General features: G+C 56.4%; 53 protein-coding genes and 3 pseudogenes (2 of these 56 running past the window's edge). 22 read left to right on the top strand and 34 right to left on the bottom strand.

Translation table 11 applies throughout. From position 1 onward, the window contains the following. On the bottom strand, window positions 1-1,831 hold the 5' portion of the coding sequence (locus QPJ95_RS07920) for an NADP-dependent malic enzyme (protein WP_270917271.1). It extends 425 nt beyond the left edge of the window; the window shows 1,831 of its 2,256 coding nt (coding positions 1-1,831); it begins with the start codon at window positions 1,829-1,831; its stop codon lies off the left edge, out of view. A gap of 425 nt (window positions 1,832-2,256) precedes the next feature. On the opposite strand from QPJ95_RS07920, the gene mutS reads away from it, so the two are divergent. Beyond that, window positions 2,257-4,875, top strand: coding sequence for a DNA mismatch repair protein MutS (gene mutS, locus QPJ95_RS07915; RefSeq protein WP_270917515.1), 2,619 nt, complete (start codon window positions 2,257-2,259; stop codon window positions 4,873-4,875). Between the two features lie 94 nt (window positions 4,876-4,969). Here the strand turns inward: mutS and QPJ95_RS07910 are convergent, their stop codons facing one another. Then, the gene (locus QPJ95_RS07910) at window positions 4,970-5,533 is read right to left on the bottom strand and encodes a nucleotide exchange factor GrpE (RefSeq protein ID WP_270917270.1); all 564 of its coding nucleotides are present in this window, start codon (window positions 5,531-5,533) and stop codon (window positions 4,970-4,972) included. A 9-nt stretch (window positions 5,534-5,542) separates the two neighbouring features. Beyond that, window positions 5,543-6,607, bottom strand: a complete 1,065-nt coding sequence (hrcA, locus tag QPJ95_RS07905; protein ID WP_270917269.1) for a heat-inducible transcriptional repressor HrcA — start codon at window positions 6,605-6,607, stop codon at window positions 5,543-5,545. 143 nt (window positions 6,608-6,750) lie between these two features. On the opposite strand from hrcA, the gene rph reads away from it, so the two are divergent. From rph to QPJ95_RS07885, 4 genes are read left to right on the top strand one after another with little or no spacing between them, the layout of a single operon-like run. Next, window positions 6,751-7,464: a ribonuclease PH gene (gene rph, locus QPJ95_RS07900; RefSeq protein WP_270917268.1), complete on the top strand. Its 714-nt coding sequence runs from the start codon at window positions 6,751-6,753 to the stop codon at window positions 7,462-7,464. Continuing rightward, a complete protein-coding gene (rdgB, locus tag QPJ95_RS07895; protein ID WP_270917267.1) occupies window positions 7,461-8,075 on the top strand; it encodes an RdgB/HAM1 family non-canonical purine NTP pyrophosphatase in 615 nt (204 codons plus the stop codon). The genes rph and rdgB overlap by 4 nt, the downstream gene beginning before the upstream one ends. After that, complete coding sequence (gene hemW, locus QPJ95_RS07890) at window positions 8,068-9,222, top strand: radical SAM family heme chaperone HemW (protein WP_270917514.1); 1,155 nt, start codon at window positions 8,068-8,070, stop codon at window positions 9,220-9,222. The genes rdgB and hemW overlap by 8 nt, the downstream gene beginning before the upstream one ends. Window positions 9,223-9,228: 6 nt before the next feature. Then, entirely contained in the window at window positions 9,229-9,582 is a 354-nt protein-coding gene (locus QPJ95_RS07885; protein WP_270917266.1) for a YbaN family protein, read from the top strand. Here QPJ95_RS07885 and QPJ95_RS07880 read toward each other — a convergent pair. The 7 genes from QPJ95_RS07880 to QPJ95_RS07850 all read right to left on the bottom strand — a co-directional run bounded on the left by QPJ95_RS07880 (window position 9,572) and on the right by QPJ95_RS07850 (window position 16,955). After that, the gene (locus QPJ95_RS07880) at window positions 9,572-10,465 is read right to left on the bottom strand and encodes a ParB/RepB/Spo0J family partition protein (RefSeq protein WP_270917265.1); all 894 of its coding nucleotides are present in this window, start codon (window positions 10,463-10,465) and stop codon (window positions 9,572-9,574) included. The two genes, QPJ95_RS07885 and QPJ95_RS07880, sit on opposite strands and share 11 nt — an antisense overlap. Before the next feature lie 17 nt (window positions 10,466-10,482). Continuing rightward, window positions 10,483-11,292, bottom strand: coding sequence for a ParA family protein (locus QPJ95_RS07875; RefSeq protein ID WP_270917264.1), 810 nt, complete (start codon window positions 11,290-11,292; stop codon window positions 10,483-10,485). Beyond that, complete coding sequence (gene rsmG / locus QPJ95_RS07870) at window positions 11,285-11,902, bottom strand: 16S rRNA (guanine(527)-N(7))-methyltransferase RsmG (RefSeq protein WP_270917263.1); 618 nt, start codon at window positions 11,900-11,902, stop codon at window positions 11,285-11,287. Before rsmG ends, QPJ95_RS07875 begins: the two co-directional genes overlap by 8 nt. Beyond that, window positions 11,899-13,773: a tRNA uridine-5-carboxymethylaminomethyl(34) synthesis enzyme MnmG gene (mnmG, locus tag QPJ95_RS07865; protein ID WP_270917262.1), complete on the bottom strand. Its 1,875-nt coding sequence runs from the start codon at window positions 13,771-13,773 to the stop codon at window positions 11,899-11,901. Before mnmG ends, rsmG begins: the two co-directional genes overlap by 4 nt. A 12-nt stretch (window positions 13,774-13,785) precedes the next feature. Further along, window positions 13,786-15,072, bottom strand: coding sequence for a tRNA uridine-5-carboxymethylaminomethyl(34) synthesis GTPase MnmE (gene mnmE / locus QPJ95_RS07860; protein WP_270917261.1), 1,287 nt, complete (start codon window positions 15,070-15,072; stop codon window positions 13,786-13,788). Between the two features lie 28 nt (window positions 15,073-15,100). After that, complete coding sequence (gene rho, locus QPJ95_RS07855; RefSeq protein ID WP_270917260.1) at window positions 15,101-16,372, bottom strand: transcription termination factor Rho; 1,272 nt, start codon at window positions 16,370-16,372, stop codon at window positions 15,101-15,103. Between the two features lie 127 nt (window positions 16,373-16,499). Further along, window positions 16,500-16,955 (bottom strand): CopD family protein, encoded by a 456-nt coding sequence (locus tag QPJ95_RS07850; protein WP_270917259.1) that lies wholly within the window; start codon window positions 16,953-16,955, stop codon window positions 16,500-16,502. A 408-nt stretch (window positions 16,956-17,363) separates the two neighbouring features. Here QPJ95_RS07850 and QPJ95_RS07845 point away from each other — a divergent pair, with 408 nt between their 5' ends. Genes QPJ95_RS07845 through dnaQ form a run of 4 tightly spaced genes read left to right on the top strand, consistent with a single transcriptional unit; the run spans window position 17,364 to window position 20,098 of the window. Continuing rightward, entirely contained in the window at window positions 17,364-17,963 is a 600-nt protein-coding gene (locus QPJ95_RS07845; protein WP_270917258.1) for a Maf family protein, read from the top strand. Then, entirely contained in the window at window positions 17,960-18,793 is an 834-nt protein-coding gene (locus QPJ95_RS07840) for a shikimate dehydrogenase (protein WP_270917257.1), read from the top strand. Before QPJ95_RS07845 ends, QPJ95_RS07840 begins: the two co-directional genes overlap by 4 nt. Then, the gene (gene coaE / locus QPJ95_RS07835) at window positions 18,790-19,383 is read left to right on the top strand and encodes a dephospho-CoA kinase (RefSeq protein ID WP_270917256.1); all 594 of its coding nucleotides are present in this window, start codon (window positions 18,790-18,792) and stop codon (window positions 19,381-19,383) included. The genes QPJ95_RS07840 and coaE overlap by 4 nt, the downstream gene beginning before the upstream one ends. Next, window positions 19,376-20,098: a DNA polymerase III subunit epsilon gene (gene dnaQ / locus QPJ95_RS07830; protein ID WP_270917255.1), complete on the top strand. Its 723-nt coding sequence runs from the start codon at window positions 19,376-19,378 to the stop codon at window positions 20,096-20,098. The genes coaE and dnaQ overlap by 8 nt, the downstream gene beginning before the upstream one ends. Before the next feature lie 62 nt (window positions 20,099-20,160). Here dnaQ and secB read toward each other — a convergent pair whose 3' ends face one another. Then, entirely contained in the window at window positions 20,161-20,652 is a 492-nt protein-coding gene (gene secB, locus QPJ95_RS07825; RefSeq protein WP_270917254.1) for a protein-export chaperone SecB, read from the bottom strand. Between the two features lie 68 nt (window positions 20,653-20,720). Further along, window positions 20,721-21,218, bottom strand: a complete 498-nt coding sequence (locus tag QPJ95_RS07820; RefSeq protein WP_270917253.1) for an FxsA family protein — start codon at window positions 21,216-21,218, stop codon at window positions 20,721-20,723. A 109-nt stretch (window positions 21,219-21,327) separates the two neighbouring features. Here QPJ95_RS07820 and QPJ95_RS07815 point away from each other — a divergent pair, with 109 nt between their 5' ends. Genes QPJ95_RS07815 through QPJ95_RS07805 form a run of 3 tightly spaced genes read left to right on the top strand, consistent with a single transcriptional unit; the run spans window position 21,328 to window position 23,620 of the window. Next, window positions 21,328-21,984 (top strand): Tim44/TimA family putative adaptor protein, encoded by a 657-nt coding sequence (locus tag QPJ95_RS07815; protein WP_270917252.1) that lies wholly within the window; start codon window positions 21,328-21,330, stop codon window positions 21,982-21,984. After that, the gene (gene mltA, locus QPJ95_RS07810; protein WP_270917251.1) at window positions 21,981-23,033 is read left to right on the top strand and encodes a murein transglycosylase A; all 1,053 of its coding nucleotides are present in this window, start codon (window positions 21,981-21,983) and stop codon (window positions 23,031-23,033) included. The genes QPJ95_RS07815 and mltA overlap by 4 nt, the downstream gene beginning before the upstream one ends. Next, window positions 23,033-23,620: a Smr/MutS family protein gene (locus QPJ95_RS07805; protein ID WP_270917250.1), complete on the top strand. Its 588-nt coding sequence runs from the start codon at window positions 23,033-23,035 to the stop codon at window positions 23,618-23,620. Before mltA ends, QPJ95_RS07805 begins: the two co-directional genes overlap by 1 nt. An 8-nt stretch (window positions 23,621-23,628) precedes the next feature. Here the strand turns inward: QPJ95_RS07805 and QPJ95_RS07800 are convergent, their stop codons facing one another. The 3 genes from QPJ95_RS07800 to hslV form a co-directional block, all read right to left on the bottom strand. After that, complete coding sequence (locus tag QPJ95_RS07800; RefSeq protein ID WP_270917249.1) at window positions 23,629-24,747, bottom strand: alpha/beta hydrolase; 1,119 nt, start codon at window positions 24,745-24,747, stop codon at window positions 23,629-23,631. Window positions 24,748-24,826: 79 nt separating this feature from the next. Then, on the bottom strand, window positions 24,827-26,134 hold the full coding sequence (hslU, locus tag QPJ95_RS07795) for an ATP-dependent protease ATPase subunit HslU (protein ID WP_270917248.1): 1,308 nt from the start codon (window positions 26,132-26,134) through the stop codon (window positions 24,827-24,829). A 63-nt stretch (window positions 26,135-26,197) separates the two neighbouring features. Further along, a complete protein-coding gene (gene hslV, locus QPJ95_RS07790) occupies window positions 26,198-26,755 on the bottom strand; it encodes an ATP-dependent protease subunit HslV (protein WP_270917247.1) in 558 nt (185 codons plus the stop codon). 195 nt (window positions 26,756-26,950) lie between these two features. Between hslV and QPJ95_RS07785 the strand changes: the two genes are divergently transcribed. Further along, window positions 26,951-27,142 (top strand): DUF1127 domain-containing protein, encoded by a 192-nt coding sequence (locus QPJ95_RS07785; RefSeq protein WP_270917246.1) that lies wholly within the window; start codon window positions 26,951-26,953, stop codon window positions 27,140-27,142. Window positions 27,143-27,296: 154 nt separating this feature from the next. On the opposite strand, the gene trxA is transcribed toward QPJ95_RS07785, so the two are convergent. From trxA to regB, 8 genes are all read right to left on the bottom strand, one after another. After that, complete coding sequence (gene trxA / locus QPJ95_RS07780; protein ID WP_270917245.1) at window positions 27,297-27,617, bottom strand: thioredoxin; 321 nt, start codon at window positions 27,615-27,617, stop codon at window positions 27,297-27,299. Window positions 27,618-27,679: 62 nt separating this feature from the next. After that, window positions 27,680-31,036, bottom strand: a complete 3,357-nt coding sequence (gene addA / locus QPJ95_RS07775) for a double-strand break repair helicase AddA (protein WP_270917244.1) — start codon at window positions 31,034-31,036, stop codon at window positions 27,680-27,682. After that, window positions 31,033-33,966: a double-strand break repair protein AddB gene (gene addB, locus QPJ95_RS07770; protein ID WP_270917243.1), complete on the bottom strand. Its 2,934-nt coding sequence runs from the start codon at window positions 33,964-33,966 to the stop codon at window positions 31,033-31,035. Before addB ends, addA begins: the two co-directional genes overlap by 4 nt. Beyond that, entirely contained in the window at window positions 33,956-34,648 is a 693-nt protein-coding gene (locus QPJ95_RS07765; RefSeq protein ID WP_270917242.1) for a nucleotidyltransferase family protein, read from the bottom strand. The genes addB and QPJ95_RS07765 overlap by 11 nt, the downstream gene beginning before the upstream one ends. After that, window positions 34,648-35,649: an aminoglycoside phosphotransferase family protein gene (locus QPJ95_RS07760; protein WP_270917241.1), complete on the bottom strand. Its 1,002-nt coding sequence runs from the start codon at window positions 35,647-35,649 to the stop codon at window positions 34,648-34,650. Before QPJ95_RS07760 ends, QPJ95_RS07765 begins: the two co-directional genes overlap by 1 nt. After that, complete coding sequence (gene tsaE / locus QPJ95_RS07755; RefSeq protein ID WP_270917240.1) at window positions 35,642-36,121, bottom strand: tRNA (adenosine(37)-N6)-threonylcarbamoyltransferase complex ATPase subunit type 1 TsaE; 480 nt, start codon at window positions 36,119-36,121, stop codon at window positions 35,642-35,644. Before tsaE ends, QPJ95_RS07760 begins: the two co-directional genes overlap by 8 nt. 48 nt (window positions 36,122-36,169) lie before the next feature. Continuing rightward, window positions 36,170-37,720 carry a PAS-domain containing protein gene (locus QPJ95_RS07750; protein WP_270917239.1) on the bottom strand — a complete coding sequence of 517 codons (1,551 nt, stop codon included), beginning with the start codon at window positions 37,718-37,720 and terminating at the stop codon, window positions 36,170-36,172. A gap of 88 nt (window positions 37,721-37,808) precedes the next feature. Beyond that, complete coding sequence (gene regB / locus QPJ95_RS07745) at window positions 37,809-39,227, bottom strand: sensor histidine kinase RegB (protein ID WP_390923460.1); 1,419 nt, start codon at window positions 39,225-39,227, stop codon at window positions 37,809-37,811. A 71-nt stretch (window positions 39,228-39,298) separates the two neighbouring features. On the opposite strand from regB, the gene QPJ95_RS07740 reads away from it, so the two are divergent. Then, a complete protein-coding gene (locus QPJ95_RS07740) occupies window positions 39,299-39,919 on the top strand; it encodes an SCO family protein (RefSeq protein ID WP_270917237.1) in 621 nt (206 codons plus the stop codon). A gap of 74 nt (window positions 39,920-39,993) precedes the next feature. Continuing rightward, on the top strand, window positions 39,994-40,548 hold the full coding sequence (locus QPJ95_RS07735) for an ActR/PrrA/RegA family redox response regulator transcription factor (protein WP_270917236.1): 555 nt from the start codon (window positions 39,994-39,996) through the stop codon (window positions 40,546-40,548). Window positions 40,549-40,567: 19 nt separating this feature from the next. Here the strand turns inward: QPJ95_RS07735 and QPJ95_RS07730 are convergent, their stop codons facing one another. Continuing rightward, window positions 40,568-41,161: an HD family hydrolase gene (locus tag QPJ95_RS07730; RefSeq protein ID WP_270917235.1), complete on the bottom strand. Its 594-nt coding sequence runs from the start codon at window positions 41,159-41,161 to the stop codon at window positions 40,568-40,570. Window positions 41,162-41,371: 210 nt separating this feature from the next. On the opposite strand from QPJ95_RS07730, the gene QPJ95_RS07725 reads away from it, so the two are divergent. Together QPJ95_RS07725 and ahcY are read left to right on the top strand one after the other, a co-directional pair. Beyond that, on the top strand, window positions 41,372-41,686 hold the full coding sequence (locus QPJ95_RS07725; protein ID WP_270917234.1) for a hypothetical protein: 315 nt from the start codon (window positions 41,372-41,374) through the stop codon (window positions 41,684-41,686). 108 nt (window positions 41,687-41,794) lie between these two features. Next, window positions 41,795-43,189: an adenosylhomocysteinase gene (ahcY, locus tag QPJ95_RS07720; RefSeq protein WP_270917233.1), complete on the top strand. Its 1,395-nt coding sequence runs from the start codon at window positions 41,795-41,797 to the stop codon at window positions 43,187-43,189. 97 nt (window positions 43,190-43,286) lie between these two features. On the opposite strand, the gene trpB is transcribed toward ahcY, so the two are convergent. From trpB to tsaD, 5 genes are all read right to left on the bottom strand, one after another. Further along, window positions 43,287-44,495 (bottom strand): tryptophan synthase subunit beta, encoded by a 1,209-nt coding sequence (trpB, locus tag QPJ95_RS07715; protein WP_270917232.1) that lies wholly within the window; start codon window positions 44,493-44,495, stop codon window positions 43,287-43,289. 546 nt (window positions 44,496-45,041) lie between these two features. After that, window positions 45,042-45,464, bottom strand: coding sequence for an EVE domain-containing protein (locus QPJ95_RS07710; protein WP_270917231.1), 423 nt, complete (start codon window positions 45,462-45,464; stop codon window positions 45,042-45,044). Beyond that, entirely contained in the window at window positions 45,464-45,736 is a 273-nt protein-coding gene (locus QPJ95_RS07705) for a YciI family protein (protein WP_270917230.1), read from the bottom strand. Before QPJ95_RS07705 ends, QPJ95_RS07710 begins: the two co-directional genes overlap by 1 nt. Before the next feature lies 1 nt (window position 45,737). Next, entirely contained in the window at window positions 45,738-46,700 is a 963-nt protein-coding gene (locus tag QPJ95_RS07700) for an NAD(P)H-dependent glycerol-3-phosphate dehydrogenase (RefSeq protein WP_270917229.1), read from the bottom strand. After that, window positions 46,697-47,794: a tRNA (adenosine(37)-N6)-threonylcarbamoyltransferase complex transferase subunit TsaD gene (gene tsaD, locus QPJ95_RS07695; protein WP_270917228.1), complete on the bottom strand. Its 1,098-nt coding sequence runs from the start codon at window positions 47,792-47,794 to the stop codon at window positions 46,697-46,699. Before tsaD ends, QPJ95_RS07700 begins: the two co-directional genes overlap by 4 nt. 73 nt (window positions 47,795-47,867) lie before the next feature. On the opposite strand from tsaD, the gene QPJ95_RS07690 reads away from it, so the two are divergent. Genes QPJ95_RS07690 through QPJ95_RS07680 form a run of 3 tightly spaced genes read left to right on the top strand, consistent with a single transcriptional unit; the run spans window position 47,868 to window position 51,393 of the window. After that, on the top strand, window positions 47,868-48,596 hold the full coding sequence (locus QPJ95_RS07690) for a uroporphyrinogen-III synthase (protein ID WP_270917227.1): 729 nt from the start codon (window positions 47,868-47,870) through the stop codon (window positions 48,594-48,596). Between the two features lie 18 nt (window positions 48,597-48,614). Further along, entirely contained in the window at window positions 48,615-49,904 is a 1,290-nt protein-coding gene (locus QPJ95_RS07685) for a COG4223 family protein (RefSeq protein ID WP_270917226.1), read from the top strand. A gap of 10 nt (window positions 49,905-49,914) precedes the next feature. Further along, window positions 49,915-51,393: a heme biosynthesis protein HemY gene (locus tag QPJ95_RS07680; protein ID WP_270917225.1), complete on the top strand. Its 1,479-nt coding sequence runs from the start codon at window positions 49,915-49,917 to the stop codon at window positions 51,391-51,393. 66 nt (window positions 51,394-51,459) lie between these two features. Here QPJ95_RS07680 and QPJ95_RS07675 read toward each other — a convergent pair. Then, window positions 51,460-51,715: pseudogene (locus tag QPJ95_RS07675) on the bottom strand (IS30 family transposase); the annotation flags it as partial. Between the two features lie 451 nt (window positions 51,716-52,166). On the opposite strand from QPJ95_RS07675, the gene QPJ95_RS24440 reads away from it, so the two are divergent. Further along, complete coding sequence (locus QPJ95_RS24440) at window positions 52,167-53,003, top strand: IS110 family transposase (RefSeq protein ID WP_449301437.1); 837 nt, start codon at window positions 52,167-52,169, stop codon at window positions 53,001-53,003. A 457-nt stretch (window positions 53,004-53,460) separates the two neighbouring features. Here QPJ95_RS24440 and QPJ95_RS24435 read toward each other — a convergent pair. After that, window positions 53,461-53,904 (bottom strand): annotated as a pseudogene (locus tag QPJ95_RS24435) (transposase); the annotation flags it as partial. A gap of 75 nt (window positions 53,905-53,979) precedes the next feature. On the opposite strand from QPJ95_RS24435, the gene QPJ95_RS07645 reads away from it, so the two are divergent. Next, a complete protein-coding gene (locus QPJ95_RS07645) occupies window positions 53,980-54,981 on the top strand; it encodes an IS30 family transposase (RefSeq protein ID WP_286018192.1) in 1,002 nt (333 codons plus the stop codon). A 43-nt stretch (window positions 54,982-55,024) separates the two neighbouring features. On the opposite strand, the pseudogene QPJ95_RS24430 reads toward QPJ95_RS07645, so the two are convergent. From QPJ95_RS24430 to QPJ95_RS07635, 3 genes and pseudogenes are all read right to left on the bottom strand, one after another. After that, a pseudogene (locus QPJ95_RS24430) lies at window positions 55,025-55,228 on the bottom strand (IS30 family transposase); the annotation flags it as partial. Between the two features lie 283 nt (window positions 55,229-55,511). Next, window positions 55,512-56,615, bottom strand: coding sequence for a flagellar basal body P-ring protein FlgI (locus QPJ95_RS07640; protein WP_270920414.1), 1,104 nt, complete (start codon window positions 56,613-56,615; stop codon window positions 55,512-55,514). After that, window positions 56,612-56,853: the end of a flagellin gene (locus QPJ95_RS07635; RefSeq protein WP_270920415.1), read on the bottom strand. It continues 763 nt past the right edge of the window; the window shows 242 of its 1,005 coding nt (coding positions 764-1,005); its start codon lies beyond the right edge, outside the window; the stop codon is at window positions 56,612-56,614. Before QPJ95_RS07635 ends, QPJ95_RS07640 begins: the two co-directional genes overlap by 4 nt.

Genomic DNA, 56,853 nt, shown 5'->3' with positions numbered 1-56,853 from the left:
CGATATTGGCCAGGTCGTTTTCATCCGGCCATTCATGCACCAATGTATCGCCGATCAGAACGATCCGACCCTTGTGCAGCAGCGCCGTCACCCCGGCCGCACCATGCGCAGCATCGGCGTCAAAGACGTGATTGACCTGGGCCAGCACATGCGCTGACTTGCGGGTGGCACCGGTCACCAGACCATCGCCATGACCATGCGCCAGCATCAGCGCCGAAAACACATGCCGGTCGCGGGCGGCCAGACGGTGCACATCCTTGAGATCAAAACCCTTGCGTTGCAGGCGCGAGTAAAGGAAATCTTTGTAGGTCTCCAAGTGCGGCGTGTTGGCGGCGTTGATGACCTCCAACTCGCTCACCGCGTCGGCCAGACCGGCCTCTTCCAGTTTCTGCTTCACGTCATCCGCACGACCAACCACCAGTGCCTTACCAAAACCCGAGCGTTGATAGGTGACAGCAGCACGCAACACGCGCGGGTCGTCGCCCTCGGCAAAAATCATCTGGCTTTGCGCTGTTCGCGCACGCGCATTCAACCCGCGCAGGATCGAAGCGGTGGGGTCCATCCGACCCTTCAGGTTTAACTCATAGGCCTCCATGTCGATGATTGGGCGGCGGGCAGCACCGGTATCCATACCAGCCTTGGCCACGGCAACCGGAATCCGGTGGATCAGACGGGGGTCAAACGGGGTTGGGATGATGTAATCACGGCCAAAGCTGAGGCTTTTACCATAGGCCAGCGCCACCTCGTCTGGAACATCTTCCCGGGCCAGCGCGGCCAAGGCATGGGCGCAGGCGATCTTCATCTCATCATTGATGGCGCGGGCGTGGATATCCAGCGCACCGCGGAACAGATAGGGAAAGCCCAGCACGTTATTGACCTGATTGGGGTAATCCGACCGGCCGGTGGCAACGATAGCATCCTCGCGGACCTCATGCGCCTCTTCGGGGGTGATTTCCGGATCCGGGTTTGCCATCGCAAAGATCACTGGATTGGGCGCCATAGCGCGCACCATGTCCTGCGTAACCGCCCCTTTGGCCGAAACGCCCAGGAACACATCAGCCCCGTTCATTGCTTCCTCGAGAGTGCGCAAATCAGTTGGCACCGCATGCGCCGACTTCCACTGGTTCATACCGGCAGAGCGACCCTGATAGATCACTCCCTTGGTGTCGCAAATAATGCAGTTCGCATGCTGCGCGCCCATAGATTTGAGCAACTCGATGCAGGCGATACCAGCCGCCCCTGCCCCGTTGAGAACAATTCTCACGTCCTCGATCTTTTTGCCCGAGATATGCAGCGCGTTGATCAGACCGGCGGCGCAGATCACCGCAGTGCCATGCTGGTCGTCATGGAACACCGGAATGTCCATTTCTTCCTTCAGGCGCTGTTCAATGATGAAACACTCGGGCGCTTTGATATCCTCGAGGTTGATGCCACCAAAGGTTGGCTCCATCAGTTTGACCGCGTTGATAAACGCCTCCGGATCTTCGGTATCCAGCTCGATATCGATCGAGTTGACGTCGGCAAAGCGTTTGAACAGAACCGCCTTGCCCTCCATCACCGGCTTAGAGCCAAGCGCGCCCAGATTGCCCAGACCCAATACGGCGGTGCCATTGGTGATCACCGCGACCAGATTGCCCTTGTTGGTGTAATCATAAGCCAGCGCCGGGTTTTCCGCGATTGCCAAACATGGCACCGCCACGCCGGGTGAATAGGCCAGTGACAGATCGCGCTGCGTGGTCATCGGCACCGTCGCCGATATTTCGAACTTGCCGGGGGTTGGTTCCAGGTGAAAGGCCAGAGCCTCTTCATCGGTGATCTTTGTTTTAGACATGGGCTGGGTCATTCCTTTGACTATCTTAAGCGTCATACCCCAGCCTGCGCAGCTTCTCAACGGAGCTGGGCGAAACTTTATTGCGCCCAAGGTGGTTCTGTACGACATGAAATTACTGACGTCATTCATCGCAACTCTACGATAAACCACTGATGTTAATCAATACAATGCCAATCTCACCCAGAATTGAAAGGTTATCCATTGAGCTGAAGCCCCCCTTTTGAAGGTCACATCATTTCATCAATCATCTGCAAAACATGCACAGATCAATCTATCCAAACCTGAGCTGGCAGCACCCTTGGCCAGTATTTAGATTGCCCATCAGCTTGTTTCTGCTTTTCCCCGTTCCAACGGCTTTGTAAAGTCAGACATACTGCACCCCAACCGACCAGACCGGAGAACTCCCCTTGGCCACAGTCACGCCGATGATGGCACAATACCTTGACATCAAGGCGCAATACCCTGACGCGCTGCTGTTCTACCGGATGGGCGATTTTTACGAGATGTTCTTTGACGATGCCGTGAACGCGGCCGAGGCACTGGATATCTCGCTCACCAAACGCGGCAAGCACAACGGTGATGACATTCCGATGTGTGGGGTGCCGTTTCACGCCGCCGAGGGCTATTTGCTGACGCTGATCCGCAAGGGCTTTCGGGTGGCGGTGGGCGAGCAATTGGAAACCCCTGCCGAGGCCAAGAAACGCGGCGGCAAGACGGTGGTAAATCGCGATGTGGTGCGTCTGGTGACCCCCGGCACCCTGACCGAAGATTCCCTGCTGGAGGCGCGGCGCCATAATTTCCTGGTGTCTTATGTCGAAATGCGCGACCAGGCTGCACTGGCCTGGGCAGATATTTCCACCGGTGCGTTTCACGTGATGCCGGTAACGCGGCTGCGTCTGTCCCCCGAACTGGCCCGGCTGGGCCCGTCCGAGTTGATCGTCGCCGACGGCCCGGCCTATGATCACATCCGACCGCTGGCGGATGAATACAAAATCCCACTGACACCGCTGGGCAAGGCCAGCTTTGACAGCACCGCCGCCGAAAAGCGTATCTGTGCCCTGTTTAAGGTCAGCGCGCTGGACGGGTTCGGAACATTTTCCCGCGCCGAGGTCTCAGCAATGGGCGCGATGATCGACTATCTGGACATCACCCAAAAGGGCAAGCTGCCGCTGCTGCAAGTGCCCGAGCAGGAGTCTGAGGACCGGGTGATGCAGATCGACGCCGCCACCCGGCGCAATCTGGAACTGACCCGGTCGCTGTCCGGTGGCCGCTCTGGCTCTTTGTTATCGGTGGTTGACCGCACCGTCACCCCGGGCGGTGGCCGCTTGCTGGAACAACGCCTGTCCAGCCCATCGCGCAATCTTGAGGTGATCCATGGCCGCTTGGCCGCGCTGGATTTTACCGTCACCCAGGGGCAGCTATCAGAACAGCTGCGCGATGCCCTGCGGCACAGCCCTGACTTGGATCGCGCACTGTCGAGACTGGCGCTTGATCGTGGCGGGCCGCGCGATCTGACCGCAATTCGCAATGGTCTGACCCAGGCCAAAACCATCGCCTCTCTGTGTCAGGAGCTGGACCTGCCCAGGCTGATCGCCGAGGCCATTGGCAATCTACAGGGTTTTGACGATCTTCTGGCAGTGCTGGATGCATCATTGGTCGCCGAACCACCGCTGCTGACCCGCGACGGTGGGTTTATCGCCACCGGTTACAATGAGGAATTGGATCAGGCGCGCACCCTGCGGGACGAGGGCCGCTCGGTCATCGCCGCGATGCAAAAACAATATGCCGAACACACCGGCATCACCACGTTGAAGATCAAGCACAACAATGTGCTGGGATACTTCATTGAGACCACCGCCACCCATGCCGCCAAAATGCTGTCAGCGCCGCTGTCCGAAAGCTATATCCACCGCCAAACCACCGCCAATCAGGTCCGGTTCACCACGGTTGAACTAAGCGAGATCGAGACCAAGATACTGAACGCCGGCAACCAGGCGCTAGAGATCGAAAAGCGGCTCTATTCCGTGCTTTCTGGCTCCATTTTAGAACTGTCAGCCCGGCTCAGTGGGGCTGCGCGGGGATTGGCTGAACTGGATATATTGACCGGTTTGGCTGACTTGGCCAAGGGCGAGAACTGGAATCGCCCGCAGATCGACTCCAGCCGCGCCTTTGAAATCGCCGGCGGTCGTCACCCGGTGGTGGAACAGGCGCTGCGTCAACAGGGTGGCAATGCCTTTATCGCCAATGACTGCGACCTGAGCGCCACCGACGGCGCCGCCATCTGGCTGCTCACCGGCCCCAATATGGCTGGTAAATCCACCTTTCTGCGGCAGAATGCATTGATTGCTCTGCTGGCCCAAATCGGCAGCTACGTGCCCGCCGACAGCGCCCATATCGGCGTCGTCAGCCAGTTGTTCAGCCGCGTTGGCGCCTCGGATGATCTGGCCCGTGGCCGCTCCACATTTATGGTGGAAATGGTCGAAACCGCCGCCATTCTGAACCAGGCCGATGATCGGGCGCTGGTTATTTTGGATGAAATTGGCCGCGGCACCGCCACCTATGATGGCTTGTCGATCGCCTGGGCCACATTGGAACATCTGCACGAGACCAACAGGTCCCGCGCCTTATTCGCCACCCATTACCATGAGCTGACACAACTGTCTGCCACGCTGAAGGGCGTCGAAAACGCAACCGTCACGGTTAAAGAATGGCAAGGTGACGTCATCTTTCTGCACGAGGTTCGCAAGGGCGCTGCCGATCGCTCCTACGGGGTGCAAGTGGCCAAGCTTGCCGGCCTGCCCGCGACAGTGGTGGCCCGTGCCCGCGATGTACTGGAGATGCTGGAGCAAGCCAGCCGCAACGGATCCGGTTCAAAAATAAAGATCGACGATCTACCTCTTTTTGCCGCCGCCCCGCCAGCACAACCTGCGGTGTCAACAGCGCCATCACCGCTCGAAACATTGCTCAAAAGTGTTCACCCGGACGAGCTGTCTCCACGTGAAGCGCTGGAAATGCTCTACCGTCTGAAAGAGGCCGACTCCTAAAGCAACAGGGCGGACCCTCACGGATCCGCCCTTTCTTCTTGTTCAAAATACCTCCGCCGGAGGCCCGTGCCATTCCTTGGAATGGTACGATTTCTTAGCCAGCCGGCGTCGAAGACACCCCAACCTGGGCCGGGCGCAGCAACCGATCGTGCAACATGAACCCTTCAGCGGCGACCTGAATAATGTCGCCCGCACGGGTCCCTGGTACCGGTGCTTCAAACATCGCTTCATGCATCTGCGGATCAAACCGATCACCAACCTGCGGCGCCACGTTTTGGATACCGTGTTTGCTGAACACGCTCAACAGCGCCCGCATGGTCAATTCTATGCCTTCGATCAGTGCCGCAGAAACGTCTTTCTGCTCCTCTGTCACCGTCTCCAGCGCCCGTTTCATGTTGTCGTAAACCGGCAGCATATCACGGGCCAATTTGGAGCCGCCATATTGCTCGGCATCACGCCGGGCCCTATCGCCACGTTTGCGGGAATTCTCAGCATCCGCCAGCGCCCGCATGAACCGGTCTTTCAACTGATCGCGTTCAGCCCGCAGCTCGTCCAGCTCGATTGCTTCATCATCAATTTCAGCAAACTCTTCCGCCAACTCTTCCGCCTCGGCGGTGTCAATGTCGTCCAGAAATTCTTCGTTTTTCGGCTCTGCCATGTTTCACCTCTAACTCCGGTCAGAAAGCAGCTTTCCAACCAGTTGTGCCGTGTAGTCCACAATCGGCACAATCCGCCCGTAGTTCAGCCGGGTGGGGCCAATCACCCCAACCGCGCCAATGATCTTTCGATCCGAGTTCATATAAGGAGACACCACCAAAGAGGAACCCGAAAGTGAGAAAAGTTTGTTCTCTGAGCCAATAAAAATGCGCACACCGTCGCCGTCTTCGGTCAATTGCAGAAATTCGGCTATATCCCGCTTGCGTTCAAGGTCATCGAACAGGTTCCGAATGCGGTCCAGCCCCTCATCCGGTTCGCCGCTTTCCAAAAGATTCGCCCGGCCGCGCACAATCAGTCGCGCCGTCTCCTCACCTTCGTCCTGCCAGAGCGCCAAACCGCTTTTGATCATCTCCTGCGCCAACAGATCAATTTCCTGACGGCGGCTGGAAATCTCCGTTTGTATCACCCCGCGCAGTTGCGACAGCGTCTTGCCCTCGATCAGCGCATTCAGAAAGTTTGCCGCCTCGCGCATCGAACTGGGGGTCTGTCCCGGTGGTGGCGTGAACACCCGGTTTTCGACCTGACCATCCGAGAAGACCAAAACCACCAGTGCCCGGTCCTGCGCCAGAGACACAAATTCTATGTGGCGGATTTCAGCCTCGTGTTTGGGGGTCAGCACCAGAGAGGCACCCTGTGTCACCCCAGACAGAGCGGCGCCAACCCGGTCCAGCATACCGCCGACATCGGCGGATTTACCGTTCAGCGTGGCGTCAATTTTCTGCCGGTCCTGGATCTTCAGATCCTCAATCTCCAGAAATCCGTCCACAAACAACCGCAGTCCCAACTGCGTCGGCACCCGGCCGGCGCTGACATGCGGACTGTTGAGTAAGCCAAGATGCTCCAGATCCTGCATCACATTGCGGATGGTGGCGGCGCTGACCTTTTCGCTCAGGCTGCGGCTCAGGGTGCGGCTGCCCACCGGACCACCGCGATCCATGTAGTTTTCCACTACCGCCCGGAATACGTCACGTGAGCGGTCATTCATGTCCCTCAGGATATCGCTGGCGTCGTTCATGTCAGTCCTGCATATCATCTGGTCCCAATATAGAACAATCGGGCTAGCCTGCCATTAAAGAGGCTTGCGCCAAAAGGTCAATCAGGCTTGCATCACAAGGCTGCCGAAGGCTATCCCGAAGCCAACCAAAAAAAGGATATCCCATGCGACCCTCCGGACGAGAATTGAACCAAATGCGCGACGTCTCTATCGAGACCAGTTTCACCAAACACGCCGAGGGCTCCTGCCTGATTAAAATGGGCGACACCCATGTGCTGTGTACCGCCTCAATTGAGCCGCGGGTACCGTCGTTCATCAAGGGGTCGGGCCTGGGTTGGGTGACCGCTGAATACGGCATGCTGCCCCGCGCCACCAACACCCGGATGCGCCGTGAGGCTGCGGCCGGCAAGCAAGGTGGTCGCACCGTGGAAATCCAGCGTCTGATTGGTCGCGCCCTGCGGGCCGGCGTTGACCGGGTTGCTTTGGGGGAACGCCAAATCACCGTTGACTGTGACGTTTTGCAGGCCGATGGCGGCACCCGTTGTGCCTCTATTACCGGTGGTTGGGTCGCATTGCGCCTTGCGGTCAACAAGCTGATGAAAGCCGGCGACGTCAAAATGGACCCTTTGGTTGATCCGGTGGCCGCAATCTCCTGTGGCATCTACGCGGGTCAGATCGTGCTGGATCTGGATTATCCGGAAGATTCCGAAGCCGGCGTGGACGGCAACTTTATCATGACCGGATCCGGCAAGCTGATCGAAGTTCAGATGTCTGCCGAAGGCTCTGTGTTCTCACGCGATCAGATGAACCAGATGATGGATCTGGCTGAAAAGGGCACATCCGAGTTGGCTGAAATGCAAAAGGCAGCCTGCGTATGACCCGTATTTTCACCGGCGAAAAACTACTGCTCGCCACTCATAACAAGGGTAAACTGGAGGAAATGACCCATCTCCTCGCCCCTTATGGTGTCACTGTTGTCAGTGCTGGTGAAATGGCACTGCCCGAGCCGGAAGAAACCGAAGACACCTTTGTTGGCAATGCCCGCATCAAGGCCCACGCAGCTGCGCAGGCCACCGGCCTGCCGGCTTTGTCGGATGACTCGGGCATTACCATCGATGCGCTGAACGGCGCACCAGGTGTCTATACCGCCGATTGGGCTGAAACAGAGAATGGCCGGGATTTCATGATGGCCATGACCCGCACCCAGAAAGAACTGGAGGCGGTCAACGCCCCGGGCCCTCGCACAGCGCAGTTTCGCTGTACCCTGGTGCTTGCCTGGCCGGATGGTCACGATGAGGTCTTTGAGGGTGTAATGCCGGGTCAGCTGGTCTGGCCCATTCGCGGCGAAAACGGCTTTGGCTATGATCCCATGTTTCAGCCCGACGGATTGGACGTAACCTGCGCCCAGATGCTGCCGACTGACAAACACAAGATCAGCCACCGTGGACAAGCGGTGGCAAAATTTGTCAAAGCCTGTTTCGATGGATGATTGGCGCAATGGCGGCTTTGGCCTTTATGTGCATTGGCCATTCTGCCAGGCCAAATGCCCCTATTGCGACTTCAACAGCCACGTAACCGCAAATGTTGATCAAAAGAAATGGGTTAAAGCCTATATCAGTGAGCTGAAGCGGCACGCCCAGCTGGTTCCAAACCGGGTTCTTAATGCGATTTTCTTTGGCGGCGGCACCCCGTCCCTCATGCAGCCGGAAACGGTCGCAGCGGTGATCGAAGCGGCCCGCGATATCTGGCCTTTTGCCAATGACATCGAAATCACGCTTGAGGCCAACCCCGGATCGGTCGAGGCGGGCCGCTTTGCCGGCTATCGCGATGGCGGCGTTAATCGTATCTCCATGGGCATTCAGGCACTGAATGATGAAGACCTGCGCCGGCTGGGCCGCATTCACTCCGTGGCAGAGGCCCAAGCCGCATTTGAGACCGCCCGCAACTGCTTTGATCGGGTCAGCTTTGACCTGATATATGCCCGGCAAGGCCAGACGCTGAAAGACTGGCAACAAGAACTGAACCAGGCCCTGTCGATGGCGATTGATCACCTGTCGCTGTACCAGCTAACCATCGAAGACGGCACAGCCTTTGGCGACCGCTATGCCCGTGGCAAGCTGCGCAACCTGCCAACCGATGACGCCGCAGCCGACATGTATCATGCAACGCAAGAGATCTGCACCGATCATGGAATGCCCGCCTACGAAGTGTCTAACCACGCCCGCGCCGGCGCAGAATCGCGCCACAACCTGATCTACTGGCGCTATGGGGACTACGTCGGCATAGGCCCGGGTGCCCATGGGCGCCTGACCCTAAACGGGCACCGCTATGCCACCGAGAGCCTGCGCGCACCCGGCGCCTGGCTACAGGCGGTGGGTGAGGGAACAGGCGATTGTGTCAACGTCACCCTTGCCCCTGACGAATATAGTGCCGAGCACCTGATGATGGGGATGCGTCTTGTTGAGGGAATAGACATGAGCAGATATGCCCAATTGGCTGGCCACCCCCTGCCCCAGGACAAAGTGCAGGACCTGTTGCAGTTGGGTATGGTGGTACAATCCGGGACGATATTACGGGCGACAGATCAAGGTCGCGCCGTGTTGAATGCAGTCTTACGTGAACTATTGGCGGATTAGGTAGCAATGCGATTTATTTATGCCGGACTGGGACTTATCTGTGTGGCTCTGGCCATCGTCGGCGTTGTGTTGCCGCTGCTCCCCACGGTTCCATTTCTATTGCTCGCCACCTTCTTCTTTGCGAATTCGTCCGAGCGGCTGCACAGTTGGATACTGGCTCACTCTCTTTTTGGGCCAATGATCGTCGATTGGAATGAGCACCGCGCCATACGCCCGGGCGCAAAAAAGGCGGCAACCCTGTCGATTGCCGCCGTATTTCTTTTGTCTCTTATCCTAGGCGCTCCGGGCCATATTCTGGCCATTCAATCCGTTGTGCTCAGCGGCGTCCTGATCTTCATCTGGAGCCGTCCTAGCGGCTGAGAACGCCGCATAACTCATCAAGTTGATCCAGGTTTTCATAAGATATGGTAATGGACCCGGTCTCGCCGCCAGTTTTATGATCAATTGACACCGGCATCCGTATGATTGCGGACAGGTCACTTTCCAATGCCCGCGTATCCGCATCCTTCTCGGGCGGCTTTTTCGGCGCTCTTGCCGCACGTGGCGTGTCGCCGACCGCATCCTTCTTGACAAGAATCTCGGTGGCTCGAACCGACAATCCACCCTTGACGATTTTCTTCGCCAACTCCGACGCATTGTCCGAGGTAATCAGTGCTCGTGCATGGCCTGCCGACAATTTTCGTTCCTGAACAAGAAGTTGCACATCATCCGGCAGATGAAGCAAGCGCACCAAATTGGCAATATGGCTGCGGCTCTTACCCAGTGCCTCAGCCATTTTCTCTTGGGTGTGGCCGAATTTTTCCATCAGAAGCTTGTAGCTCTGCGCCTCTTCAAGAGCATTCAGATCCGCGCGCTGAATGTTCTCAATCAGCGCAACTTCCATCACCTCAAGGTCGGAATAATCCCGCACAAGAACCGGAACTTGGTGCAGCTGGGCCGCCTGAGACGCCCGCCAGCGCCGCTCCCCAGCGACAATCTCATACATGCCGCCATCCCGCGGCCGCACGATCAGCGGCTGAAGAACGCCTTTTTCCTTGATCGATGCGGTCAGATCATCCAGGTCAACCTGCACAAAATGTCGCCGTGGCTGCTCAGGGTTGGCCACGATTTTTTCAATAGGTACAAACACTTCGGTGTTCCGCGGCATTTTTTCAGCAGAAGAAACCGGTGCCAGGTTCACATCTGCCATCAGCGCAGATAATCCACGCCCAAGACCACGGGGTTTACCCTTTTTAATCGTCATAGTTCGTTCTCCCCTGGTTATGCTGCAAGTCTTTGATGTCTTCTAATCAACTCAACCGCCAACGAGCGATAAGCCTGGGCCCCCTGTGAGTTCGGATCGTATTGCAACACCGGAAGCGCATAAGATGGCGCCTCACTCACCCTGACATTACGGGGAATCTTGGTTTCAAACACTAGGTCCCCCAGATTATCGCGTGCGTCCTGCTCCACTTGCTGAGACAGGTTGTTGCGCTTGTCGTACATTGTCAGAACAATGCCTTCTATCCGCAATTCAGAATTTGCCGTTTGCCGCACATCCCGGATTGTCATCATCAGTTGTGACACCCCTTCCAGTGCAAAAAATTCACTTTGCAACGGAATCAACACTGAATGCGCCGCAATCATTGCATTCACTGTCAAAAGATTCAGCGACGGCGGGCAGTCAATCAAGACATAGTCCCAGTCGTATTCGTCCATGTCGGTCTGGCGAAGCGCGTCATGCAGTAGAAAGCTACGCCGTTCATTGGCGATCAATTCAATATCGGCCGAGCTTAAATCAACTGTTGCCGGCACAATGCAAAGACCTTCAATCCCGGTTGTGCGGATCACGTCTTTTAACGGCGTCTCCCCAATCAAAAGATCATAAGTTGTCAGGTTTCGATCTGAAATTTCGATACCCAGACCGGTTGAGGCATTGCCCTGGGGATCCAGGTCGACCACAAGAACACGCAGGCCAGATTCCACCAAGGCGGCTGCCAGATTGATGGTGGTGGTGGTCTTCCCCACCCCCCCTTTCTGGTTTGCAATCGCAATTATGCGAGGCCCAGATGGGCGGGACAGATCAGGCACGGGCCACTCCCCTTACTTTCAAAATGACGGCATCGGGTTCAGTCAAACTTTTAATAGGATCCACCTCAAAACGCCAATTCTGACGTGCCTCTTCCAGCTCTTTTCTCCAGGTCACCCCCTTGGGGAATAACGCAATTCCATCCGGATCCAGATGGTGATCCGCAAAACCTAACAAGGTATTAAGATCCGCCAAAGCGCGCGCAGATAGTACATTTGCCGCGAGTCTTTCGACTTGTTCGATTCTTTCACTGAGAACATTGATTTTGATGCCACATTCCCGTGCCGCCGTGCGCAGAAATACAGATTTTCTCTGGTCGCTTTCAATCAGCGTCACGACTACATTTGGGGCTTCCTCGGCCGCCATAATTCCGACGATCAAACCAGGAAATCCACCGCCGCTGCCGATATCAAGCCAATGATCTGGCGCCTCCACACTGCGGTAGACCTGAATTGAATCAATAATGTGGCGAGTCCACAAGTTATTGAGACTGGCGCGTGAGACCAGGTTTATCTTTGGGTTCCATTTGAGAAGCACTTGTTCAAATATTTCAAGTCTCTCCATTGTTTCACGTGAAACATTCAGCTGGGCGAGTAAGTTCTGCTCTCTCATGACTGACGCCCCTGGCGCTTACCATCCCGACGCAATCTCGCAAGCAGTAAAGCCAATGCTGCCGGAGTCATACCGTCAATTCGGGCTGCTTGCGCCAGATCATGTGGCAAGGTCATTCGAAGTTTAGCCTGCAATTCATTGGAAAGTCCCGAAATACTTGAAAAGTCCAGATCAGTTGGAATGACAAAGGCCTCATCTCTCTTCATGGCTGATATTTCTCGATTCTGCCGGTCAATATAGTGGGCATACAGCGCGTCACGTTCAACCTGACGCCGTATGTCATTATTGACAACCTCCAATTCAGGAATAAGTGGCAGGAGGTCCTCAAACACCACGTCCGGAAACGCCAACACATCTTGCCCACTACGGCGATTACCATCCTGGCCAATCCGAATTCCAATCTCGCCAATCTGCCTCGGTGTGTAGGAATTTTGGTTCAAAAGACCTTGAGCTTCCACCAGCTTTTCAGTTTTTGACAGGAAAATTTCCTTCCGTTTCTCGCTGCAGCAGCCAAGCGATATTGCCAAGGGAGTCAGTCTTTGATCTGCATTGTCAGCCCGCAATGAAAGCCGGAATTCTGCCCTGGATGTAAACATCCGGTAAGGTTCGGTTACTCCATTGGTGGTCAAATCATCAATCATAACACCAATGTAGCTATTTGACCGGCCAAAGATCACCGATTCCTCCCCCAAACAAAGGCGGGCAGCGTTGAGACCGGCCACCAAGCCCTGTGCCGCCGCCTCCTCATAGCCGGTGGTGCCGTTGATCTGACCCGCTAGGAACAGCCCTGGAACCGTTCTCAGGGAAAGATCCAGTGACAATGACCTAGGATCAACGTAGTCATATTCAATTGCGTACCCGGGTTGCAGAATTTTGGCGTTTTCCAGCCCTACTATTGAGTGCACATAGTCATTTTGCACATCCTCAGGTAGACTGGTGGAAATTCCATTTGGATAGACCGTATGGCCAGTAGCACTTTCCGGTTCCAAGAATATTTGATGAGATGTTTTTTCCGCGAATCGCACAACCTTATCTTCGATGGAAGGACAATAGCGTGGGCCCACGCCCTCGATATGACCGCCATACATCGCCGATCGTGTCAGGTTTTCCCGGATAATTTGATGGGTATGCTCACTTGTATGGGTGATTCCACAAGACACCTGTGGCGCCAGAGTTTTTTCCGACAAAAATGAGAATAATGTCGGGTCGTCGTCTCCTGGTTGGCTTTGAAGTTCGGCCCAGTTGATTGTTCGCCCGTCCAACCGCGGCGGTGTGCCAGTTTTTAGGCGGCCCAGTGGCAAATCAAAATCATCCAATCGGGTCGCCAGTTTTACAGACGGTTTATCCCCCATTCGACCACCGGGCTTGGCGATATTACCGATGTGAATAACACCCCGCAAAAAGGTTCCGGACGTAAGGATAACCGCACGGCTGGACAGTTCTGCCCCGTCGCTCAGCATCACACCGGTCACATTTTGGCCGACCATCAAAAAATCAATCACTTCCCCTTGGATAATCGTCAGATTTTCTTGAGATTCAGTGATTTTGAGCATTTCGGTGCGATAGATTGCCCGATCAGCCTGGGCCCTGGGTCCCTGAACCGCTGGTCCCTTACGTCGATTGAGCAGTCGAAACTGAATGCCGGCTTTATCCGCAACACGCCCCATAACACCGTCTAAAGCGTCGATTTCCCGGACCAGATGGCCCTTGCCAAGGCCTCCAATGGCCGGATTGCATGACATAACGCCTATGTCTCTTTTGTGCAGGGTAACCAGCGCCGTTTTCACACCCATACGGGAAGCAGCGTGTGCAGCCTCTGTGCCGGCGTGTCCGCCGCCAACAACAATCACGTCATAACCCGAATGTTTCACGTGAAACACTCCCTATTTTCCAATGCAAAAACTCAAGAAAATCTCATCCAGAAGACTTTCGACACCGACACGTCCAACCAACATTTCCAGGGACCGGATTGCGGATCGCATATCTTCAGCAGCAATATCATAAAAACCTGGGCCCTTCTGAAGAATATTTCTGGCCTCGGAAAGGCTCGACAAAGCCGCATTCATTGTCTCGCGGTGGCGCGCACGCGTTGCGATACCCACATCCGCCGAGCGCAATTTGAGAACCTCAGAGATATGGGACACCAATTGATCAATGCCCTGCCCTGTTCGTCCGGAAATTGAATTTGTGGCATCTTGCCGTTCATCGGCCTTTGGCAATAATCGAATATCGCCGGTCTGCATTTTGACATCCAGGGCATCGCCGGATTCCACCAGGAATACCCGCAAATCCGCAGTTTCAGCTCGTTTACGCGCCAGGGCGATTCCCATTCCCTCAACATGATCTTCGGTTTCCCGCAGGCCGGCCGTATCAAGCAGGGTAACGGGCAAGCCAGCAAGGTCCATCCGAACTTCAATCACGTCGCGTGTGGTGCCGGCATATTCAGAAGTAATTGCCGCCTCTCGGCCGGCCAGGGCGTTCAACAGAGTAGATTTTCCGACATTTGGGGCGCCTATAATGGCGACCTCAAACCCGCTTCGAATGCGCTCAGCTATCACCACGCCCTTGGTTTCGTGTTCTAGGTCTTTTTGGACGCCTGACAAAAGCGCTGACACCTCGGCGGTTACGTCAACGGGCACATCTTCATCGGCAAAATCTATGGTCACTTCGATCAGCGAAGCGGCGCGTATCAGATCCCGTCGCCAGCGCTCGGCAAGCTGCCCCAATTCGCCGCGCAAGACAGCTTGAGCTTGCTTTCTCTGGGCCTCGGTTTCGGCATCAATCAGATCCGCCAACCCCTCGACCTGGGCCAGGTCGAGTTTTCCATTTTCCAACGCCCGTCGGGTGAATTCTCCTGGCTCTGCCAACCGTAAACCGTCAATTTTGGACAGCGTATCTAACAGGATAGAAATCACGGCAATACTGCCATGTATTTGAAATTCAACGGTATTTTCACCGGAAAAGCTGTTTGGAGCCAAGAAAGTCAGCACCAAAGCCTGATCCAGTGGCTCATCATTCTCGTCACGCAATAGACGCAAGGTGGTGCCGCGAGGCGGTAGTGTGCCGCCAGACAGCCGCGCGCCGGCCTCATGGGCCAAAGGCCCAGACACGCGGATTATCGCTACTCCTGCCTTGCCCTGAGCCGAGGCCAAAGCAAAGATCGTATCCATGGGTTGGCCTTTCGTGCTGCCGGCCTGATCAGGTGTTCATCGAGTCGAAGAAATCGCTGTTCGACTTGGTTTGCTTCAGCTTGGACAGCAGGAACTCAATCGCATCCGTTGGCCCCATTGGGTTCAGAATCCGACGCAGAACAAAGGTCTTGGTCAAATCGACCTTATTGACCAGCAGTTCTTCTTTGCGGGTGCCGGATTTGAGAATATCGATGGCCGGATAGACACGTTTGTCAGCGATCTTGCGATCCAGAACAATTTCCGAGTTACCGGTGCCTTTGAATTCCTCAAAGATCACCTCATCCATACGGGATCCAGTGTCGATCAAGGCGGTGGCGATGATTGTCAAAGAGCCACCTTCTTCGATATTTCGGGCGGCACCAAAGAATCTCTTGGGCCGTTGCAGCGCGTTGGCATCCACACCACCGGTCAGAACCTTGCCCGAGGATGGCACAACAGTGTTAAAGGCCCTACCAAGTCTTGTGATCGAGTCGAGAAGAATCACTACATCTCGTTTATGTTCAACCAGACGTTTGGCTTTCTCGATGACCATTTCGGCAACGGCAACGTGGCGCGTGGCGGGTTCGTCAAAGGTCGACGATACGACTTCACCTTTAACCGAGCGCTGCATGTCGGTGACTTCTTCTGGCCGCTCGTCAATCAACAGCACAATCAGGTAACACTCGGGGTGATTTTTTTCGATCGAGTGAGCAATGTTTTGCAGGATCATCGTCTTACCGGTCCGTGGCGGTGCCACAACCAATGACCGCTGACCTTTACCAATTGGCGCCACCAAATCAATCACACGCGCAGACCGGTCTTTGCCAGGCGTATCCTCGACCTCCATCTTCAGTCGTTCATCCGGATACAACGGCGTGAGATTGTCAAAAGCAATCTTGTGACGGGCCTTTTCGGGGTCTTCGAAATTGATCAGTGTAACCGTCGTCAGGGCAAAATAACGCTCAGCCTCTTGTGGCGCCTTCATCACCCCATCAATGGTGTCACCGGTGCGCAAAGAGTGCATGCGGATCATTTCGGGCGACACATAGATATCATCCGGGCCCGGCAGATAATTGGCCATCGGCGAGCGCAGGAAGCCAAAACCGTCTTGCAGCAGCTCCAGCACGCCGTCACCAGAAATTTCCCAGCCTTCATCAGCGCGTTCACGCAAAATCTGGAACATCATCTCGCCCTTACGCATGGTCGAGGCGTTTTCGATTTCCAGCTCTTCGGCCATCGCCAGAAGTAATTTCGGGCTTTTTGCCTTTAGGATGGCAAGACTCAGAGTTTCGACGGTCATATTGATGCAGCCCTTATGCACCCAAATCGGGATGCGGTGTCACTGAAGAATGGAAAACACGTTAACCCGGACGGGCCCGCTTTGGGAGATTACATATGCGGTCGTTCTCAGGGAGTCAAATATTGCCTCAGAATTTAAAAACCACCGATACAACGATGATAACCATCAACAGCGTCGGGATCTCATTCAGCAGCCTGTACTGGCGCCCTGTGAGCGTGTTCTGCCCCGCAGCAAGATCGCGATAGCGTGCCTGAAGAAGCTGATGAAAGCCGGTCATTGCAATAACCGATGCGCCTTTTGTCCAAGGCCAGATGTCACTCCAGTCCACCACACCGGGGGTAAACACCATCAGCAGCCCGGCCCCCCAGGTCACAATCATTGCAGGGCGCATGATTAGCCGCAGCAGCTTGTCCTCCATCATCAGGAAGATCGGTATGGAGTGCTGAACCTTCTGGGCCTGCTCCACGTGATACACATACAGCCGTGGAAGATAAAACAGACCAGCCATCCAGCTGAGCACCGCCATGATGTGTAGCGACTTGGCATATGGGTAGAGGCTGAACAGGATATCACTCAGATCCATCGCGGTTTTCCTCGGGCTGGCAGGGTCTTCCTATAAATATAAGATTTATAAGTAAGGATGATGTTTTAGTAGTGCCCCATGAATCCGGTGGATAAGTGAGTCACCCACCGGCTTATCCCCAGTATGGATAAGTTTCCAGTTATTCGGCTTGGTTCTGGGATGAATTCTGGCCGGCCCATAGAAATAAGGCTGCTAGGGTTTTGTTAACCAAGGTTACCATGGGGATAACATGGTGGGTATTTTGGGATGGCTGCGATATCCCAAGGTTCAAAGTTATCCTTATCCTCAAAGGGCGAATCTGCCGGCTTTTTTCCGAGATATTGGAAAAACCCCAAAAGCTTGCTTTGGGGGTGATTTCCATACAAACCATCCCAAAACGATCCGAAACTTTTCCAAAGGGTTTTCCACATGTCTACCCACATGCTTCTTGCCTCGGGATCAGCCATTCGGGCGCAATTGTTGCGTCAGGCGGGGATCGAATTTGAGGTTCAATACCCGGAGGTGGATGAGCAGGAGCTGAAAACTGCCCTGTTGGGTCAGCGGGCATCTCCGCGCGAAATTTCTGACGCCCTGGCCGCGTTGAAGGCCAAAAACGTCAGCTCCAAATCCGCTGGATCGTTGGTTCTAGGCTGTGATCAGGTGTTGGATTTCGAAGGCAGCTTACTGTCAAAGCCAGAAAGCCCGAATCAGGCGCTGGCGCAACTGACGGCCATGCGGGGCAAGTGGCATATGTTGTTGTCCGCCGCAGTGATCTGTCGTGACGGTGAAGTGATCTGGCGACATGTTGGCCAGGTGCGGCTGCAAATGCGGCACAGTTCGGATGCCTATCTACAGGCCTATGTCACCCGCAACTGGGACAGTATACGACAGGCTGTTGGCGGCTACAAACTGGAAGAAGAGGGCGTCCGGTTGTTCTCAGCCATTGACGGCGACTACTTTAACGTCTTGGGATTACCCCTGATGGAAATTATCAACTTTTTGGCACTGCAGGGGATGATCGAACAATGAGTGATGCTATAATTCCGTTGGCTGCGGTGATTGGCTGCCCGGTGGCCCATTCAAAATCACCCCAACTTCAGCGCTATTGGTTGAACGCCTACGGCATCTCTGGCCACTATATTCCGATGCATGTTGAAGCTGCGGATCTCGAAGAGGTGATTCGAGCCATGCCCAAGATGGGTTTTGTCGGTGCAAATGTGACCATCCCTCATAAAGAGAGAGTGATGTCGATTGCCGATCAGGTCACTGATCGGGCAACGCTGATTGGTGCGGCGAATACGCTGATTTTCCGCAAGGACGGCACGATCTTGGCCGACAATACCGATGGCTATGGATTTATCACCAACCTTGTTCAGGCGGCGCCGAACTGGGATCCTGAATCAGGCCCGGCGGTGGTTCTGGGGGCAGGTGGGGCTTGTCGCGCAGTGGTTGCCTCGCTGCTGGAGGCCGGTGTGTCAGAAGTGATCCTGTCAAACCGCACCCGGGCGCGCGCCGATCAGTTGAAACAGGAATTTGGCGCCCGCCTGCGGGTTGTGGAATGGGTGCAGGCTGGAAATGTGATCGAAGAGGCGGCGCTTTTGGTCAATACAACATCCCTGGGCATGACCGGTAAGCCGCGTCTTCGGGTGCCGCTGGACGGTTTGCAATCCAGTGCCGTGGTCACGGATTTGGTCTACACGCCGCTGAAGACCGAATTGCTACAATACGCCGAGGAGATTGGCTGTACTACGGTCGATGGTCTGGGCATGTTGTTGCATCAGGCTGTGCCCGGATTTGAACGCTGGTTTGGTCAGCGTCCCGAAGTGGACAATGCCGCCCGTGCTGCGGCACTGAGATGACTTTCAATCTGGGGTTGACCGGGTCCATTGGGATGGGCAAAAGCACCACCGCTGGGCTGTTTGCCACCGCGGGCTGTGCCGTTTGGGATGCGGATGCCGCCGTGCACAGGCTATATGCCAAGGGTGGAGCGGCTGTCTCTGCGATGCAGGCCTGGTTTCCGGATGCGATCAAACAGGGCCAGGTGGACCGGATGAGGCTGAAAGAGCTGATAGCCAAGGACCCTCAGGTCTTATCAAGGATCGAATCCATCGTGCACCCTTTGGTGGCGCAGGACCGGGATGATTTTCGCAGAGCCGCCAAATCTGATATACTGGTCTTTGATATACCGCTGCTGTTTGAAATCGGCGGCAACCAAGAAATGGATGCTGTGGCCTGTGTGATGATCGACGCAGAAACCCAGCAAAGCCGAGTTCTTGCGCGTGGCACGATGAGTGTTGAGCAATTTCTGCAAATCCGCCATAAGCAGCTGCCAATTGAAGACAAGATCGCCCGCTCTGACTATGTGATTGTCACCGATACGCTGGATCATGCGCGGGCGCAGGTGGCGCGGATCCTTGCCGATGTCCGGGAGAAGATAGCAAATGCGTGAAATCGTTCTGGATACTGAAACCACCGGGTTTGATCCATTTTCCGGCGACCGTATTGTCGAAATCGGCGCGGTCGAATTGTGGAACCATATGCCCACAGGCGAGACATACCATGTCTATATCAACCCCCAGCGATCCATGCCGGCTGGGGCATTTGGGGTACATGGAATTGGCCCTGATCTGTTGGAGCCGCCGCAGCCTCCGGGCCCCGGCGCCGTCACCCTGAAAGACAAGCCTTTGTTTGCCAAGGTGGGTCAGGGCTTCCTGGATTTTGTGCGCGATTCCACGATGGTGATCCACAACGCCAGCTTCGATATGAAGTTCCTGAACGCCGAGCTTCGCCGGATGGGGTTGCCAGAACTTCCGATGGCGCAGGCGCTGGATACTCTGGCCATTGCGCGCAAAAAATTTCCCGGCTCGCCGGCAACGCTGGATGCGCTCTGCCGTCGGTTCAATATCAATAACGCAAACCGGGTTCTGCACGGCGCGCTTCTTGATTCCGAGATTCTGGCCGAGGTCTATCTAGAGCTGATCGGTGGGCGGCAGCCAGATTTTGGTCTGGCAACAAATACCTCCACCACCTCAGCTGGCGCACAGGAAGACTGGCGCCCGGCAGCGCGGCCAGTTCCGTTAAAGAGCCTGCTAACTGAGGAGGAACAGGCGGCCCACGATGTGTTTGTGGGGAAAATGGATGAAGATGCCCTTTGGAAAGCGTGACATCAAAAAACGCCGCTGACGGATCAGCGGCGTTTTGAGGTCGTACCGGATAATACCGGCGCTTACTGGGTTGGCTGCTCAGCGGCTGTTTCGGCCTGACGGCGAGCCAGTTCGTTGCGGTAAATTGCAACGAAATCAATGTTGTCCAGATTCAGTGGCGGGAAACCACCGTCGCGGGTTACATCTGAAACGATGCGACGCAGGAACGGGAACAACATGCGTGGGCACTCGATCAGCAAGAAAGGGTGCAACTGGTCTTCGGGCACACCTTCGATGTTGAAAATACCGACATATTCCAGCTCAAATACAAACAGGACATCGCCGGTTTCTTTGACTTTGGATTGGATGATCAGCTTGGTGATCACCTCATACTGGTTTTCAGCTGTCCGCTTTTTGGCATCCAAATTGACCTGAACACTGACGTCGGGCTGGGCTTCTGTGCCAGTGCCCTTCTGTGCCATTACGTTTTCGAATGACATGTCGCGAATAAACTGGCCCAGAACTTTCATCTGAACTTGTGGCTGTGCGCCTTCGATTGCGCCGTTTTCGGCCATGGAACTACTCCTGAAATATTATTTTTTCTGTGCATATCAGTTTGGCACCTGCACCTCAACGGGTCAGGTCAACCTTGGTCGGGGCCATCCACCCAGCCCGAAGGACCCTGACGAGGTTTCTTGGGCGTTACATCCTGGTAATCGCCGTCGATAATATCGCCCTGCTGACCAGGATTGCGACGCGACTGGGCCGCACCAGCCCCCATTTGGAACTGTGCCATTGTGACGCGCGCGCTCAAAAACCGAAAAACAGCCATCCGTACCGGTGGCATCAGCAGAGAAAAGCCAACGGCATCGGTGAAGAACCCCGGTGTCAGCAACAAAGCGCCGGCCACCAGGATCATCGCCCCATGCGCCAGTGGCTCGGTTGGGTCATCAAGCTGCTGAAACGAGCTCTGCAATTTCCCTAACGCCATACGACCTTGGGATTTTACCAGCCAGGTGCCCAGTACTGCGGTCAAAACAACGATGGCCAGTGTCGGCCACAGGCCGATGATCCCACCGACCTGAATAAACAGGGCAATTTCGATGATTGGCACCAAAAGAAAGGCCAGAAGCAGGTACATGAATGGATTCCTTGTCACATTAGCGGGACGGTGGACTTGATCGCGCCCGTCACCTACATAAGTGCTGAGAGCTTTGGTTACAAAGCCTAGTCATAATTATGAGGTCCAAATGGAGTCTCCCTTGATCCAGCTTTTGGTTTTAGCCGGTATTGCCGTTTTTTTGATCCTGCGCCTGAAAAATGTGCTGGGCACCCGTGAAGGTTTCGAAAAGCCACCGCAGCCCAAGACAAACGGGCGTACGGACAGGTCTGCTTTTGAAGTGATCGAAGGTGGCCCGGATCGGGACATCACCGATCATGTGGACGAAGACAGCAGCCATGCCAAGGCGCTGAGCGCGATGAAACGTGTGGAACCGTCCTTCTCGGTGAGCGAATTCCTGCAGGGTGGACGCGGTGCTTATGAAATGATTCTGATGGGATTTGAACGGGGAGAGTTGGATAGTATTCAACCGTTTATGTCGGAAGAAATCTTTGACAGTTTTGTCGAGGCGGTGGCGCATCGTGAAGACCAGGGTCTGACCATCGAGGCCGAATTCATCGGTGTCAGCGAAACCACTGTGGTGAATGCCACCTTCGACGAATCCCAACAACGGGCCGAGATCACGATGCGCTTCATTGCCGAGTTGACCTCAGTGGTGCGGGATCGGGGCGGCGATATTGTCGAAGGCGATTCCAAAACCGTCAAGCGTCAAAAGGATACTTGGACCTTTGCACGTAACATGGGCACAGATGATCCAAACTGGCTTCTGATCGCCACAGAGGCATGATCACAGCGCTTCGGCGGGCTTTTGGCGCTGCCTGCCTGATAGGGGGGGCGATGACTGCAGCCGGAGCGCAAGCAGACACCAGCTATAGCTTATTGGATTTCTCCCAGCTTGATGGCTGGGAGAGCGATGACCACGCGGCTGCGCTTGCGGTGTTCGGGCAGACCTGCAGGGATTTTGACGATCCGGACTGGCTGTCCATATGTGCGGTGGCACGGCAGCAAGATCCTGAATCTGCACGCGCTTTCTTTGAACTTCTGTTTCGACCGGTATTGATCGAGGACGGAAAGAATGCCCTGTTTACCGGGTATTTTGAGCCGGAGCTTGATGGCTCTCGCCATCGAAGCAGCCGCTACCAATACCCGATCTACAAAATGCCAGCCGAGGCCCGGAGCGCTGGCCAATGGTTGCCGCGTCGCGACATCCTGACCAGCGGAGTGATGGAGGGCAGGGGGCTGGAAATCGCTTGGGTTGATGACTCAGTCGAGCTGTTTTTCCTGCAAATACAAGGCTCTGGACGTGTTCGACTGGACGATGGATCAACAATTCGGGTTGGCTTTGGTGGCTCCAATGGTCACAATTACCGATCCATCGGCCAAGAACTGGTGAGGCGCGGAATTTATTCTTTGCATCAGGTCAGTGCTCAGGTGATCAAGAACTGGGTTCGTCGCAATCCATCTGATGGCCGCGAGTTGCTGCTGCATAATCGCTCCTACGTGTTTTTCCGCGAACTGCGAAACGTGGCCTCATCTGCGGGGCCTTTGGGGGCGATGAACAGGTCAGTAACCACCCTGCGCAGTCTGGCGGTGGATCCAAAATTCACGCCGTTGGGGGCGCCGGTCTGGTTGGAAAAGGATGGCAATGGAAAAATGCGCCGTCTGATGGTTGCGCAGGACACTGGCTCGGCTATCAAGGGCGCGCAGCGGGCGGATGTATTTTACGGCACGGGCGACGAAGCAGGGCAGGCGGCTGGTCGGCTGCGGGATCCTGGTAGAATGGTTGTGCTGCTACCAATCCAACGGGCCTATGCGCTGCTACCGGAAGATATCTGATGACACGGCGGAAATTGACGGCAGACGAGATCGACCTCTGGCAAGAGGTGGTGAAAAAGGCCGAGCGCCTGCATCCCGGCGCGCAGAGCGCGCCACCGGCCTTGCCACTGCCAAAACCAAAGCCGACGAAACATCCACTTCCGCGCATGGATAGTTTTGAGCTTGGCAGCCATGCGCGCCAAAAACCGTTCAAACATGATCTGAAGCCCGCAATTACCGATCGGCTGTTCCGGTCTCCGCTACAGATGGATCAAAAGGCTTTTACCCGCATGAAACGCGGCAAGCTGCGGCCAGAAGGTAAATTGGATCTGCATGGCATGCGGGTCGATTCGGCGCATCCCGCCCTGATCCGTTTTATTCTGTCCGCACAGGCCTCTGGCAAGCGGCTGGTACTGGTGGTGACGGGCAAGGGCAAAGACCGTGATGAGCCCGGCCCCATTCCAACACCTCGCGGGGTGCTGCGGCATCAGGTGCCACAATGGCTGTCTTTGGCGCCACTGGCGCAGGGTGTATTGCAGATCACGCCGGCCCATATCAGTCACGGTGGCTCAGGCGCCTATTATGTCTATCTTCGACGGTCCCGATAACACTGGTTTTATCTTTCGTCTGAACCCGTATTGCGCAGGCTGACCTGAGTTGCCCCATCTGCGTTGATCACTTGCCCTGGCAATAAGTTCGCAAGAAATACAGCATCGCGACCAAAGGCATTCGCTGTTTTTCGGGCCGATTTCAGTATTGCAATGAGCGCCGGTGATGTGCCCGCCACCAGATGGGACGACACCGCATCATCCGAAAATGCCGTGGTGTCGATAATATTGATCGGTAAACCGGCCACCGCCTCCAGTGAGGTCAGGCTGCCCAGTCTTACACTGTTGTGATTTCCACGTAGCCGTCCGGAGATATTAAGCAGCCTGTCTTTGCTGGAGACAAAAACAACAAAAGGCTGCGGCACCTCGGCGATGCGGTTCATTTGACTGCGAAACACTTCGACATCCAGATCTGGCGATATCAACACCACTCCGTTCAGATTGGCAGCCGACCAGCCGGGGGTTTGTATTTCGATTTGTCGCAGGGTTTCCATCACCAGTTGTGAGCCCATGGAATGGGCAACCAAGGCCACCCGACCCACATCAGCAGAGCGGATTTGGCGTAACATCCGTTCCAGCCCATCGCGGGCAAACAGAACGCTGTCTCCATCATAGGCATAGCCCAGTGGATTGCCCTGGCTAGGCCAGGAATAAATCATTGTGGCACCCGGCAGCTGGATATCCTGTGCCAGTTGGGCAGCACGAAAGGCGGTTTCGGCCTGGGTGGAATTGAAGCCATGCACAAACACGGTAATTTCACGCTGGTCACGGGGCAGCTTGGCCATTTCTGCCTTTATCCGCGTGTAAAAACCGGACTGGTCGTCAAATACCCGCCGCCCGGCCATGGTAAACTGGGTTTCCGGATCTGGTTTGGCATAGGCAAAACTAAGTTGCCCGGTTTGGCGGTTTGGTGGGATTGATACGGTGAGTTCCAGCAGGCTGTATTGATCAGATCGTCCGGGACCAAAACTGCCATTTGGCACGGGTTCGCGGATTGTCGCGACAAAAATGGTTTTGGGAGTGCCAACCTCCAGTGCCTCGGGCATAACCGGGGTGAAGCTGCGGTCAATGCAAGACGCCATAAAAACCAAGGCAATCGCAAAAGCCGATCGAATTAATACACCCATAGAAACTCTGCCACTCGATATTTACGACAGGCTATCGATGCCTCCGGGAATGTCCAGAGGCATCAATCCAGAGCCTTAGTTACAGCATATATCGGCTGATATCGGCAGATTTTGTCAGCGCCCCAAGATTCTTGTCAACAAAACCGGCATCCACGACGATCTCTTCGCCACCGCGATCTGGCGCCGTGAAGGAGAGTTCTTCGAACACCCGTTCCATCACTGTGTACAGCCGGCGCGCGCCGATATTTTCGACCGACTGGTTCACCTCGGCCGCGATCTTGGCCAGTGCTGCGATGCCATCATCGGTGAAACTGACAATGACCTCTTCAGTGCCCATCAGGGCGGTATATTGCAGGGTCAGCGCATTGTCTGTTTCGGTTAGAATACGGACAAAATCCTCTTCGGTCAGTGCCCGCAGCTCAACCCGGATCGGCAGCCGGCCTTGCAATTCGGGCAGCAAATCCGACGGTTTGGCAGTGTGAAACGCACCCGATGCGATGAACAGGATATGGTCGGTCTTGATCGGTCCATGTTTGGTGGACACGGTGGTGCCTTCGATCAGCGGCAGCAGATCGCGCTGCACCCCTTCGCGGCTGACATCGCCACCGCGTGCATCCGAGCGGGTGCAAACCTTGTCGATCTCGTCCAGGAACACGATACCGTTCTGCTCAACGGACTCTAACGCGGTACGGGTGACTGTCTCATCATCCAACAGTTTGTCGGCCTCTTCACCGATCAGAATCTCATAGCTTTCGGCAACACTTGTTTTGCGGCGGATACTGCGGCCGCCCATTGCTTTGCCGAACAGATCCCCAAGGTTCATCATGCCCATGTTTGATCCCGGTTGGCCCGGAACCTCAAATGCGCTCATTGGATTGGATGTATCGGCCAGATCCAGCTCGATAATGGTGTCATCCAGCTCCCCCGATTTCAGCTTCTTGCGGAACATATCGCGGGTGGATTCGCGGGCTTCGTCGCCAACAAGAGCCGCAAGCACCCGTTCCTCGGCGGCCTGATGCGCCTTGGCCTTGACGTCCTCGCGCATCAGCTCGCGGGTTTGTAAAATGGCGGAATCTGCCAGATCGCGGATAATCTGCTCCACGTCGCGCCCCACGTAACCAACTTCGGTAAACTTAGTTGCTTCGACTTTGATAAACGGTGCGCGGGCCAGTTTTGCCAGCCGTCGGGAGATTTCAGTTTTGCCAACACCGGTGGGGCCGATCATCAGGATATTCTTGGGGTAAACCTCGTCCCGTAGGTCATCCGACAATTGCTTGCGGCGCCACCGATTGCGCAGCGCCACGGCAACAGCACGTTTGGCGTCGTTTTGGCCGATAATGAACCGATCCAGTTCGGAAACGATCTCGCGGGGGGTTAGGTCTGTCATAATCCATCCTTTCGGGCCGCCAAAATTCTAAGGAAGAATTTTCCTAAGAATTTTAGAAAATTCTTATGTGGTGATGGTTTCGACAGTGAGCCTGCCATTGGTGTAGACACAGATATCAGCCGCAATGGCCATCGCGTCGCGGGCCACCTGTTCGGCGGATCTATCACTGTCCATCATCGCCCTTGCCGCAGCCAGGGCAAAATTACCGCCAGAGCCAATGGCTGCAACCTCATGCTCGGGCGCCAGCACATCGCCGGCACCGGTGATCACCAGCAGATCTGTCCCATCGGTGACAATCAGCATCGCCTCCAGCTTTTGCAGATATTTATCGGTACGCCAGTCCTTGGCCAATTCAACACTGGCGCGGGCCAGTTGGCCGGGCATTGCCTCTAGCTTGGCCTCCAGCCGTTCCAGCAACGTAAAGGCATCGGCGGTGGAGCCGGCAAAGCCGGCCACAACATCGTAGCCGCCGGGGGATAAGCGGCGCACCTTGCGCGCGGTGCCTTTGATCACAGTCTGACCCAAGGACACTTGTCCGTCACCGGCAATCACAACTTCACCACCTTTTTTGACGCCGATAATTGTGGTGCCGTGCCAGCCGGGGAACTGATCGTTTGCCATGAATGCCTCCAATTGATTGCCCTATGTATATGGGGGGCAAAACCTGCAGAGGCAACGGTTCACATAGGGCTAACTTGCTATGCACTGTGCGCATTGCAGGGCTGTTGAACTGGCAATTGTGAGACTCGGTCTGCGGTCTTACATGAGGGTCAACAACCGACACAGTGTCGGCTGGTAGATCAAAGGAAGCGTACCATGGCATATGTAGCCGCAAACACCCAAGCTCCTCTGGGAGCAGTCGCCACTCTTCGTGTCGTAGATAGTATTCTTGAGTTGAAAAACTCTGCATTTGCCTGGAACGAAGCGCGTGTCACACGCAAATTGCTGTCGCGCCTGAGCAGTGACCAGCTGCAGGACATCGGCCTGACCCGCGCTGATCTGTTCTGATCGCCGACAATAGTCGAAAAGTTAAAGCCGCCGCTCCTCCCAGGGCGGCTTTTTCTTTGTCTGATGCATGGCGGGATTGGTGGTTTCGGAATGCCGACCGCAAAAAGGGCGCCCCGATTGGGACGCCCTTGTGTAACTTATTGATATGATGCGATTACAGAGCTTCGTTGATCCAGCTTTGCAGCGCAGATTTGGGGGCAGCGCCCGACCGGTTTGAGATCACTTGACCATCTTTGAACAAAAACAGCGCTGGGATGCTGCGCACGCCCATAGCCGCGGCAACATTTGGGTTGCTGTCGAGGTCGATCTTGGCAATTTTGACTTTGTCGCCATATTCGGCGGCCAGCTCTTCGAGAGCGGGGCCGATTTGCTTGCAGGGTCCGCACCATTCGGCCCAGAAATCCACCACTACGGGGATTTTGGAATTTGTGACTTCGGCTTCGAATGTGTCGTCGGTGACGGCTACGGTGGACATATGCATGTCTCCATGAGTGTGTGGCAACTGGAGTTGGAACCTAGGAATGGCGTGGCGGATCGTCAAGGTATCAGACGTCGCATTAATGCCACTGACACAAGATCGTGTGGTAGCGGCATCAGGGTGGCGGTGCGGGTCCAGACAATCGCGGTTTCAACCTGACGGTCGGGATAGATCTGCGTCAGAGCATGGGCATAGGCGCCCATTTGCCGCAGCACCCCCTCGGGGCATTGCGCAGGATTTTTGGGAACCGTGGCATTCGATTTGAAATCCACCGCGATGACCCTGTCGGGCGCTACAATCAACCGGTCGATTATGCCGTGCAGGCGCTCGCTGTTCAGCTGCGCAGTGACCGAGACCTCGGCCAGGGTGTCTGGGGCGAAGATCGCCGCCATATCAGGGTTCTGGATCACCGCTGTCGCCTCTGCCAGCAGCTCAGCCTGATCTTCGCAGTCCCGCAGCAGGTTCTGGGTGATCTGTGCCCGGTTTTCCGACGGCACGGCAGGCAGATGTTCCAGCAACAGATGCAAGCGCGATCCACGGGCCTTGGCCTGCTCTTCGTCCAACCCCTGATCCCCGGGCAAGGCCTTGGCTCCGCCCAAATCCGATGGGCTAAGGGTAGCGGGCGGCGGCTGATAGGGGGCTGCAGCAACTGAGAACACCTGTGGCAGCGCGGGTATGTCCCGTTTGGTTCGCTCAAGCTGCTTGAACTCCAGGTCATCCCAATCGCCGTGCTCCAGCCGCAGTCCCGGACCACCTGCGGTGTCCAGCGTCACCGCGCCGGCGTCACCCAGAGAGGTTTGCACCATCTGATACCAGCTATCGCCCTCTTTCGAGAGATCGCCGGCAGCGGCCACAATCAGCCATTTCTCGGCCCGTGTCAGCGCAACATAGAGCAGGCGCAATCGTTCATTCTGTTGTTTTTCCTGCGCCGCCTCTCGCGAGGCGAGCATCGCAGCCGGCATTTGCGCGGTGGGGATTTTCCAAATAGGCGTGCCATCCGCCAGCATGATTTCGCTATCGCGTGGAGCCCGTCGCTTGGCGGTGTCGGGCAGGATCACAATGGGCGATTCCAAACCCTTGGAGCCATGCACGGACATCACCCGGATCATGCTGCCGGCTGCGCCCATCTGCCGTTTGATTTCCAGATCATCAGTTTGCATCCAGACCAGAAACCCGGTCAGGCTGGGGATATCGGTGCGCTCATAGGCCAGCGCCTGCGACAACAGGGCGTTGATACCGTCTTCGGCCTCGGGGCCCAATCGGCCCAGTAGATTCTTGCGGCCATTGTGGCGGGTCAAAATGCGCTCGATCAGGTCAAAGGGGCGCAGGAAATCGGTCTGGTTGCGAAGGTCGTCGATAATTTCCATGGTGTCCGGGAAATCCGCTGCGCGATCGCGCAGGGCTGTCCACAGGTATTTGGAAGTGCGGCGATGGGCCAGATCGAACAGCATTTGCTCGGACCAGCCGAAAATGGGTGATTTCAACGCACAGGCCAGCGACAGTGAATCCTCTGGCGTGGCGAGGAAAGACAGCAGCGCTGCCAGATCCTTGACCGCCAGTTCAGCTCCAACTTTGAGCCGGTCAGCGCCGGCGATGGGCAGGTGGGCAGCCTTGCAGGCGCGGATGATTTCGGAAAAAAGATCCGAGCGTCGTTGCACCAAAATCAGAAAATCGCCGGCATGGACCGGGCGGCGGATGAATGTTCCACGGGTTGCGCCATCTTCGGGGATGGTCACCTCATCGTCGATCATCTGCTTGATAGACAAAGCAATGCGTTCGGCCAGAATGACATTGTGATGGCGGGTCCCGGGCCGGTCCATCGGGTCGGTCCAGTCGCGCTCGTCCTTGTCATCGACCTTTTCCACCACCGGCCAAAGATCAACCCGCCCCGGAAGGTCGGATTTAAAGGCGCGGTGCAGTGATTCCTTGTGAAAACCGGCCCGGGGCATGTCCTGAAACACCAGATCAACCAGCCCCAGAATCGCCGCTGATGAGCGGAAAGAAAAATCGAGCGAGGCATCCTGCAATTCGGTTCCGGTGTCGCGCAAACGGCTGCCAAACTCGGCCCGCATCCGGTCAAAGGCATCTGGATCGGCCCCCTGAAACGAATAAATCGACTGTTTCTTATCGCCGACCACAAAAATGGTGCGTTCCACATCCGATCTCGCACCCTCGCCCGAGGTGAATTCCTGTGCCAGCTTTTCGATCACATCCCATTGCACCGGGCTGGTGTCCTGCGCTTCGTCGACCAGAATATGGTCGATACCGCCGTCCAGACGGTACAGCACCCAGGCTGCGACGGCGGGGTCGTTCAGCAGTTGCCGCGCCTTCAGGATCAGATCGTCAAAATCAAGCCAGCCACGCAGTTGTTTGCGACGGCTGTATTCAGGGACAAAGGCAGCGGCAAACTGATGCAGGTCGTGCGATTTTCGCGCCGCCATAAGCCCCAGCCGCTTGGCCCGCGCATCCTCGATCCGCAACATCAAGGGCTCCAGATGGTCCATCAGTGAGGCATGTGATCCGCGCAGTTTTTTGGTGGGGAAAGACCCAACCTTGGCGCTGAACGGCTCTTTGGCGCTGGCCCCTGTCAGCAACACGCTTTCCAGTGCTGGAAGATCCGACAGGGTGGGTTGGGTGATTGCCGCCAGTTTCAGCGCCGCCTTCTGATCATTGGTGCCACCGGTGGCAAGCATGTCGCGGGTGCGCGCTATCAGCTGCTCTTCGCCACCAAGGAAAACCAGGGCTTTCAGCGCGGTTTCGTCAAAGGCATCCGGCAGATCAAACAGCTGCAGCAAATCGGCCCAGTCTGTCGGAGTTTCAAAGCCGGCCCGGCGATGACTGATCGCGGTGGTAAGAGCGTCAAAGTCACTGTCGGTGACATGCCGTGCCAGCGCCTCGACCAAATGGGCCTGGTCACCTTTGGCAAAATCCTCGGCGATTTCCGCCCGCAACAGGGTTGCAGCGCGGTCTTCCATTTCAGAAAACTGTGGGCTGACGCCAGCCTCCAGCGGGAAGCGACGCAATAGGGACGAGCAGAACGAATGGATGGTCTGGATCTTCAGCCCGCCGGGGGTCTCTAATGCACGGGCAAATAGAGTCCGCGCCTGTGATAACCCCTCGGCTGAGATGGCCTCTTCGGCGCCAAGTTCTGTCAATGCGGCAATCAGCTGGGCATCCTGCAACATTGCCCATTCGCCCAGGCGTTTGAACAGACGGTTCTGCATCTCGCTGGCGGCTGCTTTGGTATAGGTCAGGCACAGAATATGCTGCGGCTGAACCCCGCGCAGCAGCAATCGTGCCACCCGGTCGGTCAGTACCTTGGTTTTACCGGACCCCGCATTGGCGGCCAGCCAGGTCGAAGCATCCGGACGGGCAGCGCGGTACTGCGCTTCGGATGCGGCGTCGCGCATGTTCATGTCAGATCCTCAGGTTCTGGTGTGGCGCTGCGGTCCCATTCTCCGAACCGTGCAAGGTGATCATAATCGCCCAGTTCGGTGTCCAGATGCAGCATTCGACGGCTCGAAAACCCTTGGTTAGGCTCGAAATAGGCCCCGATGAGCTCGCGCAGGTCCTGCCAAACCTTGGCCGGGGGCTCTTTGTCGATCGGCGCGCGGACTTCCTTCATTGTGGTGCCCAACCCGATGAACATGGCACGGGATACTTCCCTGGGGCCGATATCCTCAAAGGCGCCTTCCTCGGCCATTGCCACCTCGATCAGCAATTGTTTTTCGAACTTCAACTGTTGGGTTTCAGAGGGCGGCGCACCGGTTTTGTAGTCGTAGAGATGCAGAAAGCCGCGGTCATCCTGATCTATGCGATCGGCGCGGCAGGCAATGGTGAAATCAAGCGGCTCCAACCGGGCCTCGCCCTTGGCTTCAAAGGCGATCGGGTGAGAGCTCAGGCGGCGGGTCTGTTCTGCCTGGATGAAATCCCCGGATATCCGGTTCACCCGTGATAACCACAGGCAACGCGCCACCGGCCAGGGCACGTGCTGTTCCAGCAGTTCACGGGATTTCTGCAGCAGATGCTCGCGGGTCAGCAGGCTGGGATCATCCAGTGTTTCCTTGATGAAATGCTCAAACACCTCGTGTACCACGATACCACGCAGCAATGCGTCGGGGACCCGAACCAGCGGGTTAAGCACCCTTAGCCGCAGCACATGTTTGGCGTAGATCGCATAGGGGTCGCGGATCAAACGAGGTATTTCGGTGATGGTCAACCGGCGCGGACGAGCAGGTACCGGCGGCCGTGGCGATGGACGGGTGGCTGGGGATGTCTTTGTCGGTGTCTCAAGGGCAACAGCCCAGTCGAGCCATGTCTGGCCGCGATCGCGCATGGCCTGCAAGACGTTTGGCCCGTTTTGATCCGGCAATCCATCCAGCAGGTTGCACAGCCGGTTCAGCCAACGCGAGGCAACTGTGTCGGAATCGTCGGACCGTATGGCACGGCTGAGCCAAACCTCGGGGGCGGCGATGGCCTGTTGGAAATCATGTGCGGACAGCCCGATCCGGCGCTCGGGCAGCAGTAGCCCGGCCTGATTGCGCAATTGACGGTTCAGCCAGGGGTCAGGTTTGGCGGACTCGGGCCAGCTGGCCTCGTTCAATCCGCCCAAAATCACCAGATCCGCACCCTGCACGCGGGCCTCGAGCGTGCCCCAAATCATGATCTTTCCATGCGGCGCGTCGCGGTCTCGGACTTCGCCCTGTGACAGGAGCGCGCCCAGCAAATCGGCAAAATCACGGGCGGTCATATCGCCGCCGTGGTGGGCTTCGGCGGCCAGTTCCTGCATGACCTTAAGAGCCTCGCGGCCGGCCTTTTTATCCCAAAGATTGCCGGCGCCGTTGGTTTGGCTGCCGCTGGCAATGGCTTCGGACAGATCGCGCAGGCAAAAGACCCATTCGCTCAGCGGCAGTTCCGTTGCAATCACCTGATCGGCAAAATGATCCGTTAGCCAGGTGCTCCAGCCGGCAAGAAGCTCACGTTTGGCGGCAAATTGGTCAAAACAGGCGCCATCGGGAAACGGAGGGCCGGCGCTGCGCAATTGCAATTCCAACTCGCGGGAGTGTCGTAAATGATCGCCACGAGCATCACCATCATGGGTCAGAGGATGCTTTAGCAGTGTCAAAAGACTGTCGCCGGTCAGGTCTTTGCAAAACAATTCAGCCACATGGCGCAGGAACCGACCCGGTGGGGACAGCTGCAATGGCTGGCCGGCACTGTCGTCAGGCAGAATATCCCAGCGGTCAAGCGCCGCCGAAACCTGACGGCTCAGCATCCGGTCCGGGGTGATCAGCGCCGCGGTCTGGCCGTCCTCAGCCGCCTGACGCAGCCGCAGGGCAATCGCCAGTGCTTCGCCGCGCGGATTCGGCGCCTCGATCAGCGTTACATTTTTGGTGGCCTTGTCCAGATCGCGCAGCATGGGGCCCTCAGTCATCCAGGCATCGGTGACCGGGGCCGGGCGCAACGACAGGGAAACAAGCCGATTGCGCGCCGGTGCAGGGGCGGGGCTATCGCACCAGGGCTTTATGTCAGCTGGTGTCAGATCTAGGCCAATCATGAGTTTGTGAAACCGGAACTGCGGGTGGTCTTCTGAAATCAGCGGATCGTCGAGACCCGCCCAGACCTCGGTTGGAAGATCAAAATCATAGCCGGGCAGGACCACCGCACCCTGCGGCAGGCGGGCGATGGCCTGCATCAGGAGAAGGGTGGTGCCGCGTGAGCCGGTTGAACCAGCCAGAACAACCGGATGTTGCGGCGGGGTTTCCTGCCAGCTGTCAATCAGGTCCAACACCACCTTTCGCTGGCGCGCCTGAACGTCCATCGCACCGCTGTGGGTGTTGGTGAATTCGTCGGCAATGCCAATGAATTTCTGCGCCCGCGCCCAGTGGTCAGACATATCCGAGACGTCGAGGCCCCGGATGGTATCGGTGGTGACACCCTCGCCCTGCATTTCGTCAAACAATGCCGCCAGACTGTCTGACAGGTCATACAGCGATGATCTTGCTGCCAGGCTGGGCTCTGCGTCCAGCAGTTTGGCGACCAGTTGTGACAGTTCAAGCCGCCGTCGCAGCACCGGCAGGGCAGCGGGCAATCCGTGCAGAGTTGCGCGTTTTGACAGGTCGCTGAGCAGCGATATATGGGGGAGCAGCAGGTTCGGGCCGGCATCGAACAACCCGCGGATGCGACGTTCCATGCGTTGGGTGTTGACGATCAGCTCTACCTTTGCCAGCGCTTCGGGGGGCTGCCCGTGGCTGCGTTGGGTCAACCCGTTGACAAGGGCGCGGGGAAAATCGGTGCCGCAGGGCAGGGCAAAGATGCGGGGGGTGGGTGACGGTTCAAACATCATGTGACTTCAACAAATCTTCGGCCACTTCAATGCCTTCGGGATAGCCAACATCACACCAGTGACCTGGGTATTGCAGGGCAAATAGACGGCTCGCATCATGCATTTGATTCCAAAGTTCATTGAGAGAAAAGACGGTCTTGTTGATTTTGAGCAATCCGGTGGTTTTCACGATCTGCACGCCACCATAGACCAGATCGCCACCGCGGCTGATGCGGCCATGGCTGTCAGCGGTGAAATCGCCGGCCCCGATACGCCCCCTCGCGCGGGCCAGCGGGACGCAAACCAGCAGCGCATCCATTTGATCCGGGTCCCAGGCGTCGCGTGCCAGTTTCAGTGGGTTGGGGCCGGACCAGATCACATCCGTGTTCATGGTGAAAACCGGCGCATCCCCCAATAGCGGCAAGGCATGACGCAGACCTCCACCGGTATCCAGAATGTCCGGGGTTTCATGGCTCAGCAGCACCCCCAGTGGTGCCAGATGTGCCTTTAGCTGTTCGGGCTTGTAAAACAGATTGGCCACGATGTGATCCGGTGCAATCTCGCGGGCCAGATCCAGCGCATAATCAATCAGCGGCCGGCCCGCTACCTTGATCATCGGTTTGGGACAGTCCCGGGTCAGGGCCTTCATTCGGGTGCCAAAGCCGGCCGCAAACAGCATCACGGACGAGGGGTGGGTTTGCATCACGGTCTCAGCCTGTCCAGGTTTTCAGGTGTCGGCGGTGGCAGATTGTTGCGGATCATCCCGGCCACAGGGGCCAGTGCCGGGTGATCCAACCCGCGGATCATCTGGGCCCAAACCCGGGGGATCAAATCCACATATTGCGGCTTGCCATAGTCCTGCGACAGACGGGCAAACACACCAAGAATGCGCAGGTTTCGTTGCAGGCCCAGCACCGTATAGGCGGTGCGAAATTTTGTGCCATCGACGCCGGTTTTGGCGATATAGCGGTCAATCATCTGCTGCTCGATGTGGATCGGAACATCGCGGCGGGCATCCTGGAGCAGTGACATCAGGTCATAGGCGCGATGACCAGCCAGAGCTGCCTGGTAGTCCAGCAGCCCAACCCGGGCAATGCCGTCGCGATCCGGTAGCCATAATAAGTTCTCGGCATGATAATCCCGTTGCACCAGAACGGGATCATCCTTGGCGCTGTGGTGCAGAATATCTTCGAACTGATCGACAAATAGGGCTGCCAAATCGGGGTCTTGGGCGCCGAGTATCCCGTCGCGGTAATGGGTGAATGCAATTTCATCCAATTGTGCCATCACCCGCGGGCTCATGATATCCAGATCCGGCATGGCTGCGGAGTGCAGCTTTACCAAGACATCAGTGGCGGCCTGATACAGAGGCGTTTCAAGCGCGGGCTGGCGCAACAGGATGCGGGCATAAAGGTCGTCACCGAGATCTTCGATCAGTAAAAACCCATGATCGATGTCTGCCGCCAGTATTTCAGGTGCGCTTAAACCAACGTCACGCAAGTGATTGGTAATATGCACAAAGGCAGCGACATCCTCAGCCTTGCCGGGGGGGGCATCCATAAGGACTGCGGGCAGCCCTGTGACCGGGGCAGACACCCGCTCATATCGGCGATTCGAGGCATCACCCGCCAGATCCCTCCGGCTGCCATTGGCCCAGGCGGTTGTTGCCAGAAAGGCGGCGGCCAGATCGTTTCGGTCAGTCATTGGCTATCCGGTCCAGTAAGAGGTGCCATTTCTCATCACTCCAGGTGAAGGTCAGGTGACGGGTATCCGCATGATCAATGTCCAGCGCAAACCGCAGGTGCAACGCGTGTGGCGGGGTCAGTTCGGCCAGTCGGTCGGGCCATTCGATCAGGCAGATCGCGGTGTCAAAGGCCTCGATCAGGCCCAGTTCCTCGACTTCATCCAATGACGACAGCCGGTATAGGTCCGCGTGCCACAACTCGCCCGTGGGCACATCATAGGTCTGCACCAGAGTGAAGGTTGGCGATGGTACGTCTTCGAAAATGGGTAACAAGGACTGGATCAGCTGTCGGGCAAAATGGGTTTTGCCGGCACCAATAGGGCCTTCTAACAAAAGGCAATCGCCGGGGCGAAGAGCCGCGGCGATGCGAGTGGCCAGATCGGCAGTTTCCTGCGGAGAGGAAAGGGAGCGGGTCGCGTGGCAAAGTGTCATGCTGCACAATGGCCCCGCAGGCTAGGCGCTGCAAGCTGGTTTGCAGTTTTAGCCGTCTTGCTGGGTGATCCGAAAACGCTCTTGTTCTTTCGGCGCAACAGAGGGGCCTGGCGCACGGAAGGTCACCATTGTCGCTCCATTTTGCACAGAAGAAACTTTGCAAATCAGCGGCTTGCCACTGCGCAACTGGACATGGGTCCACCATTGCTCGCGGTTCTCGTGGCCGTTTACAAAATCACGCAACTCCCCCCAGGTCGGGGTTGCGGCGCACATATCCTGCCAGACACGGCATGCGTCAACCACGGAGACCTTGGCAAAGCTGGCCTCGGGGTCCATCCGCCACAAATCGCGGTAGGCCTTGTTCGAGAAGGTCATGGTGCCGTCATTTGCAAACACGGCAATGGCCTCCTCCATTTGATCCATGATGGACTGGCCCATTTCCAGTTCCGAGCGGAACTGACGTGTCAGGGTGATTTCTGCGGTAATGTCTTCGAACAGGAAGGCGACGGCGCCATCAGGGTGCGGCCGGCCGCTGACCGAATAGACTGAACCCGATGGCAACGACCATGTTTCCTGATAGCGGCCCTCTGCGGCAGCCTCGAGAAGGTCCGCCATCTGGTGGCGCCAGCTGGTGTAATTCTTCGGCTCTGGCATCATCCGCTGATCGCGAAGACGGTCGAAAAAGCTGAGCAGATTTGGCCGTGAGCTGAGGAAATTTGCGGGCAGGGCGGTTAGGTCGATCAACACCGGGTTAAACAGCACCAGCTGGCGATTGCGGTCAAAGATTGCCAGGCCGATAGACAGCTGGGCAAAGGTTTTTGCCAGTGTTTGCACAAAATTCCGCTGGGCAACTTCGGCGTCGACCACCGCGTTGATGTCCACCGCATGACAGAGCCAACCCGCCTCGGTCTCGGTGGTTGAGATATTGTACCACAGTTTTTTATTGGTATCGGGCAGCGGGATAGAGATCCGCTCGGCCTTGCCGCTGGCCATCGGTTCGGACAGGTCGGCAAACAGTGGATCGGCAAAATCGACGTTGCGTCCACGCAATTTCTGGCTGAGATTGTCATAAGCCAAGTTGGACCACGTGACCTCGGCTTCTTCGGATTGCAGCCAGACCGGATAGGGTGCCTGATGCACCGCCGCACGCAGCGTGGTCAATTCCTGGTCAAGGGTCTTATCCCTGGCTTCAGAGGTATTGCGGCGCAGTTGAACACGGGTAATGCCGTCGATCCATTCACAATGCGCTTCGTGGGATTCGGCAGTCGCTGTTCCGGACAGGATGAGTGGCCCGACATCTTTTAAAAAGCCCGGTGATTGAGGCAGACCTGGATAGCTGCGCGCCAGTTGATCCCGCAGGGTGGTCCAGCTGAAGCCTTCAGCCTTGTCGCCAATAATCTTGCGGGCGCCAGTCGACCAGCCGATCAGGTTGGCATCATCAAACAGGAACACCGCATCTGTCCGGCTATCACCGGAGAGCAGATCCTGTTCCATCCCCCTTTGGCCAGAGGTCGGAGAGAGCCACCAGACCGCAACTGCAGCAGTAGCTGCACATAGAGTTGCCAAAACAAGCCATTCGATTGAGACGATGTTCTGCATGTTGTCCTGCCTAGTTGATCAGTTGTTAACCCTATCTTGCCTCAATAATAGTTAATTGATGTTTAACTGGTTGCCTAAAGATGAATAGTTAAATTTCGATCGGTTGATTTTGACCCAAAGGAACCGCATTTTCGCCCTCTATCGCATCTATCTTTTGTCGGGGCCAGTACACTTCGACAATAGCGCCCGGTCGGTCGGGATGAAGGCTAATGGTTTGGGAGGGATCGCTGCCGTTGGCAAAGCGCAAACTTGCCCCGGTGCGTTCCAGTAACGTTTTGGCAATAAACAGCCCCAGCCCCATGCCTTCATATTCGGGGCGCGTTTTGCGGTCACTGTCGATACGGCCCTGACGCACAAAGGGATCGCCAATCCGCCCCAGCATCTGCGAGGGGTAGCCGGCGCCGTCATCATATATGCGCAGCGTTATGGCCGTGTCGGTCCAACTCGATTCGACCCAGACATTGGCGCGGGAAAAATCCACCGCATTCTGCACGAGGTTGCGCAGCCCATGAATAATTTCTGGTTTTCGCAGGATCGTTGGCTGCTGAAAACTGCCACCTTCGGCCGGGCCTTCCTCAAAATGAATGAATTTTCCGCGATGCATATGCGGTTCGGCGGCCTCAAGAATCACCGTGGAAATGGGTGCCTGACGCAGATGCAGGTCGTCCTTGCCGGCCCGCCCCATATCCCGAAGGATGTCGCGGCAGCGATCGGCCTGCTCGCGAATCAAGGTGGCGTCGGCACGGAGATCGGGGTGATCTTCCAATTCCTCGATCAATTCAGCGCTGGCCAGTTTAATGGTGGCCAGCGGGGTGCCCAATTCATGCGCGGCAGCCGCGATCACGCCGCCCAGGTCGGTCAGCTTCTGTTCACGCGAAAGGGCCAGCTGCGTGGCGGCCAGAGCATCAGACATCGACCGCATTTCCGAGCTGATCTTGTAGGAGTAGGCCCCCAAAAACAGAACGGCGATGATAATGGCGGTCCAGTTGCCAAAGACAAAGACGTCTGGAATGCGCAGAATAAAACCCTGGGCGGTGCGCAGAGGTACGTGAAATTCGGCCATCAGGGTCACCAGCATGATAGCGGTGCCGCCGATGATCAGCGTTGATCGCAGCCGCATCATATTGGCCGAGATGGTGACCGGGCCCAGCACCAGCAAGGCAAACGGGTTGTTCAAGCCGCCGGTGAGATACAGCAGAAAGGACAGTTGCAGCAGGTCAAACTGTACGGTCAAAAAATTCTCGAACTCTGACAGGCGTTTGTTCTTGGGAAAGATGAACATTGCCACCAGATTTCCGACCACAGAAACACCGATCGCAAAATAGCACAGGCCCAGGTTTAGCTGCAGGTCATATAGACCCTGGGCAACGGCAATCGCCGAGATCTGGCCTCCGATGGCGACCCAGCGCAGAAGAATCAACGTGCGCAAGCGGATCCAGTGGCTGCGCTCTTGCCCGCTCATCAGGCCAATATTTGACTCGGTCACGTTGTTCGGCTCCGGTTGCATTGGCTGTGATTATTGATAGATCTGACACCAGCAACGATCAACATATCTCTTATCACTCAAGGTGTGATCTCATGAACCGTCTATATGCCATTCTCGCCTCTGTTTCTGTGGCCGCCCTTGTCGGTGGTGCCTGGGTTATGACGCAGGGCGGACAAGGGGCTGATCCGTTCGCGCAGTGTCGCAGTAGCCAGATTGCCGGTGGGTCGGCGCAGATTGGTGGACCCTTTGAGTTGGTGAACGCCAAAGGCGAGACCGTCACTGACAAAGATGTGATCACCGAACCATCGCTGATCTATTTTGGCTATACTTTCTGTCCTGATGTTTGTCCGATGGACACCGCCCGCAATGCCGAGGCAATCGATGTGTTGACGGAGCGGGGGCAAAGCGTGACTCCGGTGTTCATTTCAATCGACCCAAGGCGAGACACTCCCGAGATCGTGGGGGAATTCGCCGAAAACCTTCATGAGCGGATGATTGGCCTGACGGGGTCAATGGATCAGGTGAAAGCGGCCAGCCGGGCCTATAAGACCTATTTCAAGGCGCAACCGGCGGACGATGAATATTATCTTGTCGACCATTCGACCTTTTCATACCTGGTGCTGCCCGAGCAGGGTTTTGTCGAGTTTTTCCGCCGCGATGTGGAGCCCGAAGAGATGGCCGACAAGATCGGCTGTTTTCTGGACCAGATGTAGCTGTTTGACGTTTCTCACCCGCCCGGTAATATTCTTGCTTCATGGGCACCTCATACTGGCACAAAGGACTAAGCATGGCCGAAACTGCTCCGCAGGAAATTGGACCTGACAAGACGTTGCTGCTGGTTGATGACGACGAACCATTTTTGCGACGCCTGGCGAAGGCCATGGAAAAACGTGGGTTTGAGGTAGAGACCGCCGGATCTGTAGCGGCGGGACGGGCTGTCGCTACGGCGCGCCCGCCGGCCTATGCGGTTGTGGATTTGCGGCTTGAAGACGGCAACGGGCTGGATGTGGTCGAGGTGCTGCGCGAGAAACGGCCAGATTGTCGGGTGGTTGTGCTGACCGGCTACGGTGCCATCGCCACGGCTGTGGCGGCGGTGAAAATTGGCGCCACTGACTATTTGAGCAAACCAGCCGATGCTACCGATGTCACAAATGCATTGCTGGCGCAGCCGGACACGCTACCGCCGCCGCCAGAGAACCCAATGAGCGCTGACCGGGTACGTTGGGAACACATCCAAAGGGTGTATGAACTCTGTGACCGCAATGTCTCGGAAACCGCGCGACGGTTGAGCATGCATCGCCGGACATTGCAGCGAATTTTGGCAAAACGCAGCCCAAAATAGGCTCTAACTAGGGCCGAATTCAGAGCGCTGCCAAAAGTTCGTGATAGCGTGCAACATATGAATGGCGCACCTCGACGGGCGGTCTCAACTGGATTTCGAGGTCGCCAATCAGATCTGCACTGGGCCTGCCAAACAGCTTGTTGGCTTCTTGCACCGAAAAGCCAGCGATCTGCACCGCCTCCATCCAGGCGCTGATGCGGTCGGCCTTTTTGATCTGTTTCTTTACTGTGACAGGCAGGGCTGCGGGCAGTCCAAATCTAAGGTGAATGGCGGCGGTCAGGCGGGTGTCCAGCTCTCCGTAGGACGGGCCAATGGCCGCTTTGACCGGCGAGATCATGTCTCCGATCACATATTCCGGCGCATCATGCAGCAACGCCGCCAACCGCCATTTTGCGGGTGCCTTGGGGTTGATGCGACCGTAGAGGGTTTCAACAAGCAGGGAATGCTCGGCCACAGAATAGGCAAAATCGCCCTTGGTCTGACCATTCCAGCGCGCCACAAATGCCAGCCCATGGGCGATATCGTCGATCTCGATATCAACCGGAGTGGGGTCCAGAAGGTCCAGCCGTCGGCCAGACAGCATCCGTTGCCAGGCACGTGGGGGAGTGGCCATGTTGAGCTTCCTTTTTTGGACAGTCATAGGTCCGGTTTTATCGAGATACATCCCGTTTTTACATCAATATCACCATTCGGAAACAAGCTTTTGAAGCCTCGTGTTTTGAAAAACACCGCAAAAACACTAATCTTATATACACGAAAGGGAGACCAGGCTTGCCCTGGGAGACCCTTTTGGATGCTGAACCTGAATCGAAAGGAGCATGTCATGTTCAAGCGATTGTTAGGGGTTTCGATCATTTTCGGAATGGCTGCCACTGCGCCGCCTGCGTTTTCCGCCACCTGTGGAGCGCGCGGTGATGTGATCCACCAATTGGAAAGCCTATATTCCGAACAATTGACCGCAGGTGGACTGCAAACAGCCCCGTCCAAAAACTCTGTGGTTGAAATTTGGTCCTCGGAAAAAACCGGGACCTTTACGGTGCTGATGACCCAGGCAAACGGCATCAGTTGTATCGTAGCCGTTGGGACCGACTACTTTGACATCGGCCCGATTAAAAAGCCAAAAGGCTCGGCCAGTTAATTCGCCAAGACTTAAAATCCGAAATTCAATCCGGGCATCTTCGTTGCTTGTCAACCAATGCAATGTTAGGGCCTCCCTGACTTATCAGAAACCGGATTGGAGACGACGATGGCCGGAGATTATTTTGTCAAGGATATCGCGCTGGCCGAATTTGGCCGCAAGGAACTGGACATTGCCGAAACCGAAATGCCGGGCCTGATGGCCTTGCGCACCGAATACGGTGACAGCAAGCCGCTGACAGGCGCACGCATTGCCGGTTCTCTGCATATGACTGTTCAGACTGCCGTTCTGATTGAAACGCTGGTCGCGCTGGGTGCCGAAGTGCGTTGGGCGTCGTGCAATATCTTTTCGACCCAAGACCACGCAGCAGCGGTAATCGCTGCCGCCGGCATTCCGGTCTATGCGGTCAAAGGCCAGACCCTGGTTGAGCATTGGGACTATCAGGACCAAATCTTCCAATTCACAGACGGTCCCTGCAACCTGATCCTCGATGATGGCGGCGACGCGACGCTGTACATCCTGTTGGGTGCGCGTGTTGAAGCAGGCGAAACTGGCCTTCTGGACGTGCCGACTTCGGAAGAAGAAGAAGCCATCTTTGCCCAGATCAAAAAGCGCATGGCGTCCAGCCCCGGTTGGTTCACCAAGCAGCGTGACGCGATCCAGGGTGTATCCGAGGAAACCACTACCGGTGTGCACCGCCTGTATGAACTGGTGAAATTGGGCCAATTGCCATTCCCTGCGATTAACGTGAACGACAGCGTCACCAAGTCGAAGTTCGACAACAAATACGGCTGTAAGGAATCGCTGGTTGACGGTATTCGCCGCGCCACCGACACCATGATGGCCGGAAAGGTTGCCGTGGTTTGTGGTTACGGCGACGTTGGCAAAGGCTCGGCCGCTTCGTTGAGCGGTGCTGGTGCGCGGGTGAAAGTCACCGAAGTTGACCCGATCTGCGCCCTGCAGGCCGCAATGGACGGTTTTGAAGTTGTGCTGCTGGAAGACGTTGTCTCTAGCGCCGACATCTTTATCACCACCACCGGCAACAAAGACGTGATCCGTATCGAGCACATGCGCGAGATGAAGGACATGGCGATTGTTGGCAACATCGGTCACTTTGATAACGAAATTCAGGTCGCTAACCTGAAGAACCACAAGTGGACCAACATCAAAGACCAGGTCGACATGATCGAAATGCCCTCGGGCGCACGTCTGATCCTACTGTCCGAAGGTCGTCTGCTGAACCTTGGTAACGCCACTGGCCACCCATCCTTTGTGATGTCAGCCTCGTTCACCAACCAGGTTCTGGCGCAGATTGAGCTGTGGACCAAGGGTGATGACTATAACAACGACGTGTATATCCTGCCCAAGCATCTGGACGAGAAAGTTGCCCGTCTGCATCTGGACCGGATCGGCGTCAAGCTGAGCAAGCTGAGCAATGAGCAGGCCTCTTACATCGGCGTTTCCGCCGACGGCCCGTTCAAGCCAGAGCATTACCGCTACTAAGGGCTACCCCCTTGGAATGCCGTAAAGGCAGCGCACAAATAGAAACAGCCGGTCAATTTTTTGACCGGCTGTTTTGTTATTCAAGACCTTGATGGGTTCAGCTGTCGTCGCCAAAGCCGAAGGTTTCAGTGACGTAATCAATGTCCTTGTCACCGCGGCCAGACAGGTTGATCAGGATCGACTTACCCGGATTCTTTGGGGCTACGCGCATGGCAAAAGCGATTGCATGGGCGCTCTCTAGCGCGGGAATAATGCCTTCGTGACGCGACAGGGCAAAGAAGGCATCCAAGGCTTCCTTGTCATTGGCAGAGGTGTAGTTGGCCTTGCCGGTACGATAGAGATGCGCATGTTCGGGGCCTATACCAGGGTAATCCAAACCCGACGCCACGGTGTGCACCGGTGCCGGATCGCCATTGGCGTCTTTCAGAACCATGGTGCGGAACCCGTGTATGTCACCATCTTCACCAAAGGCGATGGTCGCCGCATGTTCACCCAGTTTTGATGAGGTGCCCATTGGCTCTACGCCATATAGCGCCACATCCTCGTCATCAATGAAGCCTGAAAAAATGCCCATTGCATTAGATCCGCCGCCTACGCAGGCGGCTACAATGTCGGGCAGTTCTCCGGTCATATCCAAAAACTGTTCACGGGCCTCGACGCCGATAACATGCTGAAAGTCGCGGACAATCATTGGAAATGGATGCGGGCCCACAACTGAACCAATGGCAAACAAGGCGTCATCAGCCTGCGACATATAGCTTTCAAAGCAGCTGTCGACGGCCTCTTTGAGAGAGCGCCCGCCAAAGCCGACGGGAACCACCTTGGCGCCCAATAGCTTCATCCGGGTGACGTTTGGCGCTTCCTTGGCGATGTCGATCTCGCCCATGTGGATCTCGCATTCCATGCCGAAATAGGCGGCTGCTGTGGCCAGGGCAACGCCGTGCTGACCTGCGCCGGTTTCTGCCATCAGCTTCTTCTTGCCCATGAATTTGGCCAGAAGACCTTCGCCCATGCAGTGATTGAGCTTATGCGCGCCGGTGTGGTTCAGGTCTTCACGCTTGGCATAAATCTGCGCACCCCCAGCCAGATCTGACAGGTTCTTAAGGTGGCTGACCGGAGTGGGGCGACCCTGAAAATGTTTCCGAATGTAGCGCAGGTCGCGAATGAAGTCGGAAGATTTTGAAATCTTTTCATAGGCTTCACGGATTTCCGTGAAATGTGGTTCCAGTGGCGGAGGCAGTTGCGCACCACCATATTCCCCAAAAAATCCCTCACTATTGGGCATCGTCTTTAGATATGAAGTCATCCCTGTCCCTTTCTTTGATTGGCTCTCCGACTTGACGGATTTTATGCTTTGCACTCAATGGGTGAAAAGAGCGCATGCCATTGAAGGAAGCAAGCCAGTGTTGGCGACATTGATGCTGACCTTGGGGAAAACTACGGTGGGGACCCCACTTAGGCTATTCCCTTTGTTTAACAATCCTATGTCTGCAGGCTTGGTCTGACTGGGAGTTTTCTGATGAAGAAGCTCGGTTTGGCAGAGGGATCAGAACTGATAGCAGGGATCAATCTACGGTTGATTTTCCGTTTCTTATCAACAAACTGCGCCTGCCCTCGTGGCGGTCGTATTGCATTTTAACGGTATTGTCCGGGCTATTAGATTGCGGCAAGCACCTGATCTGGTCTATCAAGATATTACGGTCAGGATGGCCAGGAACCAGAAATTTTCATACGCGTGTGGTGGCTTGGGAGCACGCGGGGTGAGAGGGAAGGTCCTGAGCAATCGGACCTTCCCTTTTTCACATATCTCCAACCGACCTGATGTTTGCGTCGACCACATCTGCCAGCCAGATCAGTCCGCCTCTGTATTCCCCAGAGCACAGATCGTCCGCCATTCCGCCTCGGTTACCGGTTGCACCGATAGCCGTGAATTCCGAACCAGAACCATGTCTTCAAGCCGTGGATCGGCCTTGATCTGATCCAGCGTCACCGGCTGCGAAAATCCGCGCAGGGCTTTGATATCCACGCAGTCCCAGCGCGCATCCTCAATGGTGCTGTCCGGATGCGACTCGGCGCAGACCTCGACAATGCCGACAACCGATTTTTCCTTTTGAGAATGGTAAAAGAAACCGCGGTCGCCGATTTTCATCTGCCGCATAAAGTTGCGGGCCTGATAATTGCGCACGCCATCCCATTCTTCACCTTTGTCGCCCTTGGCAATCTGGTCATCCCAGCCCCAGGTCGAGGGTTCGGATTTGAACAGCCAATACGCCATCAGCCGATGACCTTTTTCCAGGTGATCAGATCGACGGTTTCGAACAATCCGGCCTTGGCATAGGGGTCGTTGTCGGCCCAGGCCTGTCCCACGGCCATGTCTTCGACGTCCAGAATGACAAGCGAGCCAACCATGTTGCCTTCTTGATCCAGCAGTGGGCCGGCCTGGGCAACGGCACCGGTGTCTTCGATATAGGCAAGATGGGCTGCGCGATTGTCTAACCGGGTCTGCAGGGCGCCGGGTTTGTCGCGGGCAATCAAAGCAATTAGCATTTTATTCCTCTTTTAATGGTCTTGCCAGTAATTGAGCCACTGCATCGGCAATCGTCAAGCGCTGTCCAACCAAATTGGTTACTGTTTGGGTGATTGGCATGTCGATTTTCATTTCATCGGCTTTTGCGGTGGCGGCCCGTGCGGTGGCGGCGCCTTCGACCGTTATTGTCGGATCAAAGGATTCGCCACGGCCAATCGCTAGGCCAAGCTGATAGTTGCGCGACAGATCCGAGCTGCAGGTTAGTGTCAGATCGCCAAACCCGGATAGCCCAGCCAGAGTTTCAGGCCGGGCGCCGCAGGCCAAGGCCATGCGCTGCATTTCAGCATAGCCACGGGTCATCAAGGCCGCCCGCGCACTGTCCCCAAGCCCGGCTCCGATCACCGCTCCGCAGGCAATTGCCATCACATTTTTCAATGCACCACCCTGCTCGGCACCAATAGTGTCGGTGGTTCGATACAGCCGCAAGTTCTTCGTTGTCAGCTGTTGCTGCAAGTGTTTGCCGAGCCGCGCATCCTGGCAGGCAAGGGTCAGTGCGGTTGGCAACCCCCGGGCAATGTCGGCGGCAAAACTGGGGCCGGTCAGCAGCGCGGGCTGCGCGTTGGGTAGCGCTTGGCGCAGGACCGCAATGGGGCCAAGCCCTGTGTTCAGCTCAATACCCTTACAGCAGGCAACCAGAGTTTTTGCGGCCAGAATGTCGCAATGGTCGTTCAGCAAAGACCGAAGCCTCTGCATCGGAACGGCCAATAACAGGGTCTGATTCTGCGCCGCCTCCGTAATACTATCTGTTATCGACAGACCTTTTGGCAGTGGCACTCCGGGCAGTCGTTTCACGTTTTCCCGCGTGGCTTGCAGTGCCTTCGCCTGATGTGGATCGCGGGCCCATAGTGTTACCGGACCGTTGCCAGCCAGAGAAATCGCCAAGGCCGTGCCGAAAGCACCGGAGCCAAGAACCGAGATACTCATGCCTTGGCGCCTTTGCGTCCACTGCCCAGCATGGCCGGACTGGTCTGATCCAACGGCCAGCGCGGCCGGGCGGTCAGATCCAGTCCATCACGCGCACCAGCCTTAAACCGCTCTAGCCCCGCATAGGCGATCATCGCGGCATTATCAGTACACAGATGCAGCGGAGGCGCCGTAAATACCGCACCCATTTCGGCACAAACAGACTCTAACGCGGCCCGAATGGCGGTATTTGCCGCCACCCCACCGGCCACTGCAACGGTGGGCGTGGCGGGGTTTTCTTCAAGGTACAGGCGAATGGCACGGCGGGTTTTCCCGGCCAGTACATCCACCACTGCGGCCTGAAAACCGGCACAAAGATCGGCGCGATCCTGACGGGTCAGACCGCCTCTCTCTGCCGCCACCTGATCACGCATGCGCATCAGTGCCGTTTTCAATCCAGAAAACGAAAGATTGCAATCGGGGCGATCCAGCATGGGGCGTGGGAACCGGAACCGTTTAGGGTTGCCCATTTCGGCCTCGGCCTGCACCGCTGGCCCGCCGGGCTGGGGCAGCCCAAGCAGCCGCGCGGTCTTGTCAAAGGCCTCGCCCGGGGCATCATCAATGGTGCCACCTAACCGGGTGAAATCTTCGGGTCCGCGGGTGATCAGATACTGACAGTGGCCACCCGACACCAAGAGCATCAGATAGGGATAGGCAATCGCGTCCGTCAGTCTGGGCGTCAACGCATGGCCGGCCAGATGGTTGACACCGATCAGCGGCAACCCGGTTGCGGCGGCAATGCCCTTGGCGCACATGACACCCGACATCACGCCGCCGATCAGACCCGGCCCGGCGGTAACGGCAATCGCGTCGAGATCCGCCAGGGTCAGCCCGGATTTGTCCAACGCGTCACGCACGCAAACATCCAGTTTCTCCGCATGGGCGCGGGCGGCGATTTCCGGAACTATGCCACCATAGGCGCTATGCAGTTCATTCTGGCCGAAGACGATCGAGGACAGCACTTCCGGTAAGTCATCGCCACTCTGCCGGATCACCGCCGCCGCAGTATCATCACAGCTGCTCTCTAGTCCAAGGATTGTCAGTGTTTGTTTCATTGTCTGGCCGTTGCATCACAGTGATCTCGGAGCTACCACCTTAGGGAATGGCAAACAATCCCGGGAGAGTGGCATGGCAGGTCTGTTGCTGACACGTCCGCATGACGCGGCACGACGCTTTGTCGCGATGTTGCCGACCGCGCTGACGGCTGGGTTGCAGGTCATCTATGCGCCGCTGATTTCGGTGCAGCCCTTGGGCGAGGATATCCCTCTGCACAGCGGCGAATCGGTCATATTCACCTCTTCCAATGCAGTGTCAGCGGCGGCTGGTATTACCGATTGCAGCGCCAGAACGGCCTACTGCCTTGGTCAGCGTACCTGCCAACAGGCAGCAGAGGCCGGCTGGCGGGCCCAGATCTGTGGCAAAACCGCTGATGCTCTTGTTGCAGATTTGTTGCAGCGCCGCCCCTGCGAGCCACTTATGCATCTGCGTGGCCGCCACGCCCGCGGGCGTATTGCTGAGCGGTTGTCTGCGGCAGGGCTGATCTGTCGTGAACAAATTATTTACCATCAACCGCTGCTTGCTCTGACTGGCGAGGCGGAATCTGCGATGTCCGCATCTCAGGATATAATAGTGCCGCTTTTTTCGCCGCGCACTGCGCGACAATTTGCCGACCAGTGCCCTGCGGGCGCAAAAATCCACCTGATTGCAATGAGTGAGGCGGTCTCAGATCCAGTGAAGTCCTTGAAATACAAAGATTTGCGGATATGTAGTGAACCGGATGCGCAGTCCATGGCGCAGTTGGTTCACGACGTCGCGGTGCAACTGATCCGGGTTGAGAGCGATAAGACAGCGCAGTAGTGTCGCGCAGGTTCGAGTATGAGAATTTTGAGAATCGAGGGGGTCGCCGACGTGGCTATCAAGAAGAATTCCGATCTGGTGAATGAGGCCGACCCCAGCGAAGAGCCGCTACAGGCCGAGACTTTAGAAGCCACCACTGCGAGTGCATCTGAAGCTGCCGATTCCGCACCGGTTGACGATGCTGGGCCAGAAGACATTCTCTCCTCCGAGACCGAGACCGAGACCGAGACCGAGACCGAGACCGAGACCGAGACCGATGTGATTGAGCCGGAATTGGTATCTTCTACCCCGGCAGAGACTGTTGAACGGGTAGTTGTAAAACGCGGTGGCTTTGCCACGGCCCTGTTGGGCGGTGTCCTTGCGGCGTCCTTTGGCTTTGTGGCTGGGCAGGGTCAGTGGCTGAACTCCGTTTTACCCGCAGGGCTACAATCAGCCGCTCCAGTGGATTTGACGGAACTGGAGCAGGGCCAGGCAGAGATTGTTGCAGTTCTGGCTGCTTTGAAGCCGCAGATCGACGCCAATAAAACGCCTGATCTGTCAACGATTGAGGCGTTCGTCGCCACTGAGATACAGAAATTATCGTCACAGATGCGCCCTGTTCTGGATCGCATCGCCGAAATTGAGCCGCAGCTGGAAGCTTTTGAAAATCGGGTGTTGGCACTGGAAAAACGACCGATAACCGATGCTGCCTCGCCGGCTGCGGTGGCCGCTTATGAGGCCGAGTTGGCGAATTTGCAGAGCAGCTTGGTGGCGCAGCGTGAGGACGTCCAGAAAATGGTCGCCGAGGCGCAGGCGCTGGATGCCGCCAGTGCCGAAGCGGTGCGCATTGCAAGCGCGCAGACGATGCTGGCCCAATTGCGCTCTGGTCTGGATGCGGGAACCGCATATCGGTCAGTATTGAACGATCTTGAGGGGCTCGGTGTTGCGATCCCGGTTGAGTTGGTCGAACCGGCTGATCTGGGTGTTGCCACGCTGAGCTCTCTGAGCAGTGATTTTGTGCCCGCTGCCCGTGCCGCACTTGCTGCCGCGCGGGCGCAAAGCTCTGACAGCGGAGGCTTGCTGGCCTATGTCCAGCGTCACCTGGGCGCACGCTCTGTCACGCCACGGGATGGCGACGACCCGGATGCCATTCTGTCCCGAGCCGAGGCCGCCATTGCGGTTGGTCGATTGGAGGATGCCCTGGCTGAAATCCAGGCTCTGCCCGAAACCGCCCGAACGGTCCTGATGGATTGGGAAACCGCCGCCAAAACACGCCAGGCCGCTGTCGCTGCTGCCGATGCCCTGGCCCACAGCCTGAACGCCAATTAAGGGAGCTGCCATGCTCTGGTCATTGTTGAAAATCCTTGTTTTTGTTGCCCTCATTGCGCTGCTGGCCTTTGGGGCGGGCCTTTTGATGGAAACTGCAGGCGGCGTGCAGATCACTGTCGCGGGTACCGAATTTACCCTTGGAGCTCTGCAATCGGTCATTGCCATGATCGTTTTGGTGGCGCTGGTCTGGCTGTTCCTGAAGCTGTTGTCCCTGTTGATCGCGACATTGAAATTTCTCAACGGGGATGACACCGCCCTGTCGCGCTATTTTGACAAAGGCCGCGAGCGTAAAGGCTATCAGGCGCTGGCTGACGGTTTGCTGGCCCTGGCCTCGGGCGAGGGGCGGCTGGCGATGGCCAAAGCGACCCGAGCCGAGAAGCTGCTTCGAAAGCCTGAATTGACCGACCTGCTCATTGCGCAAGCTGCTGACATGTCGGGTGACACCAAAAAAGCGGCCGAGGTCTACAAACGGCTGGTTACCAATCCGTCCAGCCGCTTTGTCGGAGTGCGTGGCATCATGAAACAAAAACTGTCCGAAGGTGATACAGACACAGCCCGCAAGCTGGCGGAAAAGGCGCTGGCATTGCGTCCCAAACATGAAGAAGTGCAGGACATATTGTTGAAACTGCAGGCGCAGGCACAGGATTGGACCGGCGCGCGGGGGACCTTGTCGACCAAGCTTAAGACCGGGACCTTGCCACGGGATGTGTTCAAGCGCCGGGATGCGGTGCTGGCCTTGTCGGCCGCCGGTGCCATCGTCGAAGAGGGCGCTTCGGTGTCGCAACAAGAGCAGGCGATCGAGGCCAACCGATTGTCACCTGATCTGGTTCCTGCCGCAGCCATGGCCGCAAAAGCCTATATCGCAAAAGGCAAGAAACGAAATGCGTCGCAGATTCTGAAAAAAGCCTGGGCTGTTCAGCCGCATCCGGATCTTGCGCATGCCTTTGCCAGTATCGAACCGCAGGAAACGGCGCAGCAGCGGGTGGTACGTTTTGGACAACTGGCAAAACTACAACCGCGACACGTCGAAACCCGGCTGGTGATGGCTGAACTTCTGATCGTGGCCGAGGATTACCCCGAGGCGCGCCGGGTGTTGGGCGATTTGTATGAGAGCGCACCGGATGCCCGCGCTCTGACCCTGATGGCCGCAATCGAACGTGGTGAAGGATCCTCGGACGCGGTGGTTCAGGGCTGGTTGGCGCGGGCGCTGAATGCGCCGCGCGGGCCGCAATGGCTGTGTGACAGCTGCCACCACATTCATGCTGAATGGGCGCCGGTTTGTGAACATTGCTCTAGCTTTGACACATTGTCCTGGGCAACGCCGCAAACGCGCGAGATTTCCAGCGCAACCGGCGTGCGCATGTTGCCGCTGATCATTGGATCTCTGCAGCAGGCACAGGCAACCGAAGAGGGTATCGAAGAGGTCGAACTGGAGAGGCCCGGAGCCGGATCTGCGGAGGCTGTCATTGGTGAAAAGAGCGCCCAATAGATCGTCTCTCTTCTCGGCGGCGCGACCGGTGTTAAGAGCGCGCCGCCCCAAGGTATTCCGCGGGCGGCTATTCTCATTGGTCCCAGACTGCCAGGGGCAGCTGGGGTCACAGAAGTAGACATCCATGTGGGTCGCAACTCAGAATTTTTGGTGGGCTGCCAACTCGGTGCCTCTGTCCCATGTCAGGCTTTGCTTTAACGGATCAGGCAGGTTGACCATCTGACGCGCCAAGGCAGAAACCACGTGATCCGTTTTCTTACCATCCAACTTTACGAGGATTGGCCAGCCGTGTCTGGCGTTCAACAATCGTTGCGATATAGCTCAAGGGTTTTCTTGAACGGTTTGAACATGAGATCGGGTACGGTCATGTGTCCGTTGACCGGCAGGTGATTGTAAAACAATCACTGAGAGGGGGCCTTAGTTTGCGACGCCATGGCGTTGGCAATCTGCGTGATCTGAGGGCAAAACACCACGCTCCAAACACAGCAGCCAACGCGCGCCGCTTCCTGCGCGACCTGGAACGGGCCCAGACCGGGAAACATCAGTTCGACAGGCTCTGCGCGGAACTGGACATCGAGCACCGCCTGACCCCACCAAGACCATCCCAATCCAAGGGCATGGTTGAGAGGTTCCCCTCTTGTCTTATGTTTATCCCGGCTCTCATGTGAAGGTGGAGCCACTGCCCGGCAGAGGTTTGCGGGCAAACCGCGAGAGGGATGAACGGATACATGGGCTTTGGGCCCGCATGACAAGACGAGGTAAGGAAAAGATGCATCAATGATACCATCAGAATCGACATTTCTAAAGATACGCTGCACGCATTTTGGCTCTCGAAGCGCCAGCACAAACAATTCTCCAACACCAAGGCGGGCTTGAAAATTCTCATCCTCTGGGTCCAACAGGCGACAGTGTCATTGGTCGTTTTTGAGGCTGAGGTGGGCAATGAATTGATCCGGGGGATCAATTTCCCAGCGAACGGTGTCTACCACCGGTTGCTTGAAACCAGTCTTGCAGCGCATGATTTTGCTTCTGCACGGGTCAATCCGCGCCAGGCGCGACGGTTCGCCGAGGGGGCCGGTAGTTTAGCCAAAACGGACCGAGTTGAAGCGGCAATGTTGGCCCGGATGGGGTCTCTTCTGGAGTTGAAAGCCGATAACTCAAAAAGCGAAACCCTGCATGATCTCAAAGAGATGCAAACCGCTCGGCAGACTTTGATCAAAGACCGAACGGCCGCAAGTGCACGGTTGAAAACCGCAATACACCCGCTGATGAAAAATCAATCCGCCCTGCGCTTGCGCCAGGTTGAACTCGACCTCGCACAGATCGACGCCACAATTAAAACGATCATCACTGCTGACAAAATACTCTCTGAAAAGGCAGACATTCTCATCAGCATGCCCCGGCATTGCAACGATAACTGCCTTTGCGATGCTGATCGAAATGCCCGAACTGGGCTGCTTGAGCAGAAAGCAAACCGCGAGTCTGGCAGGTCTTGCACCAATCTCACGCCAATCCGCTTCTCGGTGATGCAAGCATCACCTGCCAGCCAAGGGGCAAATGGCAGGGCAAAGAGCGTATCCAGGGCGGGTGAGCCGGTTTGCGAAGGGTGATCTATTTGCCTGCCGTTGTCGCCACCCGTTTCAACCCGAATATGAAGGCCAAATACCATCAGCTGATTGCTAACGGTAAATGTAAGAAACTGGCTATCACAGCGGCCATGCGCAAGCTCGTGGTCATGGCGATTGCTTTGTTGCGTGACGGCCGGAAATGGACTGAAACACGGACTTGGCCAATACGGATACTCATGCATTTTCTATGCACTGCCGGGCAGTGAATGGTCTTATCGAGGATGTACTTCAAAGCCATCACTTCCGATCTGGCGGGGAACTGGAAAGCACAGTGCATCGCCACGTCTGGCTTTACAGCCAGCAGCTGCCGCACTCAACTTTGAGCAGTAATACGCCCTTATAGACCATGAAAGACTGGCGCAAACTCAAGCCTGGCCTGTTCAAGAAACAGCCATACTACTTGCTGGGATGTGACACCTATCCTATAGGCTTTCTGGCCGTCTCGAATGGATATCCCTCCAACGATTTGCTGACCTGACCCGGGTTTATGGCCTCTTGCACGCCTAAATTTACGCCTGCTTCTTACGTGGTTGCGTAGCTCCTTACGCAGCAGGCCGCGCGTTTGAATAAATTAGATCATTTCATGCGACACGCGCAGGCCTTCATCACCAGGGTATGTCAGCTTAAGCCAACCTGAGATTTGTTCGGGCGACCAATCATCGCAAAGTTTGGCATCAACGAGGTCCTTCAGCTCCGCATTTTGTCCGAACAGAAACGGCCTGGGTCTCTTGGCCCGCTTCCAAGCTGCTTTATCAGCCACAGTCACAGGGTCTCTGCGGCGACTGCCGTTTTTGTTGATCTCGCGGCAAATGGTCGAAGGGTTACGGTATAATGCATCCGCCCTAAATCGGAGACTATGCCCTCGCGTTATACGCCGAGAAATTTATTCACGGTGCGCGCTACCCCCAACTGCGACTCTTGTTAGAAAACAGTAGTTTATCTAACAAGAGGAATCGGCATGGGAACCGTTTATAGCCAACTTAGTATCACAGAACGACGCAGAATAGAACGCTGGAGACACGCAAAGGTCCCTGTTGACGAGATGGCACGTGTTTTGAAGCGTTGTCGATCTACGATATTTCGAGAGCTGAAGCGCAACCATTTCTCTGACCCGTGTATGCCGAAGTGTGATGGGTACTACGGTGCTGCTGCCCAGTTGGTGGCGTCCGGGCGGCGTGCGCGAGAACGTAAACTGATCAAGCATCGGGCATTACGTAAGTACGTGGTCGAACGTCTCAAAAACGGTTGGACACCTGAGCAGATCGGCAACCGCATGATTTACGACAACGCAGCACTGCGGGTCTGCCAAGAGACAATCTATCGCTACATCTACTCAAAGGAAGGCCTGAACAAAGAGCTGTGGTGGTATCTTCCAACACACCGCAAATCACGTACACCGCGGCGCGCCAGAAAGCACCTACTCCCGAAATTTAACCGCGATGTCAGCATCTTGTTTCGCCCGGATGATGTGGCCCACCGGCGTCAATTTGGCCACTGGGAAGCAGACTTGATCCTGTTCAAACAGAAGCTTGGGCAGACGAACGTTACTACTCTGGTTGAACGCGTGAGCCGTTTCACGGTGCTGCTGAAGAATCCAAGCAAGCGCACAAAACCGGTCATGGGCAAGATCATCAAGGCGATCAGAGATCTGCCCTTCATGGCCCGTAAATCCATCACCTTTGATCGCGGAACCGAGTTTGTTTCCTGGCCGCATCTGCAAGCCGAGATCGGGACCCTGACGTGGTTTTGTGATCCATCTTCACCCTGGCAGAAAGGCACAGTCGAGAACACCAATCGACGAGCCAGGCGCTGGTTGCCGCGGAAGCGTGACATCCGGTCAATGTCTGACCACGACATCAAGGAAATTAGTGACCGCCTCAACAACACACCCCGCAAATGCCTTGGATGGAAAACGCCGGCCGAAGTCTTCCGCGAAAAGATATTGGAGGAAATGCGATGAGCCCCCTACCCTGAGCTCAACAAGAGTCGCACTTCACATATCGCTCACAACGCTCTTCTAAACCCAGCGTGCGACGGCGCCTTTGCCGGCGGCGAGGTTGAATACCGCCATGATATTGCAAATATGAAAAACCTGTCGCTGTTGGCTTCTCGATCGCGCGTGCAATATCGGCCATCGGCGCGCCACTTTCCTAGTCAAGCCAAATGATCGACTTCTTCTGATCGTCCATTGGTAGCGGTTTTTGCATCAACACAGTCTCCCAAATACTTTGATATTTACTCTGTGCTGCGCTGACCGACTGAATCCATCAGCACAAACTTTAGGGGGGCTTCCCATCGCGCCTTGCGCCGCGTGAGTTTCATCACCATCCACGGCCGCCAAGTTGAGGCAGGACCTCCAAACTTGGCCGCCGCCGCCAGTATCGCTTTTCAATCTGGGCTTGTTCTGCGCCGGGGCGATGGATCAGGGCAACAAAAATCCCCGGCCGTCGTTTTGAAGGCCGGGGTTTATAGCGTTCGATGTGATCTGCGTCAGCGGACGATAAACTCGGCATGCAGCGCGCCTGCAGCCTTCAGGCTCTTGAGAATATCAATCATATCACGCGGCGATACGCCCAGTGCATTCAGACCGGCCACAACTTCGGATAGCGAGGCGGTCTCGGGCACTTCGGCCAATTGAATGCCCTCTTCTTCGTCGATCGACACCCCAGTGCGTGGGACCACCACGGTTTCACCATCCGAAAAGGGATTGGGCTGCACCACCAGTGGCGATTCTTCGATCCGAAGCGTCAGGTTGCCCTGCGCCACAGCCACCCGGGAAATACGAACATCACTGCCCATAACAATCGTCCCTGACCGTTGATCCACCACCACCCGTGCTTTGCGCTCGGGTTCAATCAGGATGTTCTCGATCCGGCCAATGGCATGAGCGGTTGACCGGGTATTGGTGCGTGTAACGTCAATTTCGACCGTTCCGGAATCGCGCATCAGCGCCACGTCTGAGTTGAATTCTCGGTTAATGGCCTGTTCAATTCGCCCGGCAGTGGTGAAATCAGGATCACGCAACCCCAGTCGCATTGTGGTGAGCGACGTCAGGTCGAATTCGATTTCGCGTTCGACGCGGGCGCCTGATGGAATACCACCCGAGGTCGGAACCCCTTGGGTAACCGAGGCCCCGTCTCCTTCGGCGACAGCCCCGCCGGCCAGAATAGTGCCCTGGGCCACCGCGTAGATCTGCCCATCGGCCGCATTCATCGGCGTCATGATCAGGGTACCACCCAGCAAGCTTTTGGAATCCCCAATGGCCGAAACTGTCACGTCAATCTGTGCGCCAACCCGTGCAAAAGGTGGCAGGCTGGCGGTCACAAAAACCGCTGCGACGTTTTTGGGTCGAAACTGTTCACCGGTTACGTTGACACCAAGCCGTTCCAGAATGTTGGACATGATTTCTTCGGTAAAGGGCGAGTTGCGCAAGCCATCTCCGGTCCCGTTCAGCCCGACCACCAGACCATATCCGACCAGGTCATTGCCGCGCACCCCGTCGAACTCCACCAGATCCTTCAATCGGATTGCGGAGGCCTGCAGCATCGTCGGAAGCATCAGGCAGGTCAGTAGAATACGAATATATGTCATCATATGTATTTCAACAAAGACAGTTGGGAAGAACGCGCGGTCACTGTGTACAGGGCTTCCAACTGGAATTGCGTTTCCTCCAAACGGGTTGCGGTTTCAAACGGATCAGCCTGGGTCAGCTCGTTCCGCGTCAGGCTCAGGCTGGTGGCGGCAGCCGCATTTCGCACCGCGGCCTCTTCGATCCGGGCTTCTGTAAAGCCAAGATCCGCCTGCACGCTGATCATCCGGTTGCGCGTACTTA

Origin of the sequence: Parasedimentitalea psychrophila (assembly GCF_030285785.1) — a bacterium.
In the GTDB taxonomy this organism is placed as follows: Bacteria; Pseudomonadota; Alphaproteobacteria; order Rhodobacterales; family Rhodobacteraceae; genus Parasedimentitalea; species Parasedimentitalea psychrophila.
Note: the sequence above shows the minus strand (reverse complement) of the source record. Positions and strands in the feature narration are given on the sequence as shown.

Coding starts and splice junctions, on each gene's coding strand:
- rho (WP_270917260.1), bottom strand. CDS start 16,372: ATGACCGTCGAAACTCTGAGTCTTGCCATCCTAAAGGCAAAAAGCCCG.
- QPJ95_RS07815 (WP_270917252.1), top strand. CDS start 21,328: ATGGAGTCTCCCTTGATCCAGCTTTTGGTTTTAGCCGGTATTGCCGTT.
- trxA (WP_270917245.1), bottom strand. CDS start 27,617: ATGTCCACCGTAGCCGTCACCGACGACACATTCGAAGCCGAAGTCACA.
- regB (WP_390923460.1), bottom strand. CDS start 39,227: ATGCAACCGGAGCCGAACAACGTGACCGAGTCAAATATTGGCCTGATG.
- QPJ95_RS07840 (WP_270917257.1), top strand. CDS start 17,960: ATGAGTGATGCTATAATTCCGTTGGCTGCGGTGATTGGCTGCCCGGTG.
- QPJ95_RS07910 (WP_270917270.1), bottom strand. CDS start 5,533: ATGGCAGAGCCGAAAAACGAAGAATTTCTGGACGACATTGACACCGCC.
- QPJ95_RS07805 (WP_270917250.1), top strand. CDS start 23,033: ATGACACGGCGGAAATTGACGGCAGACGAGATCGACCTCTGGCAAGAG.
- mutS (WP_270917515.1), top strand. CDS start 2,257: ATGATGGCACAATACCTTGACATCAAGGCGCAATACCCTGACGCGCTG.
- QPJ95_RS07640 (WP_270920414.1), bottom strand. CDS start 56,615: ATGATGACATATATTCGTATTCTACTGACCTGCCTGATGCTTCCGACG.
- QPJ95_RS07760 (WP_270917241.1), bottom strand. CDS start 35,649: ATGACTGACCGAAACGATCTGGCCGCCGCCTTTCTGGCAACAACCGCC.
- QPJ95_RS07710 (WP_270917231.1), bottom strand. CDS start 45,464: ATGGCGTATTGGCTGTTCAAATCCGAACCCTCGACCTGGGGCTGGGAT.
- tsaD (WP_270917228.1), bottom strand. CDS start 47,794: ATGAAACAAACACTGACAATCCTTGGACTAGAGAGCAGCTGTGATGAT.
- coaE (WP_270917256.1), top strand. CDS start 18,790: ATGACTTTCAATCTGGGGTTGACCGGGTCCATTGGGATGGGCAAAAGC.
- QPJ95_RS07680 (WP_270917225.1), top strand. CDS start 49,915: ATGCTCTGGTCATTGTTGAAAATCCTTGTTTTTGTTGCCCTCATTGCG.
- QPJ95_RS07750 (WP_270917239.1), bottom strand. CDS start 37,720: ATGCAGAACATCGTCTCAATCGAATGGCTTGTTTTGGCAACTCTATGT.
- hslV (WP_270917247.1), bottom strand. CDS start 26,755: ATGGCAAACGATCAGTTCCCCGGCTGGCACGGCACCACAATTATCGGC.
- addB (WP_270917243.1), bottom strand. CDS start 33,966: ATGATGTTTGAACCGTCACCCACCCCCCGCATCTTTGCCCTGCCCTGC.
- QPJ95_RS07880 (WP_270917265.1), bottom strand. CDS start 10,465: ATGACGATTAAAAAGGGTAAACCCCGTGGTCTTGGGCGTGGATTATCT.
- QPJ95_RS07740 (WP_270917237.1), top strand. CDS start 39,299: ATGAACCGTCTATATGCCATTCTCGCCTCTGTTTCTGTGGCCGCCCTT.
- mnmE (WP_270917261.1), bottom strand. CDS start 15,072: ATGGATACGATCTTTGCTTTGGCCTCGGCTCAGGGCAAGGCAGGAGTA.
- hemW (WP_270917514.1), top strand. CDS start 8,068: ATGGATGATTGGCGCAATGGCGGCTTTGGCCTTTATGTGCATTGGCCA.
- QPJ95_RS07700 (WP_270917229.1), bottom strand. CDS start 46,700: ATGAGTATCTCGGTTCTTGGCTCCGGTGCTTTCGGCACGGCCTTGGCG.
- hrcA (WP_270917269.1), bottom strand. CDS start 6,607: ATGAACGACGCCAGCGATATCCTGAGGGACATGAATGACCGCTCACGT.
- secB (WP_270917254.1), bottom strand. CDS start 20,652: ATGGCCGAAAACGGCGCAATCGAAGGCGCACAGCCACAAGTTCAGATG.
- rsmG (WP_270917263.1), bottom strand. CDS start 11,902: ATGAGAGAGCAGAACTTACTCGCCCAGCTGAATGTTTCACGTGAAACA.
- QPJ95_RS07705 (WP_270917230.1), bottom strand. CDS start 45,736: ATGCTAATTGCTTTGATTGCCCGCGACAAACCCGGCGCCCTGCAGACC.
- rdgB (WP_270917267.1), top strand. CDS start 7,461: ATGACCCGTATTTTCACCGGCGAAAAACTACTGCTCGCCACTCATAAC.
- hslU (WP_270917248.1), bottom strand. CDS start 26,134: ATGACAGACCTAACCCCCCGCGAGATCGTTTCCGAACTGGATCGGTTC.
- addA (WP_270917244.1), bottom strand. CDS start 31,036: ATGAACATGCGCGACGCCGCATCCGAAGCGCAGTACCGCGCTGCCCGT.
- QPJ95_RS07725 (WP_270917234.1), top strand. CDS start 41,372: ATGTTCAAGCGATTGTTAGGGGTTTCGATCATTTTCGGAATGGCTGCC.
- QPJ95_RS07845 (WP_270917258.1), top strand. CDS start 17,364: ATGTCTACCCACATGCTTCTTGCCTCGGGATCAGCCATTCGGGCGCAA.
- rph (WP_270917268.1), top strand. CDS start 6,751: ATGCGACCCTCCGGACGAGAATTGAACCAAATGCGCGACGTCTCTATC.
- QPJ95_RS07850 (WP_270917259.1), bottom strand. CDS start 16,955: ATGGATCTGAGTGATATCCTGTTCAGCCTCTACCCATATGCCAAGTCG.
- QPJ95_RS07820 (WP_270917253.1), bottom strand. CDS start 21,218: ATGTACCTGCTTCTGGCCTTTCTTTTGGTGCCAATCATCGAAATTGCC.
- mltA (WP_270917251.1), top strand. CDS start 21,981: ATGATCACAGCGCTTCGGCGGGCTTTTGGCGCTGCCTGCCTGATAGGG.
- ahcY (WP_270917233.1), top strand. CDS start 41,795: ATGGCCGGAGATTATTTTGTCAAGGATATCGCGCTGGCCGAATTTGGC.
- tsaE (WP_270917240.1), bottom strand. CDS start 36,121: ATGACACTTTGCCACGCGACCCGCTCCCTTTCCTCTCCGCAGGAAACT.
- QPJ95_RS07685 (WP_270917226.1), top strand. CDS start 48,615: ATGAGAATTTTGAGAATCGAGGGGGTCGCCGACGTGGCTATCAAGAAG.
- dnaQ (WP_270917255.1), top strand. CDS start 19,376: ATGCGTGAAATCGTTCTGGATACTGAAACCACCGGGTTTGATCCATTT.
- QPJ95_RS07800 (WP_270917249.1), bottom strand. CDS start 24,747: ATGGGTGTATTAATTCGATCGGCTTTTGCGATTGCCTTGGTTTTTATG.
- QPJ95_RS07730 (WP_270917235.1), bottom strand. CDS start 41,161: ATGGCCACTCCCCCACGTGCCTGGCAACGGATGCTGTCTGGCCGACGG.
- QPJ95_RS07690 (WP_270917227.1), top strand. CDS start 47,868: ATGGCAGGTCTGTTGCTGACACGTCCGCATGACGCGGCACGACGCTTT.
- QPJ95_RS07885 (WP_270917266.1), top strand. CDS start 9,229: ATGCGATTTATTTATGCCGGACTGGGACTTATCTGTGTGGCTCTGGCC.
- trpB (WP_270917232.1), bottom strand. CDS start 44,495: ATGACTTCATATCTAAAGACGATGCCCAATAGTGAGGGATTTTTTGGG.
- QPJ95_RS07645 (WP_286018192.1), top strand. CDS start 53,980: ATGGGAACCGTTTATAGCCAACTTAGTATCACAGAACGACGCAGAATA.
- QPJ95_RS07735 (WP_270917236.1), top strand. CDS start 39,994: ATGGCCGAAACTGCTCCGCAGGAAATTGGACCTGACAAGACGTTGCTG.
- QPJ95_RS07765 (WP_270917242.1), bottom strand. CDS start 34,648: ATGCAAACCCACCCCTCGTCCGTGATGCTGTTTGCGGCCGGCTTTGGC.
- QPJ95_RS07785 (WP_270917246.1), top strand. CDS start 26,951: ATGGCATATGTAGCCGCAAACACCCAAGCTCCTCTGGGAGCAGTCGCC.